Genomic DNA, 55266 nt, shown 5'->3' with positions numbered 1-55266 from the left:
CAGGATCGCCTTGCGGCGCAGTGACGGTGCCCGGGTGATCCAGTTCGCCTCCGGCTGCATGCCGATGATCTCGGAATGCGCGTGCTGGGCCATCTGGCGGACCAGGGAGGCCCGGTACTCCTCGGGCATCCAGTCCCGCGGCTCGATGCGCTCGTCTGCTGCCACGGCCGCGTCGAAGGCTGCCACGAGCGCCTGGTCCGGCATCTGCCGGGTTGCTGTCGCCATCTCTATGCCCCTACCGACCGATCGTTCGGTTCATTGGCTTCAATGGTCGGACGGCGGCCCGTAGGGTGTCAACCTCTGTGGGCGAGGGGCTGGGGGCGCAATGAGTGCGAACGGGTACCGCAGACCCGGAATCTCCGGGCTGTCACGGCCCTACCGCATCGTGGCCGCGTTCGCCTTCGGGGTGGTGGCGGTGGCCACCGTCTGCCACCTGGGGCTGGTGTTCCTGCACGTCGCGCCGAACAACACGCTCTCCCAACGGCACGGGCGCGCGGTCGATGACTGGGTCTATCCCGAGTTCGAGCAGAACTGGAAGCTCTTCGCTCCCAATCCACTCCAGAGGAACATCGCCGTGCACGTCCGAGCACAGCTGCGCACCGAGTCCGGACGGCGTTCCACCACGGACTGGCGGAACCTTTCCGCCGAAGACGTCGCCGCCATCCGCGGGAATCCCTTTCCCTCCCACGTCCAACAGAACGAGCTGCGTCGTGCCTGGGACTTCTTCCGCGGTTCCCACAACGACGACGACCGGCCGGTCGGCGAGCGGGGTGAGCTCTCCGAGGCCTACTTGCGCCGTCTGGTGATGCTGCGCCTGGCCCGGGCCGGGCTCGCCGTGCGCAGCGTGGAGCGGGTCCAACTGCGCTCGGCCACCACCGCCGTGGGCCCGCCCGCCTGGAGCGACGAGGACGGCGATCCCGAGACCCACTACCGAGAGCTCGGCTGGTGGAACATCACCTCCGCCGACCTACCGTCCGGGGCCCTCAGGGAGTCGACCCCGTGAGCGCCCCCGCCCCCGCAGGATCCGTGGGGCGCCCGCACCCGGCTCCCGGGCTGCGGCGCGCCCTGGACCGGATCACCGCTGAGGCCCTGGGCCCTTACCAGAGCGCCGTGGTGCGCATCGGTGTCTGTGCCACCTGGCTCTTCTTCCTGCTGCGCGAGCTACCGCACCGCCACGAGCTCTACGGTCCGGACAGCCCCTGGGGTTGGGACCTGGCACGTCGGCTGACCGGTGGGAACGGCGCCTTCACCGTGCTGACCTGGTCCCAGGGGCGGCTCTGGTTCGAGGTGGTCTACGGGGCCGCGGTGCTGGCCGGCGTACTGCTGCTGCTCGGGTGGCGCACCCGGGCCAGTTCCGCGCTCTTCATGGTCGGGGTGCTCTCGCTACAGAACCGCAGCGTCTTCATGGGCGACGGCGGAGACAACGTCATCCACCTGATGGCCCTCTACCTGCTGCTCACCCGCTGTGGTCAGGTGTGGTCCCTGGACGCCAGGCGGGTGGCCAGGGCCGCCCGTGGCCTGCCGGTGCGGGACCGGGCCGGTCCCGCGCTCTGGTTGCTGCTGGGCGCGCTGTTGGCGGCGACCGCCTGGCGCGGCGGCCCGGACGGCCGGCTGCTCGCCCTGTTCTGCCTGCTGTGGGCGGCGCATGGCCTGTGGTGGGTGGTCGCCAGGCATGAACCGGAAGGCGAACTCCGCGCGCTGCTCGACGTCATCGCCAACCTCGTCCACAACGCGGCGATGCTCATGGTCATGGTGGAGGTCTGTCTGATCTACGCGACCGCCGGTTGGTACAAGATCCAGGGATCCCGCTGGCAGGACGGCACAGCCCTCTACTACCCCTTGCACCTTGACTACTTCACCCCCTGGCCCGCGCTGTCGGGACTGCTCGCGGCCAGCGGGGTGCTGGTGCTGGTGCTCTCCTACGGCACGGTCCTGGTGCAGGTGGCCTTCCCCTTCACCCTGCTCAACCGTCGGATCAAGAACGTCCTGCTCGCCCTGATGGTGTTGGAGCACCTGGGCATCGCGGTGTTGCTGGGACTGCCGTTCTTCTCCCTCGCCATGATCAGCGCGGATGCCGTGTTCCTGCCGACGGCCTTCCTGCTGTGGCTCGGGGCGCGGGTCGCCGGCCCGCCGCGGCGGCTCCTCGCCCGCCGGACGGGCCATCTGGTGCCAGGGCCCCGTCGTGGCTCGGAGCTCGACGCCGCGGCGTCACCTCGTACGCTCGTGCCATGAGCGAGCGATCCCTGACTGTCCCCCTCCCCGACGACCGGGGAGAGAGAGCCGAAACGGTGCGCCGATGGCGTGCCGCGGCCGACGACCAGGTGCTCCTGGACGGGTTCCACGCAATCAAGCACGCCCTTCGGTTCGGCGCCGAGGTCAAGATCGCCATTACCGAGGACCGGGCAGCACTGTTGGGTCTGGCCGCGGAGCTCGCGCCGGACGTGGCCGGCCCGCTCGCCGACCTGGTGCGGGAGGTGGCCCCCGAGGACCTGCGGGAGCTGTTGTCACGAGTGCATCCGACCAGGACCGCCGCGCTCGCCGCCCCTCGGGACCGTGCCGCGCAGCTGCGGGCCCTGGCTGCCCGGCCCCGGAGCGCACCGGTGATCGTCCTGGACCACCCGCGCAACCTCGGCAATGTGGGGGCGGTGGTCCGGCTGGCGGCTGGCTTCGGTGCCACCGGGGTGGTCACCTTGGACGAAGGGCCGGTTGCGGCCGGCGGGCTCGACCCCTGGCACCCCAACGTGGTGCGGGCCGCTGCCGGACTGCACTACGCCACCGCCGTGGAGCGCCTCACCCTCGACCAACTACCTGCCGGGCCGCTGTACGCACTGGACCCGGAGGGCGAGGACATCCGGAACTTCGCGCTGCCCGATGACGCGCTCCTGGCCTTCGGTTCGGAGCGGCACGGCATCTCGGCGGGGCTGCGGGAGCGGGCCGATCATCTGGTCAGCCTGCCGATGCGCCCGCAGGTCTCCAGCTACAACCTGGCCACCAGCGTGGCCATGACCCTCTTCCACTGGGGCGGCCCCCGCCAGGAAGGCACCCCAGTGGAAGGGGTTGGGGGAGGTCCGGTGGTCCCGGACCTCCCCTGAGGGGCACCGAGGCCGCTGTCAGGCCTGGCGCCGCACCTCCACCACCCGGAAGCGGTTGGCCACGAACGCCCCGTCGCACAGAGCGGCGTTAGCGGCCGGGTTGCCTCCGGAACCGTGGAAATCGGAGAAGGCGGCGGTCTGGTTGACGAAGACGCCGCCGGTCAGGTTCAAGGAGAGCTGCGCGGACTCCTCCAGGCAGACCTCCTCGACGGCCCGCTCGACGTCCGCGGAGGTGGTGTACGCCCCGACGGTCATCGCGCCCTTGTCCCGGACGGTGCGCCGCAGCAGGTCCAGCCCCTCGGCGGTGGAGTCCACCGCCACCGCGAAGGCCACCGGGCCGAAGCACTCCGAGAGGTAGGCGGCTTCGGCGTCCGGCCCCTCCCAGAACTTGCGAGCGCCGTCCAGCTTGACCAGGACCGGGGTGCGCACCACCGCGTCCGGGAAGTCCGGGTTGATCACCTCACGGGAGGCGAGGGCCACTTCGCCGAGGCCGGCGGCTGCTTCCAGGTGGGCCCTGACCTCGGGGTTGACCAAGGCGCCGAGCAGCGCGCCGGCCCGCGCGTCGTCGCCGAGCAGCTTGCCGACGGCGCCGGCGAGGTCGGCCACGACCTCGTCGTAGGTCTTGTGGCCCGCCTCGGTGTCGATGCCCTCGCGGGGGATCAACAGGTTCTGCGGGGTGGTGCACATCTGGCCGCTGTACAGGGACAGCGAGAAGGCCAGGTTCGAGAGCATCCCGCGGTAGTCGTCGGTGGAGTCCACCAGGACGGTGTTGACGCCGGCCTTCTCCGTGTAGACCTGGGCCTGGCGGGCGTTCGCCTCCAGCCAGTCGCCGAAGCCGGTCGAGCCCGTGTAGTCGATGATCTTGATCTCGGGGCGGACCGCGAGCGTCTTGGCGATGCCCTCGCCCGGCGCTTCGGTGGCCAGCGCGACCAGGTTCGGGTCGAAGCCCGCTTCCGACAACACCTCGCGGGCGACCTGGACGGTCAGGGCGAGTGGCAGGACGGCACGCGGGTGCGGCTTGACGAGCACCGCGTTTCCGGTGGCCAGGGAGGCGAACAGGCCCGGGTAGCCGTTCCAGGTCGGGAAGGTGTTGCAGCCGATGACCAGCGCGACCCCGCGCGGCGCCGCGGTGAAGGTCTTGCTCAGGTTCAGCGGGTCCTTCTTGCCCTGCGGCTTCGACCAGCCGGCGGTGGCGGGAACCCGGGACTGCTCCTCGTAGGCGTAGGCCACGGCTTCAAGGCCGCGGTCCTGCGCGTGCGGGCCGCCGGCCTGGAAGGCCATCATGAAGGCCTGACCACTGGTGTGCATCACGGCGTGCGCGAACTCGTGGGTGCGTGCGCTGATCCGGGAGAGGATCTCGATGCAGACCACGGCCCGGGTCTCGGCGCCGGCGTCCCGCCACGCGCCCATGCCCGCCCGCATCGCCGGAAGCAGCACGTCGGGGTCGATGTGCGGGTACTCCACGGCGAGCTCCGGGCCGTACGGGGAGACCTCGCCCCCGGTCCAGCCGTCCGTGCCGGGCTGTCCCAGGTCGAGCCGGGTGCCGTGCAGCGCCTGGAAGGCCGCGAGGCCGTCGGCGGGTGCGCTCTCGCCGTACGCCTTGGGGTGCTCGGGATGCGGGGACCAGTAGGCGCGGCTGCGGATTGCGTCCAGCGCCTGGTCGAGCGTCGTCCGGTGCTTCTCGGACAGTTGGGCGGCGGACAGGTCGGTGGCCATCGGTGACCAACTCCTCGTTGAGCCGGGCGGATCAGGGTGGATCGGGCGGCCGTCGGGTGGAGATCGGAAGAACCCGAGCGGAACCGGATCCACGAGAGCAGACTGGAGTTAGAGTAACCGAACGATCGGTCGGTACAAGAGGGCCGGAGCGATCCCGGCCGATTGCGGCCGGAACCCATGCGGGAGGATCGGGGTCATGACAGCAATCGAGCGTTCCCGCACTGTGGCCGTCGTGGGCGCCGGCACCATGGGCCAGGGCATCGCCCAGGTGGCCCTTCTCGCAGGTCATCCCGTGGTGCTCCACGATGCCGTGCCGGGTCAGGCCGGGGTGGGCGTCGAGGCCGTCGCCGATCGACTGGAGCGACTGGTCGCCAAGGGCCGCCTGGACCGCGAGATGGCCGACCGGGCTGCCGCCCGCCTCACCGCCGCCGGCGAACTGTCCGATCTGGCCGGGTCCTCCCTGGTGGTCGAGGCGATCTTGGAGGACCCGGACGCCAAGCGCGAGCTGTTCATCGGGCTTGAGGGCGTGGTGGCACCCGACTGCCTGCTGGCCAGCAACACCTCCTCGCTGTCCGTCACCGAGTTGGGCGCTTCCCTGAAGTACCCCGGCCGTTTCGTCGGCCTGCACTTCTTCAACCCGGCTCCGCTGCTGCCCCTGGTCGAGGTGGTCCGTGGTTTCGCCTCCGACCCCCAGGCCGTGGAACGCGTCTACGAGACGGCGCTCAGCTGGGGCAAGACTCCGGTGCGCTGTGCCGACACACCGGGCTTCATCGTCAACCGCATCGCCCGCCCCTTCTACGCCGAGGCCTTCGCGGTGTACGAGGAACAGGGCGCGGACCCGGCGACCATCGACGCCGTGCTGCGGGAGAGCGGCGGCTTCCGCATGGGCCCCTTCGAACTGACCGATCTGATCGGGCAGGACGTCAACGAGGCCGTCACCCGTTCGGTGTGGGAGTCCTTCTTCCGCAGCCCCAAGTTCAGCCCCTCGCTGGCACAGCGCCGCCTGGTCCAGTCCGGTCGACTGGGCCGCAAGTCGGGCCGCGGCTGGTACGGCTACGAGCCCGGGGCCGCCGCCCCGACACCGCACACCGCTGCGCCCGAGGAAGCTCCCGCGGCCGTGTCCGTGGTCGGTGACCTCGGGCCTGCCGCCGCGCTGGTGCCGATGTTGGAGGAGGCCGGGATCGACGTCACCACGGCCGAGGGCGGCGGCCCGTACATCCAGCTGCCCGGCGAGGGCCAGCTCGTCCTCACCGACGGCAAGACCTCGGTCGAGTTCGCCGACGTCGTCTACTTCGACCTCGCGCTCGACTACCGCGGCGCCACCCGGATCGCGCTCTCCGCCTCCGCGGACACCTCGCGGCGGACCCTGGCCGAGGCCATCGGGCTGTTCCAGAAGCTCGGCAAGCAGGTGAGCGTGATCGGTGACGTTCCAGGCATGATCGTCGCCCGTACGGTGGCGATGCTCATCGATCTGACGGCCGACGCCGTCGCCAAGGGCGCGGCCACCGCCCAGGACATCGACACCGCGATGCGACGTGGCGTGAACTATCCGCTGGGTCCCGGGCAGTGGCAGGAGCGGGTGGGGCAGGACTGGGCGTACGAGCTGCTGACCGCGCTCGACGAGCGCTGTCCAGGCGGCCGTTACGCGCCCTCCCTGGCCCTGTTCCGCCAGTCCTACGCCGAGCCGGCCACCGCGGCGGGTGAGGCCCTGTGACCACCGCGCGCCGGGACACCTACACACCCGAGACGCTGCTCTCGGTCGCCGTGCAGGTCTTCATCGAGCGCGGCTACGACGGCACCTCCATGGAGCACCTGTCCAGGGCCGCGGGAATCTCGAAGTCCTCCATCTACCACCATGTGGCCGGCAAGGAGGAACTGCTGCGCCGGGCCGTCAGCCGGGCCCTGGAGGGCCTTTTCGGAATCCTGGAGGAGCCCGGGGCGATCGCCGGGCGGGCGATCGAGCGCGTCGAGTACGTCACCCGGCGCACCGTCGAGGTGCTGATCGACGAGTTGCCCTACGTGACGCTGCTGCTTCGGGTGCGGGGCAACACCGCCACCGAACGGTGGGCGTTGGAGCGGCGCCGCGAGTTCGACCACCGGGTCGCAGACCTGTTGAAGTCCGCCGCGGCCGACGGCGACCTGAGGGCGGACGTGGACATCCGGCTGGCCACCCGGCTGCTCTTCGGCATGGTCAACTCGATGGTCGAGTGGTACCGCCCCCACACGGGGTCCGGCGGGGAGCGCGACCAGGTGGCCGAGGCCGTGGTGCGGATAACCTTCGACGGCCTGCGGGCCACCGCGCCCAAGACCTGACCTGTGCTCCCAGCCGGTCACGGGGTGTCGGGGAGGGGGTCCAGGTCCGTCTCCTCGAACACCAGCAGGGTGCGGGTGGACAGCACCTCCGGTATCGACTGGAGCCGGGTCAGCACCAGTTCCCGCAGCGTGCGGTTGTCCGGGGTGTGCACCAGCAGGAGCACGTCGAAGTCACCGCTGACCAGCGCGATGTGCGCGGCGCCCGGTAGTTCCTGGAGCTGTTCGCGCACGGTTCGCCAGGAGTTCTGAACGATCTTCAAGGTGATGTAGGCGGAGGTGCCCTGCCCTGCCCGCTCGTGGTTGACCCGGGCGGCGAACCCCCGGATCACCCCGTCGTCGATCAGCCTGTTGATGCGGGCGTAGGCGTTGGCGCGCGAGACGTGCACCCGCTCGGCGACCGAGCGTATCGAGGCGCGCCCGTCTGCTTGGAGCATCCGCAGGATCGCCCGGTCGATGGAATCCAGCGGGCGGGCGGGGCCGACCGGGGTGCGCGGGCCCTCGGGGCTGCCCAGGACCACCTCGGCCATTTGTTCATCGGTCATCGCCCCCGGCCTCCCTGTTTTGGACGTCCTGCCTACATCCCACGGCCATGTCCGCCGTTTGTCCACAGCCTGCTGCCGCCTGTAGCCAAATTGCGCCAGCGACCGAACAATCGGTAGGTGAGGCGCCTCACAGTCGTGCGCCCTCCTGCCCCGCCTCCCACGAGGAGGTGCACGCGTCGAAGGGGAAGACCAATGACGGTCCAAGAGCTACCCGGTGCGTCGTACCGCCCCACGCCCCCGCCGGCCTGGCGCCCCCGGACCGAGGCGGCGCCGCTGCTCCCGGACGCGGAGCCGTACCGGGTCCTCGGCACCCCGGCTGCGAAGGGCGCGGACCCGGAGCTCATGCTGAGGCTGCACGCCGAGCTGATCCGTGGCCGCCGTTACAACCACCAGGCCACCGCGCTCACCAAACAGGGGCGCCTCGCGGTCTACCCCTCCACGGTCGGTCAGGAGGCCTGCGAGGTCGCCGCCGCTCTGGTCCTGAAGGAACAGGACTGGCTCTTCCCCAGCTACCGCGACACCCTCGCCGCGGTGGCCCGCGGCCTTGACCCGGTCGAGGCCCTGACCTTGCTGCGCGGCGACTGGCACACCGGCTACGACCCGCGCGAGCACCGGATCGCCCCCCTGTCCACCCCGCTCGCCACGCAGCTGCCGCACGCGGTGGGCCTGGCGCACGCCGCCCGGCTCAAGGGTGACGACGTGGTCGCGCTCGCCCTGGTCGGAGACGGCGGCACCAGCGAGGGCGACTTCCACGAGGCGCTGAACTTCGCGGCGGTCTGGGGGGCTCCCGTCGTCTTCCTCGTCCAGAACAACGGCTTCGCGATCTCCGTCCCGCTCGCCAAGCAGACCGCGGCCCCCACCCTCGCCCACAAGGCCGTCGGGTACGGGATGCCGGGCCGTCTCGTCGACGGAAACGACGCGGTGGCCGTACACGAGGTGCTGGCCGAGGCCGTGGAGCGGGCCAGGGCCGGCGGTGGCCCGACCCTGGTCGAGGCGATCACGTACCGCATGGACGCCCACACCAACGCAGATGACGCCACCCGCTACCGCGAGGACTCCGAGGTCGAAGCCTGGCGCGAACACGACCCCATCGTGCTGATGGAACGCGAGCTGACCGCCCGCGGGCTGCTCGACGACGCCGGCAAGCAGGCCGCGGTGGACACCGCCGAGGCGATGGCGGCGCGGCTGCGCGAGCGGATGAACGCCGACCAGGTCCTCGACCCGATGGACCTCTTCACGCACGTCTACGCCGAGCAGACGGGGCAACTGCGCGAGCAGGCCCAACTGCTCCGCGCCGAGCTCGACGCGGAGGACGAGCGATGAGCACCCTGACCCAAGCCAAGCCGGCCACGATGGCGCAGGCCCTGAACCGGGCCCTGCACGACGCGATGGCGGCCGACCCCGCTGTGCACCTGACGGGTGAGGACATCGGTCAACTCGGTGGTGTCTTCCGCATCACGGACGGCCTCGCGAAGGAGTTCGGCGAGGACCGCTGCACGGACACCCCGCTCGCCGAGGCCGGAATCCTGGGCACCGCGGTGGGGATGGCCATGTACGGGCTGCGGCCCGTGGTCGAGATGCAGTTCGACGCCTTCGCCTACCCCGCCTTCGAGCAGCTGATCTCGCACGTCGCCCGCATGCGCAACCGCACCCGTGGGGCCCTGCCGATGCCGATCACCATCCGGGTCCCCTACGGCGGTGGCATCGGCGGTGTCGAGCACCACTGCGACTCCTCCGAGGCCTACTACATGGCCACCCCCGGGCTGCACGTGGTCACGCCGGCCACGGTGGAGGACGCCTACGGACTGCTGCGCGCCTCCATCGCCTCCGACGACCCGGTGGTCTTCCTGGAGCCCAAACGGCTGTACTGGTCGAAGGCCGAATGGTCGCCGCAGGCTCCAGCGCAGGTGGAGCCGATCGGGCGGGCCGCCGTGCGGCGCGCCGGGCGGAGCGCCACGCTGATCACCTACGGCCCGTCCGTGCCGGTCTGCCTGGAGGCCGCCGAGGCGGCCCGCGAAGAGGGCTGGGACCTGGAAGTCCTCGACCTGCGCTCGCTGGTGCCCTTCGACGAGGAGAGCGTGGTGGCCTCGGTGCGGCGCACCGGGCGCGCCGTGGTGGTCCATGAGTCCAGCGGGTTCGGCGGCCCCGGTGGGGAGATCGCGGCGCGGATCAGTGAGCGCTGCTTCCACCACCTCCAGGCGCCCGTGCTGCGCGTCGCCGGATTCGACATCCCCTACCCGCCGCCGATGCTGGAGAAGCACCACCTGCCGGGAGTGGACCGCATCCTGGACGCCGTGGCCCGCTTGCAGTGGGAGAACTGATGCCACAGGTACTGGAATTCAGGCTGCCGGACCTCGGCGAGGGCCTCACCGAGGCCGAGATCGTCCGCTGGCTGGTGGCGGTGGGCGACGTGGTCGCCATCGACCAGCCGGTCGTCGAGGTCGAGACGGCCAAGGCGATGGTGGAGGTGCCCTGCCCGTACGGGGGCGTGGTCACCGCACGTTTCGGTGAGGAAGGCACTGAACTGCCGGTCGGTGCACCACTGATCACCGTGGCCGTCGGGTCCCCGGCGGAACACCGCCAGGAGGAGAGCAGCGGCTCCGGCAACGTCCTGGTGGGATACGGCACGGACGCCTCCCGTCCGGCCCGGCGCCGCCGCGTCCGGCCCGCGGGGGCAGCACCCGCCGGGGCAGAGCCGGTGACCGTTCCCACGCCGGTGGCCCTCGTCGAGGGGCCGGTGCCGGTGATATCGCCGCTGGTGCGCAAACTGGCCCGGGACCACGGCCTCGACCTGCGCGTGCTGCGTGGTTCGGGCCCGGACGGGCTGATCATGAGGGCCGATGTGGAAGCCGCGTTGAAGGTCGCGAGGGCACCCGAGGAGGCGCCTTCGGCCCGGGCCGTTTCGGAGACCGGTGAGCGGATCGCATTGCGCGGAGTGCGGGGCGCGGTCGCCGAGAAGCTCTCCCGCAGCCGTAGGGAGATTCCGGACGCCACGTGTTGGGTGGACGCCGATGCCACCGAGCTGATGGCGGTCCGGGCGGCCATGAACGCGGCGGGCGGGCCCAAGGTGTCCGTCCTGGCGTTGCTGGCGCGGATCTGTACGGCGGCGCTGGCCCGGTACCCCGAGCTGAACTCCACGGTGGACACGGCGGCGAACGAGATCGTCCGACTGCCCTCGGTACACCTGGGGTTCGCCGCCCAGACCGAGCGCGGGCTGGTGGTGCCGGTGGTCCGGGACGCCGGGTCGATGAACGCAGAGGCGCTGAGCGCTGAGTTCGCCCGGATCACCGAGCTCGCCAGGGCCGGCAAGCTGGCGCCCGCCGACCTCAGCGGGGGCACCTTCACCCTCAACAATTACGGAGTCTTCGGGGTCGACGGGTCCACGCCGATCATCAACCACCCCGAGGCCGCGATGCTCGGTGTGGGGCGGATCATCCCCAAGCCGTGGGTGCACCAGGGTGAGTTGGCGGTGCGCCAGGTCGTACAGCTCTCCTTGACCTTCGACCACCGCGTCTGCGACGGCGGCGCGGCCGGCGGGTTCCTGCGCTATGTGGCCGACTGCGTGGAGAACCCGGCCGCGGTGTTGTTGCGCACCCTGTAGTGCGCGCAGCGCCCCCGCTGGTCGCGTGCCGCGGGGGCGCTGCGCCGCTCAACTGCCGCTGAGCAGGAGCTTGCCGATGTGGTCGCCCGCTTCCAGGGCGGTGTGCGCGGCGGCGGCCTCGGACATCGGGAAGGTGCGGTCGATGACCGGGCGGATGCGACCAGCCTCGGTCAGCGGCCAGACGTGCTCCCGGACCGCGGCGGTGATGGCGGCCTTCTCGGCGAGCGGCCGGGCCCGCAGGCTGGTGGCCGTGATCGCTGCCCGCTTGGTCAGCAGGGCGCCGAGGTCGAGTTCGCCCTTGACCCCGCCCTGGAGGCCGATGACGGCGAGCCGGCCGTTCACCGCGAGCGCCTTGACGTTCCGTTCCAGGTACTTGGCGCCGATGATGTCGAGGATGACGTCCGCGCCGGCACCGTCCGTGGCCTTGTGCAAGGCGCTGACGAAGTCCTCCGCGCGGTAGTCGATGAGAATGTCGGCGCCCAGTTCGGCGCAGCGGGCCAGTTTCCGGGGGCTGCCGGCGGTGACGGCCACCCTCGCCCCGATGGCCTTGGCCAGTTGGATGGCCGTGGTCCCGATGCCACTCGCCCCACCGTGGATCAGCACCGTCTCACCGGGGCGGACGTGCGCCACCATGAACAGGTTGGAGCCTGTGAAGGTTCCCCCACTCCCCATGAACAGGTTAGACCACACGGTTGCCGTTGCTTCCGGAAGTGCCGCAGCTTCCACCACAGAGACGCCGTCCGGCACGGGAAGCACCTGCCCGGCGGGCACGGCCACCCGCTCCGCGTAGCCGCCGCCCGCGAGCAGCGCGCACACCGGCTGACCGACTTCCCACCCGAAGACGCCGGACCCCAGGGCCGCAATGTGCCCGGAGACCTCAAGACCGAGGTACGGCGACGTTCCCGGCGGAGGGTCGTAGAAGCCTTGCCGCTGGAGGATGTCAGCGCGGTTCACTCCCGCTGCCACAACATCGATGAGGACTTCCCCCGGGCCTGCTACCGGGTCCGGGACCGTGGACCATGTGAGCACTTCCGGCCCACCCGGCTCAGTGATGGTGATTGCCTTCATGCCCTCAAGCTACTCATGAGAATGCCCCGCCCATGCGTCACGGGGAAAGAACGCACGGACGGGGCCGTCGAGGGGCTGTCAGGCCCCCCCGACGATCGGCACGGGGCTGTCTGGCCGGTCGAGCCACACACGCTCGCCATCGCCGTCAACGGTCAGGCCGAACCGTTCGAACCCCGGTCGCCCTTGCTCGTCCCACCAGAGGTAGGCCGCGACCACCTCATTCCAGAGATCACGGGGACCGGACTGGTAGACCTCGAATTCCTCGCGACCGGGCACGAAATCCACCGTCCCCCACGACGTGACGGCCGTATCCCGCAGCCACAGCGTGTAAGAGCCGTCGCCGTACGACTCCATCCACGGGAATGCGCCGGGTACCTGCACGCCGATTGCGAACATGACCGGCCAGTCCCCCACCGAATCCGGGGAAATGCTGGTCATGCTGCGCCGTCCGTCCGCTGGCCACTTCCGGCCCTTGAGATATTCGCGGACGTGCTTCCGTTCGGTGCGCTGAGCGCGCAGCCGCATGAACGCGGAGGACCCGAGGAACCACCCGGTAGCCGTCCCGTTCTCGGCCACAGCGAGACGCACCACAGCTTCCCCGCCGTACGTCGGTCCCCACGGGGCGACGATGAGCCCGCCCGGCTTCGTCTGTCCGATCCATTGCCGGGGGACGCTGCCGATTGAGCACGTGGCGATGACGCGGTGATACGGGCCCCCGTCGTCGTATCCCTCGGCCCCGTCCCCGACGACGGTAAGCGGCTCGAATCCCGCCGCTTTCAGACGGCCCCGCGCATCCCTCGCGCTGGCCTCGTCCACTTCCACTGTGACGACGTTCTCAGCGCCGACCCGATGGGAGAGCAGCGCCGCATTCCAGCCGGTGCCGGTGCCGATCTCCAACACGCGGTGTCCCGGTCCGACGTTCAGGCCGACGGTGACGTCCTGCATCGACTCGCTCGACTGGGTGAACGTGCCTTGGCCGCGGACAGTTCGGTACGCGCCGGTGCAGCCGGCTTGCGTTCCCGTGTCCGTGAAAGCGGAGTCGGTCGCCGTGTACGTCATGCAGACCGCCGATGTGCCCGTCGCCAAACCGAGCATTTCGCGTCTCCGCCCCACCAGGTGCGTGCCCTGGTGGGGATAGTCCGTACGGTCGGTCTGCCTCCTCCACGCGCCGGCGGGCGCGGCACGGCTACTCGGGTCCGCTGCCCAGGGTGGTCTGTGGTGCGTCCGCCCGCACGATGCTGATGACGCGGTCGGTCAGCTGGAGCGGGCTCGCTGAGGGGTCGTCATAGGCCAACAGGCGGTGTCCGCGCAGCACGCTGACGACGAGGTCCTCGGTATCACGTACCGATTTGCCGGCCTCCGACTTGTTCACCGGACGTTCGATCAGGTCCAGGCCGCTGCCCTGCTGGATCAGGTCCTCCATGACGGTGCCCGCGCTGGGGCTGAGCACCGACAGGCCGAGGAGGCGCCCGGCGGCACTGGCGCTGGTGATGACGGCATCGGCGCCGGACTGCCGCAGGAGGGGCGCGTTCTCCTCCTCCCGGACCGCGGTGACGATCTTCGCCCCCCGGTTGAGCTGCCGCGCGGTGAGGGTGACCAGTACGGCGGTGTCATCGCGCTGAGTGGCGATCACGATCTGGCGGGCTTTTTGCACTTCAGCGCGGATCAGCACTTCGGAACGGGTCGCATCGCCGATCACTCCGGTGAGGCCCTCGGCATTGGCCATGTCAATGACCTTCGAGCTGGGGTCGACGATGACGATGCGTTCCTTGGGCAATCCGGTGGCCAGCAGCGTCTGCAACGCCGAACGGCCCTTGGTGCCGAAGCCGACGACGACGGTGTGTTCTCGCAACTGGGCCCTCCAGCGTTTCAGCCGCCATTCCTCCCGGGTCCTCTGGGTGAGGACTTCGAGAGTGGTGCCGACCAAGATGATCAGGAACAACACGCGCAGGGGCGTGATCAGTAGGACGTTGATCAGGCGGGCGCCATCGCTGTACGGCACGATGTCGCCGTAGCCGGTGGTCGAGAGCGTCACCGTGGCGTAGTAGACGCAGTCCAGCAGGTCGACCGTGCCATTGGCGTTGTCGTGGTAGCCGGCACGGTCGAAGTAGACCAGACAGACGGTCAGCACCAGTACGGCCAGAGCCATCAGCAGCCGCTTGCCCACCTGTTGGAGCGGTCGCTGCACGATCGGGTTGGGCAGCTTCACCCTGCGGGTGACCAGGCTTTCGTCGGCCTGGCGGGCCATCGCGTCATGGCCGGGCTGTTTCACGTGAAACCTCCTGCCACCCAGGGCAGATCGAGAAGTTCAAGTTCTTGTCCCGCCTTGGCGCCATGGGGTGGAACGACTGCCAAGGCGTCCGCGGTCGCGATACCGCGCAGCATGGCGGGGCCGTTGTAGCGCAGTGGCACGGCCAGTTCTGCCCGCAGCGTCACGGGGATAAGCCGGGTGTCGTGCGGGTGCCCCGGTACGTCTTCCCCCACCGGGGCGCAAGAGCGTGGCCGAAGAGCCTGCCCGGAGAGCATACGCAGCAGTGGTTCGGCCAATGTCAGCAGCCCGGACACCGCGGCGAGGGGGTTGCCGGGAAGACCCACCAGGTGGCGGCGGGCATCGAGGCGGGCCAGGAGCATCGGATGGCCGGGGCGCACCCGTACGCCGTCCACGAGGAGCTCGGCCCCGGCGCGGTGCAGTGCCGGATGGACGTGGTCCACCGGACCGGCTGCCGTGCCCCCGGTGGTCAGGACGAGGTCGGCGTCGGAACCGGAGATCGCGGCGTGCAGGGCGTCCTCGGTATCGCCGATCCGCCGGGTGCCCACGACGTCCGCGCCCAGAGCGGTGAGCCAGGGACCGAGCATCGGCCCCAGGGCGTCGCGGATCAGCCCCTCCCGGGGACGGCCCTCGGTGAGCAACTCGTCGCCCAGCACCAGGACCTCGGCACAGGGCCGAGCCACGGTCTGCAGGTCGTCGTAGCCCGCGGCGGCGGCCAGGCCCAGGACCGCGGGCGTGACCCGGCTTCCCGCCGGCAGCAACAGGTCACCGGCGCGGCACTCCTGACCACGGGGACGGATGTCCTGCCCGGGCACCACATCGGCCTGGGCGAACAGGCGTCGGCCGGCCTCCACACGGGAGTGTTCGGAGCGGATCACCGCGGTGGTGTCGGCCGGAACCCGGGCGCCGGTGGCGATCCGCACGGCTGCGCCGTCCGCCAGTGGCTCGGGGTGGGCATCGCCCGCCAGGATGTCCCCGGCGCGCACGTTCCACGGGCCGGGGCCGGCCACCGCCCAGCCGTCCATGGCGGAGGTGTCGAACGACGGGAGGTCGGTCAGCGCCTCCAGCGGGGCTGCCAGCACCTCGCCGAGGGCCTGGCCGAGCCGGACCCGGTGGACGTCCCCGCGGACCGCGGAGCCCGCCCGGGCGGCACACTGCCGGGCCTGGTCCCAGTCAGTGGCGCCGTGTTGGGGGGCTGCGGAGGCGGCGGTTCCCCCCGGACGGGCCCGGACCGCCGGTTCCGGGCCCGCGCCCCCGGCGCCCTCCGGCTCTCGCCGGGTTTGCTGTCCACGGTGGGCGGGGGCGGTCCGGGGCGCGTCCCCGGGTTCGTCCACGGGTGCCTGAGCCACCAGCGCCAGCGCTTCCCGCACCGCGCGTTCCTCGCGCACGGCACGGTCTTCCTCGGCGCCCGCAGTCGCGTCCGGGGTCGTCATCCCGAGCTCGGTTCATCGGAAGCGGGCGGCTCCTCAGCGGCCCAGCTCTGGGCGAGCGCGGCGACCTGTCGGGACGCCCGCGCGAGGGCCTCGACCGGATCGGCCCCCGCCGCCTCTGCCCGGGCCGCCGCATAGCCCACCAGGAAGGTGGTCAGCGGAGCGGCCGGCCGGGCCACTGCGTGGGCCGCGTCCCGGGCGAGGTCGAGCAGGAGGCCGGTGTCGACCTCGCAGTCGATGCCCAGCTCGGTCTTGACTGTGGTGATCCATTCGTCCAGCACGGTTCCATGCTCTCTGATGTGTGCTCGGGCTGCCGCGAGATCCTCCCAGGTGTCGCAGTCGAAGGAGTCCAGCGGGCCGGATGTGATGCGTCCGAGGCGGAGTTCGCTGGTCAGGAGCCGCAGCGGGAGCCCCCCGAGGTGGCCGTGTTCGGCGGCCAGCAGGTCCGACTCGCGTCGCAGGGCAGCGGCCTGGTAGGCGGCTACCAGGGGTTGGTCGTGACCTTCCGAGTCGGTCAGGAGGACACCTTCGAGAGGCCGGTCCGGGTCGCCCGCCTCCAGGGTGGTCAGCAGCCGCCGCACGGTGGCGGGAGTGAGGAACGGCAGGTCAGCGGAGAGGACGAGCACGGTGGCGGCGTCGGTGTGTCGTAGTCCGGCGGCGAGGGCGGCCAGTGGCCCGCCTCCCGGGGGTTGCTCACGGGCCCAGGTCACCGGCCGAAGAGTGGGACGCGGGGTGCCGACGACCACGGTGGTCCCGGCGGTGCCGCAGGCGCCCAGGACTCTGTCCAGCAGGGGGCGCCCGCCCACGCTCAGCGCGGGCTTGTCCGCCCCGCCGAGCCTCCGGGCGCTGCCGCCGGCAAGGACGACCGCGTCATGGGCGGGGGGCCGGTCGCTGTCCGTCATGTTCCGAGTATGGTCCGGTCGGCGAGAGCAGGTCAGCCGGGGGCGGGCGACCTCGGGTGGTGGTCGTTTGCCGCCTTCGTGCAAGATCCCATCGCGCTGCCGGCGACCTTGGCGCGTTCCGGTGCAACCGCCCGGCCGGGCACCCGCTGGGGTGCCCGGCCGGTGGGTCGGGTTCTGTCCGGGCAGGAGCCCGGTAGGTGTCCTGGGGCGTGTTGCGAAAGTCCCGCCCGTCCTCCGGACGGACGGCGCTACTTTGGCAACGCGCCCTAGAGGTAGGGACCGGAGCGGAGTGCCCCGTGGCCCTCGTCCTCGTCCTCGTGTCCCCCGCTGCCGGGCGGCAGCGCGCGGCGCATCTGCTCCAACTGAGCACGAGCGGCCATCTGCTGTGCGAACAGCGCGGTTTGGATGCCGTGGAAGAGGCCTTCCAGCCAACCCACCAACTGTGCCTGGGCAATGCGCAGTTCGGCCTCGGAGGGAATGGCCTCGTCGGTGAAGGGAAGGGAGAGCCGCTCCAACTCCTCAACGAGCTCGGGGGCGAGCCCGTCCTCCAACTCCTTCACGGAGCTGGCGTGGATGTCCTTCAGTCGGACCCGGCTGGCCTCGTCCAAAGGAGCAGCGCGGACTTCTTCGAGTAGTTGCTTGATCATGCTGCCGATGCGCATGACCTTGGCGGGTTGCTCCACCATTTCCGTCACCGGGACCTCGCGCGACTCGTCATCTGCGCCGCCGACAGCCATTCCGTCTTGCCCCACGATCAGCACGTGTGGGCTGGTGTCCTGCGACCGTTCACTCCTCGGCATCTCCATGCCGCCATTCTCTCGCACAGGTGCATCACCCCACGGTGTGCCCCCGTACAGGGGTGATCCACCCTGTACGGGGGTGCGAATCGCTCGCGGTCAGCCGGCGTCGCGCCGGGTGAGGGCCGGGGAGGAGCGGGTGACCAGGGCGGCCAGCAATGCCGCGCTCAGCGGTACGACCACCAGTAGTGCCGCGAGGACGGCCCAGGGCACCACGACCGGAACGAAGGGCTCGCCCAGGACGGAGTCCCAGCCGTCGATGACGGCCTGCCGGTGGCTTTCCGCCTGCTCACGGCGTTCGGTCCAGCGCAGTGCGACCGCTGGCAGGATGCCGGCCACCGAGCCGAGGACCACCCCCATGGCGGCGACCACGGCGCACTGGAATCCGCTGAGGACCCTGCGGACCCGTGGCGGGGCGCCGATCGCGGCCAAGGTCTTCAGATCGGTCTCCGCATCGGCCTGGGCGAGGCCGGTGGCCAGGCCGGCCGCGCCGACGGTGACGATCCCCGCGAAGAGGGTCAGTGCCAGTAGTGCCAGTGTGGACCTGCTCCGGTAGCCCTCTTCGAGGTAGATGTCGGTGCTGGTGGCCAGCTCACCGAGGGCGGCGTCCAGGTGCTGGAGCTGTGCACTGCTGGGCTTGCCGTCGGTGGTGAAGTAGGTGCCCACTGGGACGGTGGACAGCCCCGCTGCGCGTGCTGCGGACGGCGGGATGATCAGGCCCAGCCCGTAGCTGTCGACGAAGTCCTCGACCTGGTAGGTCGGGAGGGTCTTGAGGGTGGGCGCTCCGAGCTCGCCCGAGCTCGCCCGAACGCTCAGGTTGAGCTCGGTCTTGCCGTCCTTGACGTAGACACGGTCGAAGGACACGGCGCGTCCCGTGCGGAGCGCCTCGGTGGCTGCCGGGTCCTCGATGTCGAGGACGCTCAGCAGCTTCTCGTCGGCGACCAGGATGTCCCACTGCATGCGAAAGCCGCGCTCCTGGCAGCGCCAGTCGGCGCTGAGCCGGCGGCGTGCGGTGGGCGAGAGGTCCTCGGAGGACTCCGTCCACAGCGGGCAGTCCTGTTCGGGTGGTTTGACCCTGCCCACGCTGCCGCAGCCGGCGGTCTCGGACCAGGGTTCACAGCCGGGGTTGCCCACGGCGATGCGGGCGACGTCCGCGCGGACGGCCAGGGGCAGGTTGTCGGTCAGCACCCGGCGACCCTCCGGTACGTCGCGGAATCCGTCCGCGTCCGGGTTGCTCAGGCTGCCGCTCCCCGCGGGCAGCTGTGCGTGGTACTCGGCGCGGTTCTGGCTCTCCCGGCTGGCGTCGTAGGTGGCGACGGCCACGGTGCCGGCGACGGCGGCGAGTACGGCGGCGACGGCCGGGGCGGTGCGTCCGCGGTTGCGGACGGCGTCGCGCAGGGCCAGCCTCGGGGACAGCGGGAGCCAGCGGCCGGCGCGTCCGAAGAGCCCCACCAGGGTCGGCGTCAGGGCCACGATGCCGAGCTCGGCCAGAGCGCTGCCGGCCGCGACGATCATGTAGCTGTTCTCCCCGACCGCTCCGTGTAGGGCGACGGCTGCACCCGCGCCCAGGGCGATCAGACCGATGGCGGGCAGAGCCCGGTTGGCGTGGCGGATGCCGCGGTTTCGGCCGGTGAGGGAGGTGAGTACGGTCTGCCGGGAGGCGGTGAAGGCGGGGACGGCGGCGGCGAGCAGGCCGGTCAGGACAGCCAGCAGCGCGATGGACAGGAGCTCAAGGGGGCGGACGTCGAAGCTGGCGAACCGTCGACCGACCTGTTGCTCCAGGAGGGGTTGCAGGGCGAGCGTCAGGAGGACTCCGAGGACGGTCCCGATGACGGCGGCGGCCACCCCGATGACCAGGCCGCCGGCGAGCACGATCGCCCGGATGTGGTGGCGGTCTCCGCCGTTGGCGCCGACCAGACCCAGTTGGCGCCGGGAGCGACGGGCGCCGACGGCGAACGCCGGACCGGCCAGCAGGCAGATCTCCAACATGGCCAGACCCGCCGCGGTGGCGGCCACGGTGTACATGGCTGACCGGTCGGTCTCGCCGTCCCCTGCGCTGTTTCCGTGGCGGATCTGGTGGAGCGGGACCTCCGCGTCCGCGGGAGGCGCGAGGGCCACCGCTCGGGAGGTGACCCGCACGCCCTTGGCGTTCGCCTGGCGGACCATGTTCCACGTGAAACCGTCTTCACCGGCCACCCGCACCAACAGGGTGGTCTCGATGGTGGAGGAATGCTGCCCCGCAGCCTTCTGGGCCTCGGCGAGGGGGGCGAGGAGGTCGCCGGGTGTCGCCAGGAGTTCCGTGGCCCTCAGGTCACCGGGGTTTTCGTAGACGCCGACGATCCGGTAGGGGGCGTCGAGGTCGCGGGCCCGGACCGTGGAGCCGAGGAAGAGCCCGGACTCCGTCAGGAACCTTGTGCTTGCGGCGAGTTCGCCGGTCTTGGACGGCAGGCGCCCCCGATCGAGCGTGATCAGGCCCCTGGCGATCGGGTGGCCGGCGTCCAACTCGCGCAGGGCCGTGCGCAACAGGCCGTGCCGAGTGCGGATCCTGTCCTCCCCCCGGGACTCCCGCAGCACCGTGGCGCCTTCGGGAACGGCGCCGAGCAGGTCACCGGGGCCCGATGGCCCCGACCCGTCCTTGGGCGGGTCCGCCTGCTGGTAGTCGATGTTCGAGGGGGTCTGGTAGATCGGGGCGCCGCCGGTGGCAGCGTCCTGCACACGGGCGTCGGCGGCGCCGAGTGCGCGCGTCAGCTTCTGCTCGGCGGACGGTTCGGCGCTGCGCAGGGTCAGGTCGGTGGCGCTGACACCGAGGATGGGGAGGGCGATCATCGACAGCACCAGGGCGCTGCGGCCCTTGGAGCGCCAGGCTTCGCGACGGGCTATGCGGATCGCCGCGATCCATGAGTGGTAGCGGGACCTCACTGGCCGGCCACCCGCCCGGACAGCAGGGAGTCGGCGGCACTGCGCAGGGTCTCGTCGACCACGGCACCGTCGCGCAGGAACACCACCCGGTCCGCCCAGGCTGCGAAGCGCGGTTCGTGAGTGACGAGGACGCCCGCCGCACCGGCGTCGCAGCGGGCCCTGAGCAGGGCCAGCACGCAATCTCCGGTCTCGGAGTCCAGGGCGCCGGTGGGCTCGTCCGCGAGAACCAGCCGCCGGTCTCCGACCAGGGCGCGGGCGATGGCCACCCGCTGCTGCTGGCCGCCTGACATTTCGTCGGGGAACCGGTTCGCGATCTGCGGCAGGCCCATCTCGTCCAGGGCCTCCAGCGCACGGGCCCGGGCCTTGCGGGTGGAGGTGCCGTCGAGTTCCAGCGGGAGCGCCACGTTCTCGGCCGCGGTCAGCGCCGGGATCAGGTTGTAGTCCTGGAAGACGTAACCGATGCTCCGCCGTCGGAGTGCGGCGAGCTCCTTGCGGCTGGCGGTCGTGAGGTCGGTGCCTTCCACGAGCACGTGCCCGGAGCTGGGGGTGTCCAGGCCGCCCGCGAGGGTCAGCAGGGTGGATTTGCCGGAACCTGAAGGGCCCATGACGGCGATGAGTTCGCCTGGGTGGACGGTCAGGTCGATGCCGCGCAGGGCCAGTACTTCGGTGGCGCCGGCGCCGTGGACGCGGGTCACTTCGCGTAGTTGGAGTACGGGACGGTCCTGCTCCTCCTTCGAGGTGGGCGACGGGGCCGCGGGGCGTGTTCGGGTGGGTTCGGGCATGGCTGGGTCCCCCCTGGGACGTCACGCGCCGCCGCGGGGGCTTGGGCGTACGTCGGGATTCGGTGTGGTGCGTGGATGTCGGGCGCAGCGGATGGGGCGGTGGCTGGTCAGGGCCGGGTGTGGGAGGGGTGGGGCGCGGGCTGTGGTGCTGGGCGTGGTAGGGGAGCGGTGCTCGCCTTCCGCCCGGCCAGGACGGAGAGCCGGGTCAACCGGGACTCGCAGTGGTCCAGCCAGCGGGCCTCGGCCTCGGTCTGGAAGATCAGCTGTTCGAGTACGAGGAGCCAGGCCACGTCGTCGCGTTCGTGTGAGCTCGCGGACTCTATGGTGGCCAAGGCGCGGGCCTTGAGCCGGGTGTAGTCCTGCATGGCTTTGACGGTGGCGTGGCGTTGGGCCTGGATGACGGCTCGGACGTCGACCTCGGGGGTGCTCACGGCCATCGCGAGCTTGATCGCCAACTCGTCCCTGGGCGGGTTGGAGCGTTCCACCGGGCGCTCGTACCACTGGCGCAGTTCTTGGCGCCCGGATTCGGTGATGGCGTAGAGGGTGTGGCCGGCGGCGTCCTCGCCGCCAGGGGCGACCAGTTGGTCGCGCTCCAGTCGAGCGAGCGTGGTGTAGACCTGCCCGACGTTGAGTGGCCAGGTGGAGCCGGTGCGGGCTTCGAACTCGGTACGTAGTTGGGAGCCGTACCGGGGGCCTTGGTCCAGAAGGGCGAGGAGCCCGTGGCGGATCGACATACTCAGTATGTATACCGAGTATGTCGATCAAGGCAACCTGCTGACGGTGTGGGCCTGTCGGGGGGTGGGGCGGTACGCGGTCGGGCTCAGAGCCGGCGCAGCCGCAGGGCCAGAGAGCCTAGGCCCAGTCCCATCAGGGCCAATCCGGCGCCCAGGGGTAGGACATTCACCCCCAGCGCGGTGGCGCGGGAGGTCGCGCCTCGGGGGTCGTAGCTGCCCGGTGGTGGGTTCTGCGGCTCCGCCTTCGCGGGGACGGGTGGACCTGGCGGTGTGGGCTCCGGTTCCGCTTCGAGCGTTCCCTGCGGTTGCCCGTCGGGGTCGAGCCCCGCTTCTGAGTGGGGTCGCAGCCCCGAGTCCACTTCTGCTGGGCGTCGGGGTGGGGTGTGCGGCTCCTTGGCTGGGCCTTGTGGGAGCAGCTCCGGCAGTGCGTCCGACAGGTCCAGTGGGCGGCCCGGGTGCGCTCGCCCCTGCCCGGCGAGGCTGCCTGCGAGTTCCTCCCCGTCCATGGACCGGACGGCGAGGGGCGTTGTGGGTGGTGCCGGCTGTGCGGGGGCGGGCACTGCGGGAAGCAGCACGCCGAAGGCGAGAACCGCCCCGGCAGCCCACCGCAGTAGAGTCACGGGCCCAGCGTCACATAACAGCACAAAAGCGGCATCTCGGGGTGGGTGTCGATACGGGAGGAGGGCGAGTCGGGCGGTGGGTGCGGTGGCTGGAACGGTTCATCGGACTCCGCGAGACCTCCGGCGGACCCTTCCGGTCACCGCCCTGCGGACGGTTCCTACTCCGGGTCGCCGGTGGAAACCTCAAGGGTGATTTCCGCGTCCTGCGGGTAGATGTCGGTCCCGGCGGCGGGCCACTGGTTGATGACCGTGTCCTCCCCGTAGACGGCCTCGTCCTTGGGTTCCTCGGTCAGCTTCCAGCCGGCCTCCTGGAAGCACTCCTTCACCGACCGCAGGTCCTTGTAACGGAAGTCCGGCACCCGGACCTTGTCCGGGTCGTTGTAGGACTCCCCCGGCTCACTGCACGCGGTGGGGTCGATGGTCCGGGACCGGTCGGGGCCGCGGTGACCCGCCTGGGCCGGGGCGGAGGCAGTCCGGTCCCCGGTTCCGCCCGGGGAGTCGCTGCCACCCCAGCCACGCACCAGGGCCACAGTGGTGAGGCCGCCGACGGCCAGCAGGACCGCGCCGAGGGCGAGGAGCGCCGGGGTGCTCCGACGCCCGCCCGAGGCCCCGGAGCCACCGGCGGGCGGGTTGCCCGTCGACTGGCCGTATCCGGCGGAGGGTGGCGTCGGGTAGCTCTGCTGCGGGTAGCCGTAGGAGGGCTGTGGGCCCATGGAAAGGGGAGCACGCGGCTGCATCGGGCCCTGAGCAACCGGTCCCGCTGCCCCGTATGGCTGCTGGGGCTGTGGCGGCGGTGGGGCGGGAGTGGCCGAGCCGAGCGGTGGGAAGACGGCTGCGCCGAGCCCCGCACCACTGTTCGCGGGCCCGCTCTCGACGATCACCGGAGCCCGGTGGGTGCCGGCGGAGGCGGCTCGGGCACAGGCGTCGAGCATGGTCGCGGCCGACGGGAAGCGCTCGTTCGGGTTCTTCTTCAGCGCCCGGGCGACCAGCGCGTCGACGGCAGGCGGCAGCGCGCGATTCATCGAGGACGGCGGCGGCGGCTCTTCCTGGACATGTGCGTAGGCGATGGCGAGCGGCGAATCCGCGTCGAAGGGCAACCGCCCGGTCAGAAGCTGGAAGAGCATGATCCCCACCGAGTACAGGTCGGAACGCGCGTCCACGGCCCTGCCGAGGGCCTGCTCGGGGGAGAGGTAATGCGGAGTGCCCACCACCATGCCGGTCTGGGTCATGGAGGTGACCCCGGACTGCATCGCACGGGCGATGCCGAAGTCCATCACCTTGACCAGACCTCGATCGGTGATCATCACGTTTCCGGGCTTGATGTCCCGGTGGACCAGCCCCACCTCATGGCTGGCTTCCAGGGCGGCCAGCACGTCAGCGGTCACTTTCAGCGCCCGTTCCGCCGGCATCGCGCCGTACCGGGCCACGTCCTCCTGGAGCGCCGCTCCGAGGGAGCGGCCCCGAACGAACTCCATGACGATGTACGGCATCGGCAGGCCGCCGTTGCCCGCGGCCGTGGAGACCGACTCCTCGCCGGTGTCGAACACCGACACGATGTTGGTGTGCGACAGTTTGGCAACAGCTTGGGCCTCGCGGCGGAAACGCTCGCGGAAGGACGCCTCCTGCCCCAGTTGGCTGTGCAGGGTCTTGATGGCGACCTGCCGGTCGAGCGCCGCGTCATACGCGAGGTAAACGGACGCCATGCCGCCCTCCCCCAGCAGTTCTCGCAGCTGGTAGCGGCCACCGGCGAGCGAACCACCGGTGTGCTGGCCCCGCGCGCCGTCCTGGCTCATGTGCGTGCTACTCCCTCGGGCTGCGGCTGGACGCGCACAGTCTGCCCCAGGCCCACGCGGCCGGTAAACGCGCCGCCGGACGACGTGGGCGGCCGGGGCGTTCTGGCACGCGTCGGTAACAAGGCCCCGGGGAGGCCGCGGCGTGGGCGGGTCTCGCCCGCCGCGGCACGGGCTGTTGGCATATCGGGCCGTACGCGGACGATCCGCCGATCGTGCCGGGTCGCAGTGGTACCGGAGCGAACGCAAGGTGTCACCGGAGGGCGAGGAGGGTGCCGTGGGTACGCGCCTGGGCCGCTCATCCCTGACGGGTACGGGCCCCGGAGGCTGTAGCGTTCGTCGGAGCAGACTGCACATGACCCACCGCTAGCGTTGCGGCCAGATCACGACGGCGAGGACTGATGGCACCCGAACCCGAGGCAGACGGCGCGGGGATGGCTGACCGTCCCGAGCACGGCCCGGCCGAGCCGCAGCAGCCCGCAGCAGAATCCGTAGAGCAGTGGGGTGACGGCGGTCTCGTAGGCGACGGCCGCTACCGCCTGACCCATCGGCTGGGTCGCGGCGGCATGGCGGAGGTGTTCGCCGCGGAGGACGTCCGGCTCGGCCGGACCGTCGCCGTGAAGCTGCTGCGCTCCGACCTCGCCGAGGACCCCGTCTCCAAGATGCGCTTCACGCGTGAGGCGCAGTCCGTGGCCGGCCTGAACCACCACGCCGTGGTGGCCGTCTACGACTCGGGTGAGGACCGTGTCGGCCCCAACACGGTGCCGTACATCGTGATGGAGCTGGTCGAGGGCCGCACCATCCGGGATCTGCTGATCAGCGCGGAGCCGCCGGGTCCGGACCAGGCGTTGATCATCGTCTCCGGTGTGTTGGAGGCGCTCGCCTACTCCCATCAGCACGGCATCGTGCACCGCGACATCAAGCCCGCCAATGTGATCATCACGCACACCGGCGCGGTGAAGGTGATGGACTTCGGCATCGCCCGCGCCCTGCACAGTGTGCAGTCGACGATGACGCAGACCGGCATGGTCATGGGTACCCCGCAGTACCTCTCCCCCGAGCAGGCCCTTGGCAAGGCCGTGGACCACCGCAGCGACCTGTACGCCACCGGCTGCCTGCTCTACGAGCTCCTCACCGGCCGGCCGCCCTTCACCGGCGAGACCCCCCTGTCGGTGGTCTACCAGCATGTTCAGGACGCGCCCGTGCCGCCGTCGCAGATGGCCCCGGGCCTGCCCGCCGAGCTCGACGGCCTCGTGATGCGGGCGTTGGCGAAGGACGCCGACGACCGGTTCCAGAGCGCCGAGGAGATGCGCGGGATCATCCAGTACGCACTGCAGATGCTCCAGGAGCAGGGAGGCCACACCGGTACCTGGAACACCGGGCCGGCCACCATGCACCTGCCGCACCGCACCGCCGTGATGGGCGTGGCGACGGGTCCGCAGCCGCAGTACCCGGGACACGCCACCTCGCAGTTCGGGCCGCCCATGGTGCCGCCGATGAACCCGGAGGACGGTGGTTTCGCGGGCGGTGGCGGGGGCTACCACGAAGGTGCGCCCAGTGGTGGCGGTCGCTGGAAGATGTGGCTGTTCGCCGTGGTGGCGATGGTCGCGATCGCCGGCGGGATCACCTACGCGCTCGACCGGACGGGGCAGCCGGACACCAGCGGTAACACGGGTACCACCGGTGGCAATACCCAGATCGAGAGCCCGCAGGCCGAGTCGGGTGCCCCGAGCCCCACTCCTTCACCCTCTGCGAAGACCCGGGAGCGGGAACAGACCTCGACGAGCGGGAACTCCGGGTGGACGCCGAACCCGAAGCCCACGAAGTACCCGCCGACCACTGATCCGACGCAGCCCACGACGGACCCGACCGATCCCACCCAGGAGCCGACGGACCCGCCGACTGATCCCACCCAGGAGCCCACCCAGGAGCCGACGCCACCCACGCAGAAGCCGACGCCGCCGGACGGCGGAGCGGACGGCGGGGGCTCCGCGGGCTCGGCTGGGGACGCGAACGGCGGAGCGGACGCCGGAGGCAGCGGCACCACTCCCTAGCACGGGCCGCCCGCCCCGGGCGGGGTGCGGTCACCGTTGGTGTTGGAGGCGGCGCTGCGGCGCCGCCTCCGGCGTTTCCCAACGGCTGAGCGTGTGCACGGTGGCGAACTGCGGGTCGATTCGCAGGTAGACGGGATCGAAGAGGTCGCCGTCGGCGGAGCACGGGGTGGGACCGAACAGTTCCAGGTCGGCGGTGGCCGGCTCGATCATTTCCGCCGTCCCGGTGAACTGCACGGACCACAGGTCCCGCTCGCCGGAGTTGAGGTTGTCCGCGCCGTAGGCGACCACGCTGCCGTGACAGGCCCGGTGGTAGCCGAAGCCGGCGTGCATCCGCAGCACGACGCGCCCGTCCACCACGATGTGGCGGGCGGCGGCCAGGAAGGGCAGCGCGCGCATGCTGGTGGCCACTCGGCCGTAAGGCACACGGCGGAGCAGCTCGATGGCGCGGAGCTCATCAGGGGACATGCCGACCACTCTGCGGTAATGACGGCGTAAGTAAAAGAGCCCCCGGCCCTGATGATCAAGGTCTTAGGTCCCGAGTGACCTCTCTTTACTAGATGAATACAGCCATTTCTGGCTCAAATTCAACGACTCTCGGCCTGGAGGCGGGCCACGTAGGCGGCGGCCTGCGAGCGCCGCTCCATGCCGAGCTTCGCGAGCAGGCTGGAGACGTAGTTCTTGATCGTCTTTTCGGCCAGATGCAGCCGCTCGCCGATCGCGCGGTTCGTCAGACCCTCCCCGATGAGATCGAGGATGCGCCGCTCCTGCTCCGTCAGATTGGCCAGCTTCGCGTCCCCCCGGCCGCCCTTGCCGTCCCGCAGGCGCTGTAGCACCCGCCCGGTGGCGACCGGGTCCAGCAGTGACTTGCCCGCCGCGACCTCGCGCACCGCGTTGAGCAGCTCGTTTCCCCGGATCGCCTTGAGCACGTACCCCGAGGCCCCTGCCATGATCGCGTCGAAGAGCGCCTCGTCGTCGGCGAACGAGGTCAACATCAGGCATTTGATCGACTCGTCCTGGGAGCGGACCTCGCGGCACACCTCGACCCCGCTGCCGTCCGGGAGCCGCACATCGAGCACGGCCACGTCGGGACGAGTGGCCGGAATTCGTACCAGAGCGTCCGCGGCCGTGCCCGCCTCACCCACCACTTCGATGTCCGATTCGCTGGAGAGCAACTCATAGACACCGCGACGCACCACTTCGTGGTCATCTAGAAGGAATACTGTGATTTTTCCATCTTCGCGCACGGAATCAGTTTCACACACTCACCCCTTCCCTGCCGCTGGTGACCGGGATAACGTGCCGTTGTTCCGGCCCCCTGCAAGGCTGTGACCAGTAGGTGTTCCCGACTTCCTGGTTTTACTTGGATTTCCAAGTAAAACCCCAGGTCAAACAGGGTTTCACAGTTGTGCGGCCTACTGGGTAACGTGCTTCGCGCAGGGCAACTCGGCTGGGGCACCTGTCACGCCTGTCTCCCTTGCCGAGTCGCACCCACCCCGTGCGCGGGTACGGATACAGGCGAGCCGCACTGGTTTCCGGCCACCCCGGGAGCCGGACCGACGGAGGAGCACACGTGACCGTGGAGAGCACTGCCGCGCGCAAGCCGCGACGCAGCAGCGGCACCAAGCGAGCGGCGGGCGCTGCCGCGAAGAAGCAGCCCGCGACCGCGACTGCCGCCCAGAGCGCCGAGCCGCAGCTCGTACAGCTGTTGACACCCGAAGGGACCCGCGTCGAGGACGCCGTGTCCGCGGAATTCGCGCCCTACGTCGCGGACCTCACCGAGGAAGACCTGCGCGGGCTGTACCGCGACATGGTCCTCACCCGCCGGTTCGACGGCGAGGCGACGTCGCTCCAGCGGCAGGGCGAGCTGGGCCTGTGGGCCTCGTTGCTCGGCCAGGAAGCCGCCCAGATCGGCTCCGGTCGGGCGCTGCGCGACGACGACTACGTCTTCCCGACCTACCGGGAGCACGGCGTGGCCTGGTGCCGTGGCGTCGACCCGACCAACCTGTTGGGCATGTTCCGCGGCGTGAACCACGGCGGCTGGGACCCCAACACCAACAACTTCCACCTGTACACGATCGTCATCGGCTCGCAGACGCTGCACGCGACCGGCTATGCCATGGGCGTCACCAAGGACGGCGCGGACTCCGCGGTCATCGCCTACTTCGGTGACGGTGCCTCCAGCCAGGGCGACGTGGCCGAGTCGTTCACCTTCTCGGCCGTCTACAACGCCCCGGTCGTGTTCTTCTGCCAGAACAACCAGTGGGCCATCTCCGAGCCCACCGAGCGCCAGACCCGGGTGCCGCTCTACCAGCGCGCCCAGGGCTTCGGCTTCCCCGGTGTCCGGGTGGACGGCAATGACGTGCTGGCCTGCCTGGCGGTGACCCGCTGGGCGCTGGAGCGGGCCCGCAGCGGCGAAGGACCCACCCTGGTGGAGGCCTTCACCTACCGCATGGGCGCCCACACCACCTCGGACGACCCGACGAAGTACCGGCGGGACGAGGAGCGTGAGGCCTGGGAGGCCAAGGACCCGATCCTGCGGCTCAAGGCCCACCTCCTCGCCTCGGGCGCCGCTGACGAGGCGTTCTTCGAGTCCCTGGAGTCCGAGAGCGAGGCCCTCGGCAAGCGGGTCCGCGAGGTCGTGCGGGCCATGCCCGACCCGGACACCATGGCGATCTTCGAGAACGTCTACGCGGACGGGCACGCGCTGGTCGACGAGGAGCGTGCGCAGTTCGCTGAATACCTGGCGTCCTTCGCCGACGCGTCCGAGGAGGGCAAGTAGCCATGGCCGTGGAAAAGATGTCGATCGCGAAGGCGCTCAACGAGTCGCTGCGCAAGGCTCTGGAGACCGACCCCAAGGTCCTCATCATGGGCGAGGACGTGGGCAAGCTCGGCGGAGTCTTCCGCATCACCGACGGGCTCCAGAAGGACTTCGGTGAGGAGCGGGTCATCGACACCCCGCTCGCCGAGTCGGGCATCATCGGCACCGCGATCGGCCTGGCCCTGCGCGGGTACCGGCCCGTGGCAGAGATCCAGTTCGACGGTTTCGTCTTCCCCGCGTACGACCAGATCGTCACGCAGCTCGCGAAGATGCACGCCCGCGCGCTGGGCAAGATCAAGCTTCCCATCGTGATCCGCATCCCCTATGCGGGCGGCATCGGCGCGGTGGAGCACCACAGCGAGTCGCCCGAGGCGCTCTTCGCGCACGTGGCCGGCCTGAAGGTGGTCTCTCCCTCGAACGCCTCGGACGCCTACTGGATGCTCCAGCAGGCCATCCTGAGCGACGACCCGGTGATCTTCTTCGAGCCCAAGCGTCGGTACTGGGACAAGGCCGAGGTCGACACCGAGGGCATTCCGGCGCCGCTGCACCGTGCGCAGGTGGCGCTCGCAGGCTCTGATCTGACTCTGGCCGCCTACGGCCCCATGGTGAAGGTCGCTCTGGAGGCCGCGGCTGCCGCCGCGGAGGAGGGCAAGTCGGTGGAGGTCGTCGACCTGCGCTCGCTCTCGCCGATCGACTTCGACACCTTGCAGACCTCGGTGGAGAAGACCGGGCGCCTGGTCGTCGTCCACGAGGCACCGGTCTTCCTCGGCACGGGCGCGGAGATCGCCGCTCGCATCACGGAGCGGTGCTTCTACCACCTGGAGGCCCCGGTGTTGCGCGTCGGCGGTTTCCACGCCCCCTACCCGCCGGCGCGACTTGAGGACGAGTACCTGCCCGGCCTGGATCGCGTGCTCGACGCCGTCGACCGCTCGCTGGCGTACTGAGGAAAGGTCCGTGACCACGATGACGAGCACCGCGAGCGGTACGGTCCGCGAATTCAAGATGCCGGACGTGGGCGAAGGCCTCACCGAGGCCGAGATCCTCAAGTGGTACGTCCAGCCGGGTGACACCGTCACCGACGGCCAGGTCGTCTGCGAGGTCGAGACGGCGAAGGCGGCCGTGGAACTGCCCATCCCCTTCGACGGAGTCGTGCACGAGTTGCGCTTCCCCGAGGGCACCACGGTGGACGTGGGGCAGGTGATCATCGCGGTGGAGACCGGTTCGGGTGGTTCCGCACCGGCGCCCGCCGCCGTGCCCACGCCCGCCGCCGCGCCCACCCCTGCCGCTACTGAGGAGGCGCCGGCCCGTCAGCCGGTCCTGGTCGGCTACGGGGTGTCCCAGGGCTCCACCAAGCGGCGCCCCCGCAAGGCAACCGCCGCGCCGGCGGCCCCGCTGAACGGCCACGGTGAGGCCCCGGCCGCCCCGGCCGCCCCGGTCGCGGCCACCGTGCCGGCCCAGGGTTCCCGCCCGCTGGCCAAGCCGCCGGTCCGCAAGCTGGCCAAGGACCTGGGGATCGACCTGGCGACGGTGACCCCCACCGGTCCCGACGGGATCATCACGCGGGAGGACGTCCACGCTGCTGCGGCTCCCGCACCGGTGGCCCCCGCGCCGGTCCTGGCCGCCCCGGCCGTCGAGGCCCTGCCCGCCCCCGTGCCGGCGGGTGACCGGGAGACCCGCATCCCGGTCAAGGGCGTACGCAAGGTGACGGCCCAGGCGATGGTCGGGTCCGCCTTCACCGCCCCGCACGTCACCGAGTTCATCACCCTCGACGTGACGCGGACCATGAAGCTGGTCGCGGACCTGAAGGCGGACCCCGACATGGCGGGGCTGCGCGTCAACCCGCTGCTGCTCATCGCCAAGGCGGTCCTGATCGCGGTCCGCCGCAATCCGGAGGTCAACGCCTCCTGGGACGAGGCGAACCAGGAGATCGTGCTCAAGCACTACGTCAACCTGGGGATCGCCGCAGCCACCCCGCGCGGTCTCATCGTGCCGAACATCAAGGACGCGCACCTCAAGACCCTGCCGGAGCTCTCGGGCTCGTTGTCCGACCTGGTGGCCACGGCCCGTGAGGGCAAGACCTCACCGGCGGACATGCAGGGCGGCACCCTCACCATCACCAACGTGGGTGTCTTCGGCGTCGACACCGGTACGCCCATCATCAACCCGGGTGAGTCGGCGATCCTCGCGGTCGGCGCCATCAAGGCGCAGCCGTGGGTCCACAAGGGGAAGGTGAAGCCGCGTCAGGTCACCACCTTGGCGCTGTCCTTCGACCACCGTCTGATCGACGGCGAGTTGGGCTCGAAGTTCCTCGCGGACATCGCAGCCGTGCTGGAGCACCCCAGGCGCCTGATCACCTGGTCCTGACGGACCGCGGCGCCCGGCCCGGCCGCCGGTGCCCGTCCGAGGTCCCCCGCCGGTTCAAGGCGGGGGACCTCTGTGCGTCCGGTGCACAGGCCGGCGGTATTCGGATCGGCCGCCGTCCACACGGCGCGGGCGGCGGCCCGGGTCAGTCCCGGTTCGCTCCCGGCGGCAGCAGCCGGAGGTTCAGTTCCTCGCCGGGGCGTTGCCCGAACCCGTAGTCCAAGAGCTTCTTGGCGTCGGCGTACCTGCCGGTGGACGTGGCCGAGCCGAGGAGCACACCGGTGATGGTCTTGCCGTCGCGGGTGGCGGCGAAGACCAGGCAGGGGCCCGCCTTGGTGCCGGTGCCCGTCTTGACGCCGATGGCGCCGGTGTAGGAGCCCAGCAGACGGTTGGTGTTCTTCCAGGTGTACCAGCGGGTGTGGCCGTTGGCGGCTGTCGCGGTGGTCTTGGTCTCGACCGCCCCTACCATGTCCCGGAAGGTCCGGTCGGCCATGGCGTAGCGGGTGAGCTTCGCGAGGTCGCGGGGGGTGGTGTAGTTCTGGCCCTTGGCGGAGATGCCGTCGAAGGAGTCGTACTTGGTGTTGGTGAGGCCGAGGGAGCGGGCCTTGGCGTTCATCTTCTTGATGAAGTCGGCTTTGCGCGCGGTCCTGGTGGAGCCCTTGCCGAAGGTGTCGGCGAGGGCGTAGGCGGCGTCGCAGCCGGAGGGGGCCATCATGGCGCCCAGCACGCCCCTGACGGTGAGTTTGTCGCCGACGTAGAGGTAGGCGCTGGAGCCGCCGACGCGCTGGACGTAGTCGGGGTAGGCCTTGCTGACGGTGACCTTGCGGTTCAGGTCGAGGTTCTTGGTGGAGAGCACGACCGCGGCCGTCATGATCTTCGTGGTGCTCGCCATTTCGCGGCGGGTGTCGGCCGACTTCTCGAACAGCGTGGTGCGGCCGTCGCGGTCCGACAGGAACGCGCCCCGGGCGCTGATCTCAGGGGGCTCGGCGGGGGCTGCGGAGGCCAGCGGTGTGGAGACGAACAGCAGGGCGGCGGCCAGGACGGTGGCGCGGCGCGAGAGGCTGAGATTCAAGGAACAACACCCCAGTGGTTTGAAATGCCCTGACGACAAAGGTCCTTCTGGGGGAACGACCGGGGCGGCTCCGGGGTCATGGGAAGGGGGCCGTGGGAGCGCTCGGCGCGCCCACGGCCCCCTTCGGTGCCACTGCTTCAGTGCGTCAGTCGAGCACGTCCGCGATCGGCTTGGCAGCGGTACGGCTGCTCAACCCGGTCGACTTGCTGGGGCTGCCGAGGTAGCGGTCCATCAGCTTCATGGAGTCGGTGTAGCGCTCCTCGTCGTTCAGCAGGACGCCGATGACGGTCTTGCCGTTGCGGGTGGCGGCGAAGACCAGGCACTTGCCTGCCTTGGTGCCGGTGCCGGTCTTGACGCCGATGGCGCCCGGGTAGGCGTAGCCACCGGGCTTGGGGCGGACCAGCAGGTTGGTGTTGTTCCAGGTGTACCAGCGGGTGCGGCCGTTGGCGGCCGTCGCGGTGGCCTTGCCCTGGGGCGCCTTGACGATGCTGCGGAAGACGGACTTCTTCATGGCGTAGCGGGTGAGCTTCGCGAGGTCGCGGGGGGTGGTGTAGTTCTGGCCCTTGGCGGAGATGCCGTCGAAGGAGTCGTACTTGGTGTTGGTGAGGCCGAGGGAGCGGGCCTTGGCGTTCATCTTCTTGATGAAGTCGGCTTTGCGCGCGGTCCTGGTGGAGCCCTTGCCGAAGGTGTCGGCGAGGGCGTAGGCGGCGTCGCAGCCGGAGGGGGCCATCATGGCGTTGAGCATGCCCCTGACGGTGAGTTTGTCGCCGACGTAGAGGTAGGCGCTGGAGCCGCCGACGCGCTGGACGTAGTCGGGGTAGGCCTTTTTGACGGTGACCTTGCGGTTCAGGTCGAGGTTCTTGGTGGAGAGCACGACCGCGGCCGTCATGATCTTCGTGGTGCTCGCCATTTCGCGGCGGTAGTTCGAGGACTTGCTGTAAAGCGTCTTGCCAGTACCGGAGTCGAGCAGGAAGGCGCCCTTGGCGGAGACGGTGGGCGAGGCCGCCTGGGCGGGTACCACCATGGGCGTCGCGGCAAGCAGGGCGCCGGTGATGACGGCGACGGCGCCGCCGTTGCGGAGCCGGCGGCGCGTGAGGCTGAGTATCAAGAAACACCCCGAGTGTAGAAGTGCGGAATTGGTCGGAAACTGCACTTTTTGGAATGGTTTTTAGCTGCGAAGAGCCTTTTATATAAGACACTTTCTTGGGGGTGGGGGGATGCACGACATCGATGTGATCCGGGTCACCTTGACTCGACCGCGAGGATGCTCGGGTCCGGATGGTGGACGGGACCGCTGATGCGTCTGTGTTGTATCTATCCTGTGCGCATGCTCACCGCCGCCGACCGCGTCTACCACCACGTCAAACAAGGCGTACTCGAACGCCACTTCGAAGGCGGCGCCCTCCTCACCGAGGGCGAACTCGCACTCGCCGTAGGCGTTTCCCGGACTCCCGTGCGGGAAGCCCTGCTCAAACTGGAGGTCGAGGGGCTGATCCGGCTCTACCCCAAGAAGGGCGCACTCGTCCTCGCGGTCTCCGCCCAGGAGATCACCGACGTGGTGGAAACCCGGCTGCTGGTCGAGGAGTTCACCGTGCGCAAGGCCGTACCCGCACCGGCGACCCTCATCGACCGTCTCGAAGAACTGCTGGAGCAACAACGTAGGCACGCGGCGGGCGGCGACCTGACCGAAGTGGCCGCCGCCGACCGCTGCTTCCACGCTGAGATCGTCCGGCACGCCGGGAACCAGATCCTCTCCCGCCTCTATGACCAACTACGCGACCGGCAACTGCGGATGGGCGTGGCCGTGATGCACTCCCAGCCCGACCGCATCGCCAAGAACATCGCCGAACACTCCGAGATCCTCAACGCGATCCGGGCCGGGGACGGCGAACTCGCCGCAGCCCACGTGCGCGAGCACCTGGGCTGGGTCAAGGTCCTGGTCCGGGGTGAAGGGCGGTGACCGGGCCTCGGCTGCCGGGTGGGGAGCACCGCGGCAGTGAACCGACGGCTGCCGAACCCCTCGGAGGCCGGCGCGCCGTCGCCATCTGGTCGATCGGCGTCTCGGTGTACTTCGTCGCCGTCATCTTCCGCACCAGCCTCGGCGTCGCCGGGCTGGAGGCCGTGGACCGCTTCCACGTCAATGCCTCCGCGCTCTCCACCTTCTCCATCCTGCAACTCCTCGTCTACGCCGGCATGCAGATACCCGTTGGCCTCCTCGTCGACCGGCTCGGCACCAAGAGGGTGCTGACCATCGGCTTGCTGCTGTTCACGGCGGGCCAGCTCGGTTTCGCCCTCTCCCCGACCTACCCGATGGCACTCGCCGCCCGTGCCCTCCTCGGTTGCGGTGACGCCATGACCTTCATCAGCGTGCTCCGCCTCAGCGGACGCTGGTTCCCGACCCGGCGCGCCCCCCTGATGGCTCAACTGGCCGGACTGACCGGCATGGCGGGCAACCTCGTCTCCACCGTGCTGCTCTCCCGGGTCCTGCACGCCTTCGGCTGGACCGCCGCCTTCGCTGGCAGCGCGCTCGCCGGGCTGTTGGTGCTGGTGCCGGTGCTGCTCTACCTGCGCGACCAACCGCGCGGGCACGAGCCGGCCCCGAGGCCGTCCGGCGACCGGAGCTTCGTCCGCCGCCAGATCCAGGAGTCCTGGCGGGAACCGGGCACCAGACTGGGCCTGTGGGTGCACTTCACCACCCAGTTCCCCGCGATGGTCTTCCTCCTGCTGTGGGGCATGCCCTTCCTGGTACAGGCCCAGGGGCTGCCCCGTGCGACAGCGGGCGGACTCCTGACCCTGGTCGTCGCCTCGAACATGGTCCTCGGCCTTGCCTACGGGCAGATCATCGCCAGCCGCCGGGCGGCTCGGGCACCCCTGGCGCTCGGCACCGTCGCCGTGACGGCCGTCCTCTGGGCGGTCGTGGTCTGCTACCCGGGGGGCCGGGCGCCGATGTGGCTGCTGATCACCCTCTGCACCGTCCTGGGCGCCTGCGGACCCGCCTCAATGATCGGTTTCGACTTCGCCCGCCCGGCGAACCCGCCCGAGCGGCAGGGCACCGCGTCCGGCATCACCAACATGGGTGGCTTCGTCGCCTCCATGACCACCCTGTTCGCCGTCGGACTGCTCCTCGACGCCACTGGGGACGACTACCGGATCGCCTTCGCTTCCGTCCACGTCCTCCAGGTCCTCGGGCTGACCCAGATCCTCCGGCTGAGCGGGGCCGCACACCGCAGGGAACGAGAGCGGGCCGCGGCAGCCGCACCGGTGCACTCCGTGACCGCGGCACCGGGCCAGCCGGGCGAACCGCTCACGGCGCCAGCACGAACTCCCGCAGGATCGCGTCCGCCAGCCCCCGGTCCCCCTCGACCTTGATCCGGTCGGCCACCGCCGGCGCCTTCACCCGGCCACAGGCCAGCCGTACGTACGTCTCCCAGTCCGTCGCCAGGGTCACCGCGGGTCCCAACGAGGGGGCACCGTCGATGCTGCCGCGGCCCGAGGCGTCCACTCGGACGGTCCGCAGGAACTCGATCGGGCCGTGCACGTCCACCACCACCGCCGAATGAGGGGGAGCACTCGCCCGCCGGGCGACCACCTGCGGGAGTTGGGACAGCAGCAGGTCCCGGGTCACATGGGCGCCGGGCGAGTCGAGGTTGCCCGGCCGGCCGAGGGCGAACCGGAGGTCCTGCTCGTGCACCCACACATCGAAGACACGCATCCGCAGCGCCCGCTCCAGAGTGACCTCCTTCCCCAACGGCCCTCGGACCAGGGCGTCCGGGCTGCGCTTCTCGTTGCGCAGCTGCCGGCAGCGCCGGATGATCGTGTATTCGAGCTCGGAGGTCATCTCGGGCGCGGTGTGGTGGCGCCGGACGTCGACCTGGACCTCCATGTACCGGGAGAACTCGTCGACCACATGACGCAGATCGCGCGGCAGCGTGTGGATGGGCCGGGGATCGCCGAGCATTTCGCATTCGATGCCGATGACGTGCGAGACCATGTCCCGCACCGACCAGCCGGGGCAGGGCGTGGCACGGTTCCACTCGCCTTCTGCCAGTGGCTGGACGAGTTCGGATATCGCTTCGATCGAGTGGGTCCAGGCGTCGATGTAGGGCTGAAGGCTGGGATGGACGGTCACGGGACCCCTCGTGCTGTTCAGTGGCCTGTTCGGATCGAATGCGAGACTTGGGCTTCAAGTTACGCCGCTGGGCCCAAACCCGGCAGTGCTTTCGTGTGACGATCGTAGGCCGGAGTTGACATCTCATCGGCCGGGACGGTGGTACTGTGCGCGCCTCTTTGCTTCAGATCGCAGTAAATGATGACGAACCGATCAGCGTGCGACGCGAACGAGTCGCCGAACTCGTCCGGTCCCAGCGCGGGGCCGCCGATCTCGTCGTCCTACCCGAACTGTGGCCGGTCGGCGCCTTCGCCTACGAGCAGTTCGCCGCAGAGGCCGAGCCGCTCGACGGCCCCACCTACGAGGCGATGTCGAAGGCGGCACGGGACACCGGAGTGTGGCTGCACGCCGGTTCCCTGGTGGAGCGGGACCCAGAGGGCCCGCTCTACAACACCTCCCTCGTCTTCGCCCCCGACGGCGAACTCGTCCGCAGCTACCGCAAGATCCACCGCTTCGGCTTCGACCAGGGCGAAGCCGTCCTGATGGGCGCCGGCGGCGAACTGGCCACCGTACGGCTGCCGGACACCGTGCTGGGCCTCGCCACCTGCTACGACCTCCGGTTCCCGGAACTGTTCCGGGGCCTGGTGGACCTCGGCGCCGAAACCCTGGTCATCCCCGCCGGCTGGCCCGAGCGCCGCCGAGCACACTGGACCCTGCTCGCACGGGCCCGCGCCGTGGAGAACCAGGCCTACGTACTGGCCTGCTCCACCGCCGGCACCCACGCCGGCGTCGAACAGTCCGGGCACAGCCTGGTGGTCGACCCCTGGGGCGAGGTCCTGGCGCAGGCCGGCCCCGACGAGCAGGTCCTCACGGTGGAAATCGACCCGGCGAAGGTCGCGCAGACCCGCGAACAGTTCCCCGTCCTCAGGGACCGCGTGCTCCCGGTGGCCGCGCCCAAGCACCGCAGCACCTGAGCGGGGCGTCCCACGGTCTCCGGGCGCTGCCCGGAGACCGGCCCGCGCCTGGTGCCCCGCGTGGGCCGTCACCCGGCCAGGGGCCGCCGTGTGGCCGTTCCGCCGCGGCCTCCCTAGGTTCGAGGGCATGGACACCCACTCCACCGCCGGCCCGCGAGGCTCCGAGACCAGCACGGACGAGGTCTCCCACGTACTGGTTCGCTGCCTGGAGGCGGAGGGGGTGGAGTACGTCTTCGGGATCCCAGGGGAGGAGAACATCCACTTCGTCGACGCCCTGCGGAACTCCTCGATCCGCTACGTGCTGGTCCGGCACGAGCAGGCAGCCTCGTTCATGGCGGAGATCTACGGGCGGCTGACCGGCCGGGCGGGCGTGTGCTCGGCCACACTGGGCCCCGGCGCGATCAACCTGCTGCTGGGGACGGCGGACGCCACGACCAACAGCGCTCCGCTGGTGGCCCTGTCCGCGCAAGGCGCGCTGAACCGGGTCCACAAGGAATCCCACCAGGTCGTCGACCTGGTGTCGATGTTCGCACCGGTCACCCAGTGGGCGGCACGGGTCCAGGTCCCCGACGCGGTGCCCGAGATGGTGCGCAAGGCGTTCAAGACAGCCGAGGGTGAGCGCCCCGGAGCCGTCTTCCTGGCCGTACCCGAGGACATCGAAGCCTTGCGGTGCAGCAGTTCACCACAGCCGCTCCCGATCGCCACCGTGCACGCGGACGCGCCCTCAGCTTCTCAGATCGCGCGGGCGGCACAGGTCCTCGCCACGGCACGCCGGCCGGTGGTCCTCGCCGGACACGGCGCCGCCCGGGGTAGGGCCTCAGAGGCCCTGGTGCGGTTCGCCGAACGACTGAACGTGCCGGTGGCGACGACCTTCCACGGCAAGGGCGTCTTCCCCGACGACCACCCCAACGCGCTCGGGGCGGTCGGATTCATGCGCCACGACTATTCCAACTTCGGCTTCGACCGTGCGGACGTCGTCGTCTGCGTCGGCTACGAAGTGCAGGAGTTCGACCCGGTGAAGATCAACCCCGAGGGCGACAAGCGCATCCTGCACCTGCACCGCTTCCCCGCCGAGGTGGACGCGCACTACAGCGTCACGGTCGGCGTGGAGGGAGACATCTCCCAGGCACTGGACGCCCTCGCCGAAGCCGTACCGAGCGCGTCCGAAGACGCCGCCCGCACCGGAGCCACCATCCAGACCCTGCTCGCCGAGGAACTCGAACGCGGCCGGAACAGCGATGCGTTCCCCGTACTGCCCCAGCGTGTGGTCGCTGACGTGCGCACCGTGCTGGGCCGTGGCGACATCGTGCTCGCCGACACCGGGGCCGGGAAGATGTGGATGGCCCGCCTCTACCCGACGTACGAGCCCAACACCTGCCTGCTCTCCAACGGCCTGTCCACGATGGGCTTCGCGCTGCCCGGTGCGATCGCCGCCAAGCTGGCCCACCCGGAGCGACGCGTGTTGGCCGTGATGGGCGACGGCGCCTTCATGATGAACTCCCAGGAACTGGAGACCGCGGTACGCGAACAGGTTCCACTGGTGGTGCTCGTGCTGGTCGACCAGGAGTACGGACTGATCACCTGGAAGATGGACCTGGAGCTCGGCCGCCACAGCCACACCCGTTTCACCAACCCGGACTTCGTCGCGTACGCCGAGAGCTTCGGGGCGCGCGGCCAACGCATCACCTCGCCTGAGGAACTGCGGCCCGCTCTGGAGCGTGCGTTCGAAGTGGGCGGCGTGAGCGTGATCGCGTGCCCCGTCGACTACTCCGAGAACCTGCGGTTGACCGACCGGCTCGGTGCCCTCCACGACCCCTTCTGATTCCGTTCGATCCCGGATCGCTCCACGGACGTGCCGGACCACGAGACGATCATCCGGCTGCCCGCGGTGATGCTGAAGTACATCCCTCGCCCGGACGACAACTGAGAGGCAGGACGTGCAGCCACCCGCCCGTCATGCACCGGCCCGAGCACAGCACTCGGCGGTGCACAGAACGCGGCTTCGTGGACGTATCAGCGTCCGTGCTTGCCCCTGTTAAGCCCTTCCGAAGCCCACTGGATATCCCTTGAGTCCCGCGCTCGTCACCCCTGACCGGGCGGCGGGTGCGGGACTGTGGGATCTCCGGGGTCGTAGAAGTTGGTGCAAGTTGCTGGCAGGCCCGCGTGATCCGGAGCAAGCTCGTCATGAACGCCCGTACGCCTCCGTCCGCTGATGACATCCGGGCGTGGTGCCGGGCGTGTGGCTCGGAAGATCAGACGGAAGACCTGTTGGCCTCGCTGCGTACCGCCGAAGGCATGTGGATCGGGTGGCGGCGAATGGAGCGAGCCGGGCTCAGGCAGGCCCAGGAAGCCCGTCTCCCGCTCTTCGAGCGAACCCGCCGGTTCCGTGCGTACTCCTCGTGGTTCGTCCCGGGCCTGATCCAGACCTACGGCTACACGGAAGCCGTCTTGCGCGCGGTCCAGCGCAGACGAGTCGATGTGGACGACGTTGCCGATGCGGTCGCCGTCCGCATGGAGCGTCAGCGCGTGCTCTACAAGGGTGATCGGCGGTTCGCGTTCCTGGTCGAGGAATCGGTCTTGCGGAACGGGCTCGGAGGGGCGGAGGTACAAGAGGAACAGCTCCGCCACCTCATCACGGTCGGCTCTTTGCCCAGTGTCAGCCTGGGCGTGGTCCCCACGCGTACCGAGCGATCGCGGATGCCGGTGGAGGGGTTCTGGATCTTCGACACCGCACAGGTCAACGTCGAGTTGGTTTCGGGCTACCTCACGCTGACCCAGCCCAGTGAGGTTGCTGCTTACGCGGACACGTTCAGGGAATTGGCCGACATGGCGGTTTACGGAGCGAAGGCCCGAGCACTGATCACGAGCGTCATTCAGACCCAGCGGGGACAGCCGTGCAACCTCATGCAATCTCATGGGAAGTGTGACCTCGGCGTTCCTAGCGTGGTCACCATGCGGACGACACGAGATCGGGCCGTGAAGCCGATCACCTATGCGCAGCCCTCGGTAGAGCTGCCGCTGCGAACAGATCCGGAGCCCGTACCGGCAGCCGGCTGCGGAGTCTGCGCCGCCCTGGCCGCGCAGCGTCGAGAGGCCCGCCTCGAAGGCGACGGCTCCGTGGTCAGTGACTGCAACGTGGAGCTCAGGAACCACCCGCACCCCGGGGAGTCGACGTGAGCGTGAAAGCCGTGCTGCGGTACGTGAGCTACGTCATGCGCCGCCACTCATCGGTCGAGACCACGGCAACCGCGCGGTGCCTGAACCCGGACTGCCGGTGGACCTCCGAACCGACCGGGAATGCGGACGTGTGCACCGACATGTGCATACAGCACACTGGCCGGACCGGGCACATGACCTACCTCCGAGAATTCTCGGAGGTCGCCGTCGTGGAGCGGATCCCGTAGCTGCGCAGGACAACGGTGTCGTACGGCCGTGATCCAGTGTTCATGGGCCAATGGCAAGCTTGAAGGATGAACGATGCTGCCCCGGCGCCCACCCCCGCGCCCGCGCCCCGCCGTGCCCGTGTCCGTGCCCCCGAGCTGGTCGGGAAGGGTGGCTGGATCAACACCGGTGGGAAGGACCTGAAGCTCGCCGACTTCCGAGGTCGCACATTGATCCTCGATTTTTGGACCTTCTGCTGCATTAACTGCCTGCATGTCCTGGACGAGCTGCGGGAGTTGGAGGAGAAGCACCGGGACACCGTGGTGGTCGTCGGCGTGCACTCGCCGAAGTTCGTGCACGAGGCCGAACACCAGGCTGTGGTGGACGCGGTGGAGCGCTACGAGGTTCACCACCCGGTGCTGGACGATCCGGAGCTGGCGACCTGGAAGCAGTACGCCGTCCGTGCCTGGCCGACGCTGGTGGTGATCGACCCCGAGGGGTACGTCGTCGCCCAGCACGCCGGTGAGGGGCACGCACACGCCATCGAGAAGCTGGTGGAGGAGCTGGAGGCCGAACATGAGGCCAAGGGCACGCTGCGGCGCGGTGACGGACCGTATGTCGCGCCCGAGCCGGTCGCGGGCGACCTGCGCTTCCCCGGAAAGGCGCTGGTGCTGCCGGACGGCAACCTGCTCGTCTCCGACACCACCCGCCACCAGCTCGTCGAACTCGCCCCGGACGGCGAGAGCGTGGTCCGGCGGATCGGCACGGGCAGCCGCGGCTTCACCGCGGACAGCTTCAACGAGCCGCAGGGCCTCGCCCTGCTGCCCGACGGCCGGGTGGTGGTCGCGGACACCGTGAACCACGCCCTGCGCGTCCTCGACCTCGCCACCGGTGCCCTGGAGACGGTGGCCGGCACCGGCCGGCAGTGGTGGCAGGGATCGGCTGTCAGCGGGCCGGCGCTTGAGGTGGACCTCTCTTCGCCGTGGGACGTGGCCTGGTGGGCGGACCGGGTCTGGATCGCCATGGCTGGCGTCCACCAGCTGTGGTCATGGGACCCGGCCACCGGCACGGTCCGCGTCGAGGCCGGCACGACCAATGAGGGACTGGTCGACGGCCCGGCCGCCGAGGCGTGGTTCGCGCAGCCGTCCGGGCTGGCCGCGGCCGGCGACCGGCTCTGGATCGCCGACTCGGAGACCAGCGCCCTGCGGTACGTCGAGCGGGATCCGGACGCCCCGGAGGGCTTCCGTATCGTCTCGGCCGTCGGTACCGGCCTGTTCGACTTCGGCCACCGTGACGGCGATGCCGCCGAGGCGCTGCTCCAGCACCCCCTTGGCGTGACCGCGCTGCCGGACGGTTCGGTCGCGGTCTGCGACACGTACAATCACGCGCTGCGCCGCTACGACCCGGCCACCGGCCAGGTCAGCACGCTCGCCACCGACTTGCGCGAGCCCAGCGACGCGGTCCTGGTCGGCGGGGACATCGTGGTCGTCGAGTCGGCCCGGCACCGGCTGACTCGGCTCCGGCTGCCTGAAGAGGCGGTCCGGGTGGACGCGGTCGCCCACCGCACCCAGCGCGCCGCCACCGAGGTCGCCCCGGGCACCCTCCGCCTCGACGTGGTCTTCCAGGCCCCGGCCGGCCAGAAGCTGGACACCCGGTACGGGCCCTCCACCCGGCTGCTGGTCAGCTCCACTCCTGCGGAGCTGCTCGCGCAGGGCGCCGGTCAGGGAACGGACCTGTTCCGGGACTTGGTGTTGGCGGGCGGGGTCGAGGAGGGGGTGCTGCACGTTTCCGCGATGGCCGCTTCCTGTGATGACGACCCGGAGAACGAGTACCCGGCGTGTCATGTGCACCAGCAGGACTGGGGCGTGCCGGTCACGGTGGTGGAGGGCGGCGCGGTGCGGTTGCCGTTGGTGCTGGCCGGTATGGACGACTGAGGGTAGCGCTGGGGCACTCCCTGCGGGTGGGGGCCGCACTCCCGGGCGGGGTGCGGCCCCCTGGGTGGCAGCTCCGGTCGTCAGCAGGTGACCGTGACCGTGTGGGGGACGGGGTTGGGCGTCCAGGGGTAGGAGGCCACGCCGAGGGTGCCCCGCACGGTGGTGTCGCAGGGGAGGGTGTCGGCGACACCGTGGACTTCGATGGTCGAGGTGGAGAAGAGGATCTGCTTGGCCTGGGTGCCGAGGGAGGCGCCGCCGACCACTGCGGCGGACAGGGTGGTGGTCAGTTCCTTCGGAGTCGGTGCGGGGCTGCCGGGGGAGGGCGGGCCGGCGAGGGACACGCGGCCGTAGAACTCCACGGTGTTGCCTGTGACGTCGGCGCAGACCTTGGTGGCGAGGCCGGCTTGGTAGCCGATGGGGCCGCAGGTGGTGAGGGTGGTGGCCGTGGCGGCGCCGGTGGGTGAGACGGCGAGGGCGGTCAGTCCGGTGACGCCGGCTGCGAGCAGGGCGAGTCGCCTCATCGGGATTCTCCTCGGTTCTTGGACTCCTCGGGCTTTCCTCAAGGAGTTATGCCATGTGATATTTCACATGGCACATGGCGAGGGTGTGGCGCACACATGAACCGTTTCCACCCGGTTCGTTGCGGCTCAAAGATGCCGGGAGGGCCCTCAGACGCCCGGACGGGGTCCTTCTGCGGTCTCCGTCCGGCCACGAGGACGGGGACGGAACCGGGCCGTCGGGCACCCGACGGCCCGGTCACGAAAGCGAGGAGGCGGACCCGATCGCCGGGAAGGCGAACCCCCAAGGCGTGGCGCCCTCAGCCCTCCAGGAAGGCCACCAGCGCGTTGGCCAGGTGGAACGGGTCTTCCGCGCCGCACAGTTCGCGGGCGCTGTGCATGGAGAGGATGGCCACGCCGATGTCCACGGTGTGGATGCCGTGCCGGGCCGCGGTGATGGGCCCGATGGTGGTGCCACACGGCATGGAGTTGTTGGAGACGAAGGTCTGCCAGGGCACGCCTGCCTTCTCACAGGCCGCGGCGAAGACCGCGCGGCCCTGTCCGTCGGTGGCGTACCGCTGGTTGACGTTGACCTTGAGGATGGGGCCGCCGTTGGCCCGGGGGTGGTGCGTCGGGTCGTGGCGTTCCCCGTAGTTGGGGTGGACGGCGTGTCCGGTGTCGGAGGAGAGGCAGGTGGTCCCCGCGAAAGCGCGGGCGCGGTCCTCGTAGGTCCCGCCCCGGGCGAAGACAGAACGTTCCAGCACGTTGCCCAGCAGCGGGCCGTCGGCGCCGGTGTCGGACTGGGAGCCGTTCTCCTCGTGGTCGAAGGCGGCCAGGACCGGGATGTAGGGCAGTTCGCCCGCGGCGAGGGCGACGGCTGCGAGGGCGGCCGTCCCGGCGTGGACGGAGAGCAGGTTGTCCATGCGGGGTCCGGCCAGAAGGTCGTGGTCCCGGCCCAGGTAGGCGGGTGCCTCCACGCTGTGGACCATCAGGTCCCAGCCTGCGATCTCTCCCTGGCCCAGACCCTCCTCCTGTTCCAGGAAGGCGATGAGGTCTCCCTCGTTGACCTCGCCCAGGCCCCAGATGGGCTGCATGTGGCGCTGCTTGTCGAGCTTGAGCCCCTCACTGTTGACCGAGCGGTCCAAGTGGACGGCGAGCTGTGGCACGCGCAGCAGCGGCCGGTCGATGTTCACCAGGTGCTGGGTGCCGTCCCGCAGGGTGACCCGGCCGGCGAGGCCGAGGTCGCGGTCCAGCCAGGAGTTCAGCAGGGCGCCGCCGTAGATCTCCACGGCGATCTGCCGGAAGCCGGCGGAGCCGAGGTCGGGCTGTGGCTTGACGCGAAGGTTCGGGGAGTCCGTGTGCGCTCCGACGATCCGGAAGGGAGTGTGGGCCTGGGCGCCTTCCGGCACGTACCAGGCGATGACCGCTCCGCCGCGCAGTACGAACTTGCCGCCGGTGCTCCCGTCCCAGGCGTCGGTCTCCGACAGCTGCCTGAATCCTGCCTTCTCCAGCCGCTCAGCGGCGTTGGCCACGGCGTGGTACGGCGAGGGGCTCGCCGCGAGGAAGGACATCAGATCGTCGGTGTGGCCGCGGTCGAAGCGGGCGGGAGAGGTCATGTTGTTCACCTTAACGACGGTCGTGTACGCCTTGGCCGGACTGCGGCGGGTGGCCGAAAGGACAGGGTGTGTTGTGTGGCACCCGAGGTCCCCCCTCGGATCAGGGGCCCGGTGGACGGTCGAATCGGCGCCGCAGGTTGCGCCGCTCGCCGCGGCGCACACGGGGCAGCATCTGCGGGGTCTGCGGTGAACGCAGTGCGCGTCTCTTCCTTCCGGCGCAGAAGATACAGGCCTCACCGGGCGGTGCGTCGGGGTCGATGGGTGCGCCGGGGTGTTCGGAACAGCCCGACGCGTTGCGCGGTCGGGACAGTTCGCGTGCGGTGATGAAGGCGCGGTGCAGGTCGTCGGCGAGGCCCACGAACTCCTCGGCGGGTGAGGAGGAGCCGAGCGAGAAGGCCCGTTCGTTGATCTGCCGCACATAGCCCTTCAGTCCCTCCAGGGTGTACGGGCCCTCCGGGACGGGGTAGCCCAGCCGGCGGGGGCCGAGGCCCGCGCCGGGCGGCGCGGTGCGCCGCGGTGCGCCGCGTTCGCCGAGCCGGCGCCTGCTGTTGCACAGCAGGCAGCGGCCCCAGCCGTCGGGTGCCTCGGGGTCCAGCGCTCCGTTGGGGTGGGTGGGGCAGCCGGTGAGGCTCTTGGCCGGCGCCAGACCTGCTGCCGTCTGGAAGGCGGCGTACAGGGCGTCGGCGACCGACTCGTACTCCGTGGGGTAGGCGCCTTCGTACAGCTCGCCCACCTGGTCGCCGAGCGCGCCGAGCTTCCCGCGCAGCTCTGTGAGCTGGTACGGGCGGCCGGCGGGCACGGAGTACCCGCTCCGGCCGTGCTCCCTGGGCTGCTCTTGGGAACTCATGTCTACGAGAGTCGCATGTCGCGCCGACAACCGGAGCCGGCAGGTGTGCGCAGGGGCCCCGGGCTTGCCTGACGGCGGGCCCGGGGCCCCTGCGTTGGCCGGATCGGTCCGGACGGATTGACTAGAAAGCAGCCTCGTCCAGGTCCATCAGCGAGTTGTCCACGCGCTCGGCGAGGGCGCGCTGGACGGAGACGCCCGGCAGGACCTGCGCGGCGAAGAACTTCGCGGCGGCGATCTTGCCCTGGTAGAACGGCACGTCCTTGGCGGAGGCTCCGGCGAGCTTCTCGGCGGCCACGGCGGCACCGCGCAGCAGCAGGTAGCCGACGACGACGTCACCGGAGGCCATCAGCAGGCGGGTGGTGTTCTGGCCCACCTTGTAGATGTTCTTGACGTCCTCGCCGGTGGCGGTGAGGTCGGTGATCATCGCGCCGACGATCGCCTCCAGGTCCACGGCGGCCGTGGCGAGGGTGTCACGTGCCTCGGCCAGCTCCTCGCCGCCGGTGCCCGCGGCGAGGAACTTCTTGATCTCGTCGGCCAGCAGGTTCAGGGAGGCGCCCTGGTCACGGACGATCTTCCGGAAGAAGAAGTCCTGGCCCTGGATGGCCGTGGTGCCCTCGTACAGGGTGTCGATCTTGGCGTCCCGGATGTACTGCTCGATCGGGTATTCCTGCAGGTAGCCCGAGCCGCCGAAGGTCTGGAGCGACTGAGCGAGCTGCTCGTAGGACTTCTCCGAGCCGTAGCCCTTGACGATGGGCAGCAGCAGGTCGTTCAGGCCGACCAGCGCGGAGGTGTCCTCGCCGGCCGCTTCCTTGAGGGCGATCTCGTCCTGGACGGAGGCGGTGTAGAGCACCAGTGAGCGCATGCCCTCGGCGTACGCCTTCTGCGTCATCAGCGAGCGCCGGACGTCCGGGTGGTGCGTGATGGTGACCTTGGGGGCGGTCTTGTCCATGAAGTTGGCCAGGTCCGGTCCCTGGACGCGCTCCTTGGCGTACTCCAGCGCGTTGAGGTAGCCGGTGGAGAGGGTGGCGATGGCCTTCGTGCCGACCATCATCCGGGCGAACTCGATGATCATGAACATCTGGCGGATGCCGTCGTGCTTGTCACCGATCAGCCAGCCCTTGGCGGGGTGCTGGTCGCCGAAGGTCATCTCGCACGTGTTGGACGCCTTCAGGCCCATCTTGTGCTCGACGTTCGTGGCGTACACGCCGTTGCGCTCGCCCAGCTCGCCGGTCTCCCAGTCGAAGTGGAACTTCGGGACGAGGAAGAGCGAGAGGCCCTTGGTGCCCGGGCCGTGGCCCTCGGGGCGGGCGAGGACGTAGTGGAGGATGTTCTCCTCCATGTCGTGCTCACCAGAGGTGATGAAGCGCTTGACGCCCTCGATGTGCCAGGAGCCGTCGGGCTGCTGCACGGCCTTGGTGCGACCGGCGCCCACGTCCGAGCCGGCGTCCGGCTCGGTGAGCACCATGGTGGAGCCCCAGCGCTTCTCGACGGCGATCTGCGCGACCTTCTTCTGCGCCTCGTTGCCCTCCTCGAAGAGGATGCCGGCGAAGGCCGGGCCCGAGGAGTACATCCAGATGGCCGGGTTCGAGCCGAGCAGCAGCTCGGCGTAGGACCAGATCAGCGAGCGCGGCGAGGTGGTGCCGCCGATCTCCTCCGGCAGGCCGAGGCGCCAGTACTCGGACTCCATGAAGGCCTTGTAGGACTTCTTGAAGGACTCCGGGACGGGCGCGGTGTTGGTCTCCGGGTCGAACACCGGCGGGTTGCGGTCGGCGTCGGCGAAGGACTCGGCGAGGTCGTTCTCCGCGAGGCGGGCGATCTCGTCCAGGATGCTCTTCGCGGTGTCGACGTCCATCTCCGCGAACGGTCCGGTGCCGTACAGCTTGTCGCGGCCGAGCACCTCGAAGAGGTTGAACTCGATGTCTCGGAGGTTCGACTTGTAGTGCCCCATGGCGACGGCTCCGTTAAGGCTCGGGGAGGCGGATCCTCGTAGTACCAGCTACTCGCATACCAATCGGTAACGTAATGATGCTACCCACGGGTAACAAGGTCAAGCCTTGTTCGTTCCACTGTGACCAGCGTCAACCCCCGCTGTCTCCTCTATGGACCGCAAGGCTGGTCATCGACACCTTCACGGCACCCGCAGTTCACACCAGACCGTCTTCCCGCCACCGGGCACCGGAGTCACCCCCCAGCGCATCGCCACGGCGGCCAGCAGGGCCAGACCCCGCCCGGACTCCTGCCCCTCCCCGGCCCGCCGCACCACCGGCCGTCCGCTCCCATCGGGATCCGTGACCTCCACCCGGATCCGGTCGTCCGCGGTGCGGGCCACCCCCAGCGTCACCGGGGTGCCCTCCCCCAGATGCCTGATCACGTTCGTGAGCAGCTCGCTCACGCACAACTGGAGATCGGGGCAGGGCCCCGCCGCGTGTTCCCGCAACGCCCTGCGAAGCACCGGTACCGCCTCGGGTACGGCGAACAGCCCCAGGGTCAGCGGCTTCACCGTCCTTCCGCCACAACGCCCAGTGCTTCGGCCAACCGCTGCGCGGTGGCCGCATTGCAGTTGCCCAGGGAGATCAGTGGCGGGGCGTGGTAGCGGCTCGCGTAGGAGGGCAGGTCCAGATCGAGCGAGGGAAGCGTGATGCCGTGCGCGGCCAGCGCGGCGCGGAGCTGCGCGAGGGCGGTCTCGGCGTCGAGGTCGTGGGGGTGGCTGCTCATGGGAAACCCTTCGAGTGCGGAATGTGACGAACACCTCACAGCCTGCGGTCATCACGCGTACCTTCGGAAGGGTTTCGGGCTCCACTGAGGGAAGTGTGGAAGGCGGGCGAGTGTGGCCGCACGCAAGGACATCGACGGCTCGGCGAGCGTGCCGGCCTTCTACGGCAAGGAGCTCCGCTGGAAACGGGAGGAGGCCGGCCTCACGCTCCAGCAGGCTGTGGAGGGCAGCTTCTACGGGGTGAGCTACCTGAGCGAGATCGAGCGGGGCGCACGCCGCATGCCCGAGGACCTTGCCCGGCACGTGGATCGAGTGCTCTCGACCGACGGGTTCTTCGAGCGGCGCTGCGAGGACGTTCGCAAGGCACGGAACACCGGCCACGCAAGCTACTTCGAGAGGGCGCTGGAGACGGAGAAGAGGGCAGAAACCATCGAAGAGTGGTGCCCCACGATCTTCCCGGGGTTGCTGCAAACCGAGCCGTACATCCGTGCGCTGTTTCGAGCGGAGCGCCCTCTTGAGTGCGAAGGTGAGACTGACGCCAAGGTCAACTCGCGGCTGGTGCGGGCGAGTATCTTCGAGGGCGACCCAGCGAGTCCCGAGTACTGGGTGATCCTGCATGAGTCCTTGCTGAGGCTTCCGGTGCTCCCTCCCGAACAGTTGGCCGCACAGCTTGATCGTGTGGCCGACCTGGGGAAGCGGCGACGCATCGTTCCACAGATTCTTCCTTGGAAGGCTGGAGCCCATCCCTTCGTGTCAGGTGGCAGCGCCACGATCATGACGTTTCGTGACTCGCCGCCACTCGTCTACACGGAGTCCGTTCATAGTGGCGACACGATCGACGATCCAGCCCTCGTGAAGCACTACCGGAAGTCGTACGATCTGCTCAGGGCTGCCGCATTGTCGCCAGCGGAGTCCCTCGCCTTGATCGCAGCGACAGCGGAGGACTTTCGAAATGGCAAGTAGCCAAAGTGACTTCGGCGCCGCCCGTTGGCGCAAGAGCAGCCACAGCAACACGGACGGCGGCAACTGCGTCGAGGTGTCGGACGACATCCCCGGTCTCGTGCCCGTACGGGATTCCAAGGTTGCCGGCGGCCCCGTGGTGGTGTTCCCCGCACCCGCCTGGAGCTCCTTCGTGGACGCGATCAGGTCGGACCTGGCCCAGCCCTGACCGGATCGGATCGGGCCCGACCCGGCGGGTCCCGTTCTCGGTAGTCTGTGCGGCATGTACGGCTACGACCAGAACGTGAACGCCGGGCAGCAGTACGCCGCCCCGCAGCCGCCGCCGCAGATGGCCGGCGGCTACGGCGAGCAGCCGCTGTACCCGGAGCCGTCGCCGCCGTCGCTCGCTGACGCGGTGCGCGCCTTCACGACGGGGTCGCTAGCGCCGGAGGACTTCCAGCAGATCTTCGCGACCTCGAAGGTGTACTGCCCTCGTGGTGAGAACCCGGGGTTCCTGGCGCTGCACAACACACAGCAGCCGGTGATCCCGATGTTCTCCACGCTCAAGGAGCTGCGCCGGTACGCGGGCAAGGAGTCCAAGTACTTCGTCATCACCGGAGCCGAGGTGATCGACCTGTTGCCCACCGGCTACGGCTTCGTCCTGGACATGGAGGGCGACCACCGCATGGTCTTCGACGCCAAGGCCGTGGAGCAGATGGTCGACTTCGCCATGCGCCGCATGTACGGCTGAGTGCCGCCCCGCGGGGGAGAAGGCGCGGCCCGTGACGGGCTGATCCTTCCCGGGCCGCTCTTCGCTCGGGAGCGTGCTCCCCGGCCGGGGTCCGGTTGACGTTCCCCGCGCCCCGACCGGCCCGCCCTTGCCGTACCGCCGACCCGTGAAGGGGCCCTCCCCGGGGCCCTTGGGGCAAGGCACTTGGAGAAAGTACAGGTCAGGGCAGTCGTGGACGAAGTCCGGGCCGTCGATCGGTCCGAACGAGTTCGAGGTGCGAAGCCCCCGGACCCGCTTCTTGAGTCCGGGGGCTTCGTGACGCCTGGCGATGACAGACCCGCATACGTCCTGAGGTGTGCGTCACGACATGATTGCGCCCGTGATCGCTACTGCGACGATGACACCCGTCAGCGTCCGGATGAACCAGGGTCGGTCGCCGACTCCCTTCCAGTCTGCCGCGCCAGTGATGCACACCACCGCCAGAGCTGGCCACAAGAGCCAGTGCAGACTAAAGGGGTGGTCGATGAAGTAGGCCAACCCAACGTAGAAGACGGCATATCCGAGAGCCATCATCAAGGCCCCCCGCCATGGGATCGCCCGCCGGTTGGTGTTGTCAGCGTGGAGGGTGTTCACAAAGGCCCCTAGTGATGCGGTACATGGGTTTACTTCAGGTCGTCGAAGCACGCCTTCTTGATGGCCTTGATGCCGAACAGCGTAGATCCGCCGGATCCAAGGGCTGACAGAGCCCCCTTCTTGGTGTCCACGCCGGCGAGGGTGGTAAGGACCTTCTTGACTCCGCCAGCGTTCTTGATCACCTTGTAAGCGGCGCTTCCGGGAATGAAGGCCGCGCCGAGTGCGCCGCCGCATTTCATGGAGTTCCAGGTGTCGCTGACCATGCCTCCAGCGATCTCCTTGGTCTTGTCCCACCACTTGGGGTCGGCAACAACCGGGTAAGCGGTGGACTCGTTGACCCCGATGGTCTGGACAAGTTCGTTGCCTTCGAGACGGTAGGCGGTGTGGACAGCCTGGGCGTCGGCGTCCTTGGCCCAGGGGGCTTCGAAGGTGCCGAGCAACTCTCCGTCACCGCCGATTACGACCACGCCACCGTCCTCATCGATGACGGGGTGGGCGCCGCTGGGCAGGTCGAGGGGGAAACGATACTCAGTCGGCGCCGTGGCGTCGTTCATCGTGATCAAGGCGCTGGCGCTGCCGTTCCTCCCAACCTGGGCGGCGACGTCGACAGACCCGTTCGGCTGGGTGTAGACCACAGTGCCGTGCGTGCTGGCTTGGGGGGATGTCGATGCCGAGCCAGGCAGGGTGATCGCAATCCTGGTACCGCTGGCGTCGGAAACAGTGAGTTTACCGGAGCCGCTGGTCGGCATTTCCACGCGTGTTCCTCCCGCATCCGCGACAAGCTTGCCGCCGTCAGTCCGGGGGGCGGTGAGGTCGGCGACACCGGTGGCCTTCTCCACTACGTCCGCTGCGCGAACGTTCGTATTCGTTGAAGGTGCACCGGTGTCCGCGAATGCTGGAACGGCAGAGGAAAGCAGAGCAGCAGCGGTCAGCGCCACTATGCCTGTGAGAGCCGTCCTGCTCGTCGCGCGGTTGTTCATTTGTGTTCCCCGAGTAGCTTCTGATGTCACCGGGGGTCAGGCCGGCGACGATATGACGCAGATGATCATTTCACGGTGCGCGGAACGCCAATTGCCGGAGACCCTGAGGGGAAGATCACTGGAACTCGGAGGCCGAAATACGCATCCGCCGCCACAGAAACCCAGCGCAGTCCAAACGACGCTGGCCCGCTTCACGGCGATCACAGGTATGACCGCCTCGTAGGGCCCCGCCTCCACCGGCGGTCCTGGCATCGTCTGGCGCAGGTACGCGCCAGCATGGGCGGCAAGTGAACGGCCCGATACCTGGGGCAGGGCGTGAGCGCTGCGCTGTCCGTCGAGGTGGCGAGCGGGGGAGCGTTGGGCGGGGCGGAGCGTCGACGCTGATGACCGCCCCGTGCGGTCGGAGCTCTCGGTCTGGTCCACACCGGGGGCGAACTCGCTCATCTCGTTGGTCTACGCGCCGATCCCGTGGCCGGCCAGGGAGATGCCCTCGCCTTGCCGGACGGCGGACAGGATCCACGAGGACCGTGTTCGTCTGCGTCTGGGGCGCCAACCATCACAAGTTCACCATGAACCGGGCAAGCCGGGGAGAACACCGCCCTCCCCGGGGCGGGGCCCTGGCCGATAGACGGCTAGGTGGCCGTGCCACACTGACGAAGCCCGGGTGGACGTGCCCGGGCCGGTCGGCGAGGCAATGCAGAAGGAGTTCCGGTGGTCCTGGCAGAATCCGCCGACTCAGTGGTGGTGAACGGCGCTCTGATGGCCGCCATACCCGTCGCGCTGCTGGCCGGGCTGATTTCCTTCTTCTCCCCCTGCGTGCTGCCTCTGGTACCCGGATATCTGGGCTACGTCGCGGGGCTTTCAGCCTCCGATCTGGATCCCGAGGCGCGGGAAGCCAAACGTGGTCGTATGGCCGCCGGGTCGCTGCTCTTCGTACTCGGCTTCTCCGCCCCCTTCGTCTCCCAGGGCGCATTCTTCGGATTCTTCGGAAACACCCTGTCGCAGTACAAGGACACCCTCGACATCGTCCTGGGCAGCCTCACGATCCTTTTCGGTCTGGCCTTCATGGGATTCCTGCCAGGCCTGATGCAGCGGGACTTCAGGATCCACCGCAAGCCCAGCGCGGGACTTCTCGGGGCTCCGGTCGTCGGCTTCACGTTCGGATTGGGCTGGACCCCGTGCATGGGGCCGACCCTCGGGGCCGTGGTGGGGCTTTCGATGGGGCAGCAGAACCCTGGTCGCGGGGCTCTTCTGATGTCGGTGTTCTGCCTGGGTCTAGGCGTCCCGTTCATCCTCGCGGCCGTGGCGTTCCGCAGGTCCATGCGCGCCTTCGGATGGGTCAAGAAGCACTACGCGTGGGTCCTGAGGATCGGTGGCGGTTTCCTGGTCCTGGTGGGCGTCCTGCTGGTGACGGGGGTCTGGCAGCAGTTCGTCCTACAGCTCCAGGCCTGGCTGCCCACCTCCAACGCGGTCGGGATCTGACCGGCCGACCACAGATGCCGAAGGGCCCCGCCGATCTCGTTCGATCGGCGGGGCCCGCGCACGTGCCGGTGAAGGTTGCGCCCGCTGCGGCAACCGGCCGTCCGCGCCAGGCGCGGACGGCGGTCAGCGCTGGTCAGGGTTTGTCGGGGCCGTTGGTGGTCCGGTCGGCCCTGCGGGGTTCACCAGCGGCCGGTGTCAGGACCAGCGCTGGTTCTTTCCGCCGTTGTCGGGCAGCGTGTAGACCTGCTGACGCGAGTTGCTGTCCAGAACCCGGCCGGTCGCCTTGTTGGTTATCTTCCAGCCGGTGGAGGTCTTGGTCTCCCACCACTTCTGGTAGTTGTTGTTGCTCCCGCACGGGTTGAGGTAGACCTTGCCCGCGGCGTTGCTGTCGAGGCAGACGTTTCCGGAACCCCGGTGCGCCTTCAGCTGCCAGGAACCGTCGCTCTGCTTGACCTCGCGCCAGCGGGCCGAGCTGTCGGAACCGGTGAGGACCATCCCGAAGGTGCCCTGTGCCACCATGAGGTACTTTCCGGTGGCCACGTTCCGCCAGGAGACGTTCCCGTCGGCGAAAGCATTGCTCGCGGCTCCGATCGCCAGGGCCGGCACCATTGTGGCCACGGCCAGCGGACGCGAGACGCGCTTGCTGATGTTCATTTTCCTTTTCCCCTCGTTTTATGTAACAGGGTGGGGATTCGCTGTTCGGGGTTGGTCGTCCCCGCAGTGGTCCTAACGAATCGCCCGACCTTGAAGATGATCATACATAGTTCCCTGCGGATGTCTCCGATATGTGGATGTGACGCGATTTACGAATAGTGACAAATGGTATAAATTCGGGCTAAATTGCAGCGGTGATCTGACGGCAGAGGGCTATTTCTCGCCAATGTGAGGAAGGGGCCGGCCCGCAGGGCCCGGCGAGTGCCTGGATCGTCCGGTTTGATCATGTGATGCCGTAGAGGGCTAGGACGCGGGGGCGCTCGGTGTGGGCTCGTCGTCCGGCGGCGATGTTGACGTAGCCGGCGAGCTTGAGCGCGCTGCGGATCAGGTCGCGGAGGGCAGCGAGTACGGCGGGCGCGTTGTGGGTCCTGACCTGGGACGTGTCCTCGTTGAAGGTGACGTCTCGACACCAGTGGACGGTGTTTTCCACGGTCCAGTGCCCGCGAGCCCAGGACGCGATCTCGGCTGCGTTCGCTTCCTCGGCGGGCAGGTCGGTGATGGCGTAGACGGTCTCACTGGACCATTTCTTCGCGCCGTAGAGGCGGCGTCTGCGCTGGATGCGCAGGACCTGGGCCGCGTGCGGGAAGAGCAGGCCGTCGACGGTGACGACCTGCACGAGCCGCTGCTCGTGGCGGCCGTCGCTCTCGCCGAGGGCTTCCAGGCGGGGCGCATGAGGCACGGGGGCAGCGACGGGGAATGATGGAGGAACGAACACGGCACCTTCGTGGATCTTGCAGCGCAGAGAACTTCCCAATGCCGTTGTCAAGCCGGTGTCGTGACCGGTGGTGTGGCTTGGTAGCACGCTCCGTCTCGGATCATGGCCCACAGGACGTTGGCC

At 69.7% G+C, this 55266-nt stretch carries 50 protein-coding genes and 2 pseudogenes (1 of these 52 only partly in view); 23 read left to right on the top strand and 29 right to left on the bottom strand.

From position 1 onward, the window contains the following. A protein-coding gene (gene paaA / locus ACFYMC_RS15135; protein ID WP_388524258.1) for a 1,2-phenylacetyl-CoA epoxidase subunit PaaA crosses the window boundary here: on the bottom strand, positions 1 to 225 show its start. Its footprint begins 765 nt before the window's first position; the window shows 225 of its 990 coding nt (coding positions 1–225); its start codon is at positions 223 to 225; its stop codon lies beyond the left edge, outside the window. Positions 226 to 325: 100 nt separating this feature from the next. Here paaA and ACFYMC_RS15130 point away from each other — a divergent pair, with 100 nt between their 5' ends. Genes ACFYMC_RS15130 through ACFYMC_RS15120 form a run of 3 tightly spaced genes read left to right on the top strand, consistent with a single transcriptional unit; the run spans position 326 to position 3092 of the window. Beyond that, the gene (locus ACFYMC_RS15130; RefSeq protein WP_388524255.1) at positions 326 to 1003 is read left to right on the top strand and encodes a DUF5819 family protein; all 678 of its coding nucleotides are present in this window, start codon (positions 326 to 328) and stop codon (positions 1001 to 1003) included. Further along, entirely contained in the window at positions 1000 to 2232 is a 1233-nt protein-coding gene (locus ACFYMC_RS15125) for an HTTM domain-containing protein (RefSeq protein WP_388524252.1), read from the top strand. The genes ACFYMC_RS15130 and ACFYMC_RS15125 overlap by 4 nt, the downstream gene beginning before the upstream one ends. Continuing rightward, positions 2229 to 3092, top strand: coding sequence for a TrmH family RNA methyltransferase (locus ACFYMC_RS15120; RefSeq protein ID WP_388524249.1), 864 nt, complete (start codon positions 2229 to 2231; stop codon positions 3090 to 3092). The genes ACFYMC_RS15125 and ACFYMC_RS15120 overlap by 4 nt, the downstream gene beginning before the upstream one ends. An 18-nt stretch (positions 3093 to 3110) precedes the next feature. On the opposite strand, the gene paaN is transcribed toward ACFYMC_RS15120, so the two are convergent. Then, on the bottom strand, positions 3111 to 4808 hold the full coding sequence (paaN, locus tag ACFYMC_RS15115; protein ID WP_388524247.1) for a phenylacetic acid degradation protein PaaN: 1698 nt from the start codon (positions 4806 to 4808) through the stop codon (positions 3111 to 3113). A 196-nt stretch (positions 4809 to 5004) separates the two neighbouring features. Here paaN and ACFYMC_RS15110 point away from each other — a divergent pair, with 196 nt between their 5' ends. Further along, on the top strand, positions 5005 to 6522 hold the full coding sequence (locus ACFYMC_RS15110) for a 3-hydroxyacyl-CoA dehydrogenase (RefSeq protein ID WP_388524244.1): 1518 nt from the start codon (positions 5005 to 5007) through the stop codon (positions 6520 to 6522). Continuing rightward, positions 6519 to 7121 (top strand): TetR/AcrR family transcriptional regulator, encoded by a 603-nt coding sequence (locus ACFYMC_RS15105; RefSeq protein WP_388524241.1) that lies wholly within the window; start codon positions 6519 to 6521, stop codon positions 7119 to 7121. Before ACFYMC_RS15110 ends, ACFYMC_RS15105 begins: the two co-directional genes overlap by 4 nt. Before the next feature lie 17 nt (positions 7122 to 7138). On the opposite strand, the gene ACFYMC_RS15100 is transcribed toward ACFYMC_RS15105, so the two are convergent. Beyond that, a complete protein-coding gene (locus tag ACFYMC_RS15100) occupies positions 7139 to 7648 on the bottom strand; it encodes an Lrp/AsnC family transcriptional regulator (RefSeq protein WP_388524411.1) in 510 nt (169 codons plus the stop codon). Between the two features lie 207 nt (positions 7649 to 7855). Here ACFYMC_RS15100 and pdhA (ACFYMC_RS15095) point away from each other — a divergent pair, with 207 nt between their 5' ends. Genes pdhA (ACFYMC_RS15095) through ACFYMC_RS15085 form a run of 3 tightly spaced genes read left to right on the top strand, consistent with a single transcriptional unit; the run spans position 7856 to position 11264 of the window. Beyond that, positions 7856 to 8986, top strand: a complete 1131-nt coding sequence (gene pdhA, locus ACFYMC_RS15095) for a pyruvate dehydrogenase (acetyl-transferring) E1 component subunit alpha (RefSeq protein WP_388524240.1) — start codon at positions 7856 to 7858, stop codon at positions 8984 to 8986. Continuing rightward, positions 8983 to 9984, top strand: coding sequence for an alpha-ketoacid dehydrogenase subunit beta (locus ACFYMC_RS15090; RefSeq protein ID WP_388524238.1), 1002 nt, complete (start codon positions 8983 to 8985; stop codon positions 9982 to 9984). The genes pdhA (ACFYMC_RS15095) and ACFYMC_RS15090 overlap by 4 nt, the downstream gene beginning before the upstream one ends. Continuing rightward, entirely contained in the window at positions 9984 to 11264 is a 1281-nt protein-coding gene (locus ACFYMC_RS15085; RefSeq protein ID WP_388524236.1) for a dihydrolipoamide acetyltransferase family protein, read from the top strand. Before ACFYMC_RS15090 ends, ACFYMC_RS15085 begins: the two co-directional genes overlap by 1 nt. 48 nt (positions 11265 to 11312) lie before the next feature. On the opposite strand, the gene ACFYMC_RS15080 is transcribed toward ACFYMC_RS15085, so the two are convergent. The 11 genes from ACFYMC_RS15080 to ACFYMC_RS15030 all read right to left on the bottom strand — a co-directional run bounded on the left by ACFYMC_RS15080 (position 11313) and on the right by ACFYMC_RS15030 (position 24578). Then, entirely contained in the window at positions 11313 to 12332 is a 1020-nt protein-coding gene (locus ACFYMC_RS15080; RefSeq protein ID WP_388524233.1) for an NAD(P)H-quinone oxidoreductase, read from the bottom strand. 78 nt (positions 12333 to 12410) lie between these two features. Continuing rightward, positions 12411 to 13427 (bottom strand): methyltransferase domain-containing protein, encoded by a 1017-nt coding sequence (locus ACFYMC_RS15075; protein WP_388524230.1) that lies wholly within the window; start codon positions 13425 to 13427, stop codon positions 12411 to 12413. Positions 13428 to 13518: 91 nt separating this feature from the next. After that, positions 13519 to 14604 carry a potassium channel family protein gene (locus ACFYMC_RS15070; RefSeq protein ID WP_388524227.1) on the bottom strand — a complete coding sequence of 362 codons (1086 nt, stop codon included), beginning with the start codon at positions 14602 to 14604 and terminating at the stop codon, positions 13519 to 13521. After that, positions 14601 to 16034, bottom strand: a complete 1434-nt coding sequence (locus ACFYMC_RS15065) for a molybdopterin molybdotransferase MoeA (protein ID WP_388524224.1) — start codon at positions 16032 to 16034, stop codon at positions 14601 to 14603. The genes ACFYMC_RS15070 and ACFYMC_RS15065 overlap by 4 nt, the downstream gene beginning before the upstream one ends. Further along, entirely contained in the window at positions 16031 to 16933 is a 903-nt protein-coding gene (locus tag ACFYMC_RS15060; protein WP_388524221.1) for an NTP transferase domain-containing protein, read from the bottom strand. The genes ACFYMC_RS15065 and ACFYMC_RS15060 overlap by 4 nt, the downstream gene beginning before the upstream one ends. Before the next feature lie 266 nt (positions 16934 to 17199). After that, positions 17200 to 17739 carry a bacterial proteasome activator family protein gene (locus ACFYMC_RS15055; RefSeq protein WP_388524218.1) on the bottom strand — a complete coding sequence of 180 codons (540 nt, stop codon included), beginning with the start codon at positions 17737 to 17739 and terminating at the stop codon, positions 17200 to 17202. A 90-nt stretch (positions 17740 to 17829) separates the two neighbouring features. Then, entirely contained in the window at positions 17830 to 20649 is a 2820-nt protein-coding gene (locus ACFYMC_RS15050) for an FtsX-like permease family protein (protein WP_388524215.1), read from the bottom strand. After that, a complete protein-coding gene (locus ACFYMC_RS15045; RefSeq protein WP_388524213.1) occupies positions 20646 to 21431 on the bottom strand; it encodes an ABC transporter ATP-binding protein in 786 nt (261 codons plus the stop codon). Before ACFYMC_RS15045 ends, ACFYMC_RS15050 begins: the two co-directional genes overlap by 4 nt. A gap of 107 nt (positions 21432 to 21538) precedes the next feature. Next, positions 21539 to 22165 (bottom strand): PadR family transcriptional regulator, encoded by a 627-nt coding sequence (locus ACFYMC_RS15040; protein WP_388524210.1) that lies wholly within the window; start codon positions 22163 to 22165, stop codon positions 21539 to 21541. Between the two features lie 86 nt (positions 22166 to 22251). Beyond that, positions 22252 to 22785, bottom strand: a complete 534-nt coding sequence (locus ACFYMC_RS15035; RefSeq protein ID WP_388524209.1) for a hypothetical protein — start codon at positions 22783 to 22785, stop codon at positions 22252 to 22254. A gap of 158 nt (positions 22786 to 22943) precedes the next feature. Beyond that, a complete protein-coding gene (locus tag ACFYMC_RS15030) occupies positions 22944 to 24578 on the bottom strand; it encodes a protein kinase (protein ID WP_388524206.1) in 1635 nt (544 codons plus the stop codon). Positions 24579 to 24976: 398 nt separating this feature from the next. Between ACFYMC_RS15030 and ACFYMC_RS15025 the strand changes: the two genes are divergently transcribed. Then, positions 24977 to 26629 carry a protein kinase gene (locus tag ACFYMC_RS15025; protein WP_388524203.1) on the top strand — a complete coding sequence of 551 codons (1653 nt, stop codon included), beginning with the start codon at positions 24977 to 24979 and terminating at the stop codon, positions 26627 to 26629. Between the two features lie 30 nt (positions 26630 to 26659). On the opposite strand, the gene ACFYMC_RS15020 is transcribed toward ACFYMC_RS15025, so the two are convergent. Beyond that, positions 26660 to 27094 carry a pyridoxamine 5'-phosphate oxidase family protein gene (locus ACFYMC_RS15020; protein WP_388524200.1) on the bottom strand — a complete coding sequence of 145 codons (435 nt, stop codon included), beginning with the start codon at positions 27092 to 27094 and terminating at the stop codon, positions 26660 to 26662. Between the two features lie 119 nt (positions 27095 to 27213). Then, positions 27214 to 27873 carry a response regulator gene (locus ACFYMC_RS15015; RefSeq protein WP_388524198.1) on the bottom strand — a complete coding sequence of 220 codons (660 nt, stop codon included), beginning with the start codon at positions 27871 to 27873 and terminating at the stop codon, positions 27214 to 27216. A 326-nt stretch (positions 27874 to 28199) separates the two neighbouring features. Between ACFYMC_RS15015 and pdhA (ACFYMC_RS15010) the strand changes: the two genes are divergently transcribed. Genes pdhA (ACFYMC_RS15010) through ACFYMC_RS15000 form a run of 3 tightly spaced genes read left to right on the top strand, consistent with a single transcriptional unit; the run spans position 28200 to position 31811 of the window. Then, entirely contained in the window at positions 28200 to 29408 is a 1209-nt protein-coding gene (pdhA, locus tag ACFYMC_RS15010) for a pyruvate dehydrogenase (acetyl-transferring) E1 component subunit alpha (RefSeq protein ID WP_388524195.1), read from the top strand. Between the two features lie 2 nt (positions 29409 to 29410). Further along, positions 29411 to 30391, top strand: a complete 981-nt coding sequence (locus ACFYMC_RS15005; protein WP_388524192.1) for an alpha-ketoacid dehydrogenase subunit beta — start codon at positions 29411 to 29413, stop codon at positions 30389 to 30391. Between the two features lie 19 nt (positions 30392 to 30410). Further along, the gene (locus ACFYMC_RS15000; RefSeq protein ID WP_388524408.1) at positions 30411 to 31811 is read left to right on the top strand and encodes a dihydrolipoamide acetyltransferase family protein; all 1401 of its coding nucleotides are present in this window, start codon (positions 30411 to 30413) and stop codon (positions 31809 to 31811) included. Positions 31812 to 31953: 142 nt separating this feature from the next. Here the strand turns inward: ACFYMC_RS15000 and ACFYMC_RS14995 are convergent, their stop codons facing one another. Continuing rightward, a complete protein-coding gene (locus ACFYMC_RS14995; protein ID WP_388524189.1) occupies positions 31954 to 32880 on the bottom strand; it encodes a D-alanyl-D-alanine carboxypeptidase family protein in 927 nt (308 codons plus the stop codon). A gap of 145 nt (positions 32881 to 33025) precedes the next feature. Further along, complete coding sequence (locus ACFYMC_RS14990; RefSeq protein WP_388524186.1) at positions 33026 to 33988, bottom strand: D-alanyl-D-alanine carboxypeptidase family protein; 963 nt, start codon at positions 33986 to 33988, stop codon at positions 33026 to 33028. 219 nt (positions 33989 to 34207) lie between these two features. Here ACFYMC_RS14990 and ACFYMC_RS14985 point away from each other — a divergent pair, with 219 nt between their 5' ends. After that, positions 34208 to 34840, top strand: coding sequence for a GntR family transcriptional regulator (locus tag ACFYMC_RS14985; protein ID WP_388524183.1), 633 nt, complete (start codon positions 34208 to 34210; stop codon positions 34838 to 34840). Then, positions 34837 to 36249 carry a nitrate/nitrite transporter gene (locus tag ACFYMC_RS14980; protein ID WP_388524180.1) on the top strand — a complete coding sequence of 471 codons (1413 nt, stop codon included), beginning with the start codon at positions 34837 to 34839 and terminating at the stop codon, positions 36247 to 36249. Before ACFYMC_RS14985 ends, ACFYMC_RS14980 begins: the two co-directional genes overlap by 4 nt. On the opposite strand, the gene ACFYMC_RS14975 is transcribed toward ACFYMC_RS14980, so the two are convergent. After that, positions 36185 to 37009, bottom strand: coding sequence for a maleylpyruvate isomerase family mycothiol-dependent enzyme (locus tag ACFYMC_RS14975; RefSeq protein WP_388524177.1), 825 nt, complete (start codon positions 37007 to 37009; stop codon positions 36185 to 36187). The genes ACFYMC_RS14980 and ACFYMC_RS14975 overlap by 65 nt on opposite strands. A 146-nt stretch (positions 37010 to 37155) precedes the next feature. Between ACFYMC_RS14975 and ACFYMC_RS14970 the strand changes: the two genes are divergently transcribed. The 5 genes and pseudogenes from ACFYMC_RS14970 to ACFYMC_RS14950 all read left to right on the top strand — a co-directional run bounded on the left by ACFYMC_RS14970 (position 37156) and on the right by ACFYMC_RS14950 (position 43277). Beyond that, positions 37156 to 37962, top strand: a complete 807-nt coding sequence (locus ACFYMC_RS14970) for a carbon-nitrogen family hydrolase (RefSeq protein WP_388524174.1) — start codon at positions 37156 to 37158, stop codon at positions 37960 to 37962. Between the two features lie 127 nt (positions 37963 to 38089). Then, on the top strand, positions 38090 to 39784 hold the full coding sequence (locus ACFYMC_RS14965; protein ID WP_388524172.1) for an acetolactate synthase large subunit: 1695 nt from the start codon (positions 38090 to 38092) through the stop codon (positions 39782 to 39784). 266 nt (positions 39785 to 40050) lie between these two features. After that, positions 40051 to 40836: pseudogene (locus ACFYMC_RS14960) on the top strand (DUF5753 domain-containing protein); the annotation flags it as partial. Between the two features lie 299 nt (positions 40837 to 41135). Continuing rightward, positions 41136 to 41366, top strand: coding sequence for a hypothetical protein (locus tag ACFYMC_RS14955; protein WP_388524170.1), 231 nt, complete (start codon positions 41136 to 41138; stop codon positions 41364 to 41366). 66 nt (positions 41367 to 41432) lie between these two features. Then, positions 41433 to 43277: an NHL domain-containing thioredoxin family protein gene (locus tag ACFYMC_RS14950; protein WP_388524168.1), complete on the top strand. Its 1845-nt coding sequence runs from the start codon at positions 41433 to 41435 to the stop codon at positions 43275 to 43277. Positions 43278 to 43357: 80 nt separating this feature from the next. Here the strand turns inward: ACFYMC_RS14950 and ACFYMC_RS14945 are convergent, their stop codons facing one another. From ACFYMC_RS14945 to ACFYMC_RS14920, 6 genes are all read right to left on the bottom strand, one after another. Further along, a complete protein-coding gene (locus tag ACFYMC_RS14945) occupies positions 43358 to 43798 on the bottom strand; it encodes a hypothetical protein (protein ID WP_388524166.1) in 441 nt (146 codons plus the stop codon). A gap of 296 nt (positions 43799 to 44094) precedes the next feature. Further along, positions 44095 to 45390, bottom strand: coding sequence for a M18 family aminopeptidase (locus tag ACFYMC_RS14940; RefSeq protein ID WP_388524163.1), 1296 nt, complete (start codon positions 45388 to 45390; stop codon positions 44095 to 44097). Positions 45391 to 45490: 100 nt separating this feature from the next. Next, on the bottom strand, positions 45491 to 46237 hold the full coding sequence (locus tag ACFYMC_RS14935) for a hypothetical protein (protein WP_388524160.1): 747 nt from the start codon (positions 46235 to 46237) through the stop codon (positions 45491 to 45493). Between the two features lie 121 nt (positions 46238 to 46358). Further along, complete coding sequence (locus ACFYMC_RS14930) at positions 46359 to 48185, bottom strand: acyl-CoA dehydrogenase (RefSeq protein WP_388524157.1); 1827 nt, start codon at positions 48183 to 48185, stop codon at positions 46359 to 46361. Between the two features lie 180 nt (positions 48186 to 48365). Then, positions 48366 to 48737 (bottom strand): ATP-binding protein, encoded by a 372-nt coding sequence (locus ACFYMC_RS14925; RefSeq protein WP_388524154.1) that lies wholly within the window; start codon positions 48735 to 48737, stop codon positions 48366 to 48368. Continuing rightward, the gene (locus ACFYMC_RS14920; protein ID WP_388524151.1) at positions 48734 to 48952 is read right to left on the bottom strand and encodes a hypothetical protein; all 219 of its coding nucleotides are present in this window, start codon (positions 48950 to 48952) and stop codon (positions 48734 to 48736) included. Before ACFYMC_RS14920 ends, ACFYMC_RS14925 begins: the two co-directional genes overlap by 4 nt. A 112-nt stretch (positions 48953 to 49064) precedes the next feature. On the opposite strand from ACFYMC_RS14920, the gene ACFYMC_RS14915 reads away from it, so the two are divergent. From ACFYMC_RS14915 to ACFYMC_RS14905, 3 genes are read left to right on the top strand one after another with little or no spacing between them, the layout of a single operon-like run. Further along, entirely contained in the window at positions 49065 to 49913 is an 849-nt protein-coding gene (locus ACFYMC_RS14915) for a helix-turn-helix transcriptional regulator (protein WP_388524149.1), read from the top strand. Next, positions 49903 to 50118: a DUF397 domain-containing protein gene (locus tag ACFYMC_RS14910; protein ID WP_388524146.1), complete on the top strand. Its 216-nt coding sequence runs from the start codon at positions 49903 to 49905 to the stop codon at positions 50116 to 50118. Before ACFYMC_RS14915 ends, ACFYMC_RS14910 begins: the two co-directional genes overlap by 11 nt. Before the next feature lie 54 nt (positions 50119 to 50172). Further along, positions 50173 to 50640: an SseB family protein gene (locus ACFYMC_RS14905; RefSeq protein WP_388524143.1), complete on the top strand. Its 468-nt coding sequence runs from the start codon at positions 50173 to 50175 to the stop codon at positions 50638 to 50640. A gap of 339 nt (positions 50641 to 50979) precedes the next feature. Here the strand turns inward: ACFYMC_RS14905 and ACFYMC_RS14900 are convergent, their stop codons facing one another. Both ACFYMC_RS14900 and ACFYMC_RS14895 read right to left on the bottom strand, forming a co-directional pair. Then, positions 50980 to 51252: a hypothetical protein gene (locus tag ACFYMC_RS14900; protein ID WP_388524140.1), complete on the bottom strand. Its 273-nt coding sequence runs from the start codon at positions 51250 to 51252 to the stop codon at positions 50980 to 50982. A gap of 29 nt (positions 51253 to 51281) precedes the next feature. After that, positions 51282 to 52232, bottom strand: coding sequence for a hypothetical protein (locus tag ACFYMC_RS14895; RefSeq protein ID WP_388524137.1), 951 nt, complete (start codon positions 52230 to 52232; stop codon positions 51282 to 51284). Between the two features lie 759 nt (positions 52233 to 52991). Here ACFYMC_RS14895 and ACFYMC_RS14890 point away from each other — a divergent pair. Beyond that, the gene (locus ACFYMC_RS14890; RefSeq protein ID WP_388524406.1) at positions 52992 to 53714 is read left to right on the top strand and encodes a cytochrome c biogenesis CcdA family protein; all 723 of its coding nucleotides are present in this window, start codon (positions 52992 to 52994) and stop codon (positions 53712 to 53714) included. A gap of 195 nt (positions 53715 to 53909) precedes the next feature. Here ACFYMC_RS14890 and ACFYMC_RS14885 read toward each other — a convergent pair whose 3' ends face one another. Continuing rightward, positions 53910 to 54368, bottom strand: a complete 459-nt coding sequence (locus ACFYMC_RS14885) for a ricin-type beta-trefoil lectin domain protein (RefSeq protein ID WP_388524134.1) — start codon at positions 54366 to 54368, stop codon at positions 53910 to 53912. A 283-nt stretch (positions 54369 to 54651) separates the two neighbouring features. Next, positions 54652 to 55065, bottom strand: a pseudogene (locus ACFYMC_RS14880) (ISAs1 family transposase); the annotation flags it as partial. Between the last annotated feature and the right edge of the window lie 201 nt (positions 55066 to 55266).

Origin of the sequence: Streptomyces sp. NPDC006879 (assembly GCF_042869595.1) — a bacterium.
In the GTDB taxonomy this organism is placed as follows: Bacteria; Actinomycetota; Actinomycetes; order Streptomycetales; family Streptomycetaceae; genus Streptomyces.
The sequence above is the reverse complement of the archived record's forward strand: the minus strand, read 5'-3'. Positions and strand labels throughout refer to the sequence as shown.

Bases quoted from the DNA above. Each gene is read 5' to 3' on its own strand.
- ACFYMC_RS15000 (WP_388524408.1), top strand. From the start codon at position 30,411: ATGACGAGCACCGCGAGCGGTACGGTCCGCGAATTCAAGATGCCGGAC.
- ACFYMC_RS15080 (WP_388524233.1), bottom strand. From the start codon at position 12,332: ATGAAGGCAATCACCATCACTGAGCCGGGTGGGCCGGAAGTGCTCACA.
- ACFYMC_RS14940 (WP_388524163.1), bottom strand. From the start codon at position 45,390: ATGACCTCTCCCGCCCGCTTCGACCGCGGCCACACCGACGATCTGATG.
- ACFYMC_RS15100 (WP_388524411.1), bottom strand. From the start codon at position 7,648: ATGGCCGAGGTGGTCCTGGGCAGCCCCGAGGGCCCGCGCACCCCGGTC.
- ACFYMC_RS15065 (WP_388524224.1), bottom strand. From the start codon at position 16,034: ATGACGACCCCGGACGCGACTGCGGGCGCCGAGGAAGACCGTGCCGTG.
- ACFYMC_RS14885 (WP_388524134.1), bottom strand. From the start codon at position 54,368: ATGAACATCAGCAAGCGCGTCTCGCGTCCGCTGGCCGTGGCCACAATG.
- ACFYMC_RS15110 (WP_388524244.1), top strand. From the start codon at position 5,005: ATGACAGCAATCGAGCGTTCCCGCACTGTGGCCGTCGTGGGCGCCGGC.
- ACFYMC_RS15090 (WP_388524238.1), top strand. From the start codon at position 8,983: ATGAGCACCCTGACCCAAGCCAAGCCGGCCACGATGGCGCAGGCCCTG.
- ACFYMC_RS15130 (WP_388524255.1), top strand. From the start codon at position 326: ATGAGTGCGAACGGGTACCGCAGACCCGGAATCTCCGGGCTGTCACGG.
- ACFYMC_RS14935 (WP_388524160.1), bottom strand. From the start codon at position 46,237: ATGAGTTCCCAAGAGCAGCCCAGGGAGCACGGCCGGAGCGGGTACTCC.
- ACFYMC_RS15060 (WP_388524221.1), bottom strand. From the start codon at position 16,933: ATGACGGACAGCGACCGGCCCCCCGCCCATGACGCGGTCGTCCTTGCC.
- ACFYMC_RS15045 (WP_388524213.1), bottom strand. From the start codon at position 21,431: ATGCCCGAACCCACCCGAACACGCCCCGCGGCCCCGTCGCCCACCTCG.
- ACFYMC_RS15005 (WP_388524192.1), top strand. From the start codon at position 29,411: ATGGCCGTGGAAAAGATGTCGATCGCGAAGGCGCTCAACGAGTCGCTG.
- pdhA (WP_388524240.1), top strand. From the start codon at position 7,856: ATGACGGTCCAAGAGCTACCCGGTGCGTCGTACCGCCCCACGCCCCCG.
- ACFYMC_RS15085 (WP_388524236.1), top strand. From the start codon at position 9,984: ATGCCACAGGTACTGGAATTCAGGCTGCCGGACCTCGGCGAGGGCCTC.
- ACFYMC_RS14895 (WP_388524137.1), bottom strand. From the start codon at position 52,232: ATGAACAACCGCGCGACGAGCAGGACGGCTCTCACAGGCATAGTGGCG.
- ACFYMC_RS15040 (WP_388524210.1), bottom strand. From the start codon at position 22,165: ATGTCGATCCGCCACGGGCTCCTCGCCCTTCTGGACCAAGGCCCCCGG.
- ACFYMC_RS14965 (WP_388524172.1), top strand. From the start codon at position 38,090: ATGGACACCCACTCCACCGCCGGCCCGCGAGGCTCCGAGACCAGCACG.
- ACFYMC_RS14985 (WP_388524183.1), top strand. From the start codon at position 34,208: ATGCTCACCGCCGCCGACCGCGTCTACCACCACGTCAAACAAGGCGTA.
- ACFYMC_RS14890 (WP_388524406.1), top strand. From the start codon at position 52,992: ATGGCCGCCATACCCGTCGCGCTGCTGGCCGGGCTGATTTCCTTCTTC.
- ACFYMC_RS15030 (WP_388524206.1), bottom strand. From the start codon at position 24,578: ATGAGCCAGGACGGCGCGCGGGGCCAGCACACCGGTGGTTCGCTCGCC.
- ACFYMC_RS14950 (WP_388524168.1), top strand. From the start codon at position 41,433: ATGAACGATGCTGCCCCGGCGCCCACCCCCGCGCCCGCGCCCCGCCGT.
- ACFYMC_RS14920 (WP_388524151.1), bottom strand. From the start codon at position 48,952: ATGAGCAGCCACCCCCACGACCTCGACGCCGAGACCGCCCTCGCGCAG.
- ACFYMC_RS15020 (WP_388524200.1), bottom strand. From the start codon at position 27,094: ATGTCCCCTGATGAGCTCCGCGCCATCGAGCTGCTCCGCCGTGTGCCT.
- ACFYMC_RS14910 (WP_388524146.1), top strand. From the start codon at position 49,903: ATGGCAAGTAGCCAAAGTGACTTCGGCGCCGCCCGTTGGCGCAAGAGC.
- ACFYMC_RS15025 (WP_388524203.1), top strand. From the start codon at position 24,977: ATGGCACCCGAACCCGAGGCAGACGGCGCGGGGATGGCTGACCGTCCC.
- ACFYMC_RS14905 (WP_388524143.1), top strand. From the start codon at position 50,173: ATGTACGGCTACGACCAGAACGTGAACGCCGGGCAGCAGTACGCCGCC.
- ACFYMC_RS15075 (WP_388524230.1), bottom strand. From the start codon at position 13,427: ATGCTCGGTTTGGCGACGGGCACATCGGCGGTCTGCATGACGTACACG.
- ACFYMC_RS15055 (WP_388524218.1), bottom strand. From the start codon at position 17,739: ATGGAGATGCCGAGGAGTGAACGGTCGCAGGACACCAGCCCACACGTG.
- ACFYMC_RS14930 (WP_388524157.1), bottom strand. From the start codon at position 48,185: ATGGGGCACTACAAGTCGAACCTCCGAGACATCGAGTTCAACCTCTTC.
- ACFYMC_RS15120 (WP_388524249.1), top strand. From the start codon at position 2,229: ATGAGCGAGCGATCCCTGACTGTCCCCCTCCCCGACGACCGGGGAGAG.
- paaN (WP_388524247.1), bottom strand. From the start codon at position 4,808: ATGGCCACCGACCTGTCCGCCGCCCAACTGTCCGAGAAGCACCGGACG.
- ACFYMC_RS14945 (WP_388524166.1), bottom strand. From the start codon at position 43,798: ATGAGGCGACTCGCCCTGCTCGCAGCCGGCGTCACCGGACTGACCGCC.